Here is a 57671-nt window from a genome sequence, read left to right on the forward strand (position 1 = left end):
TGTTTTTGGTTTAATATTCTTATCAATGATAGAATTCGCTAATAAAAGCATTTGCACTTCGGGAGCTTAAAGATGCAAGACAGTTATAAAGTGCTGATTGTGGATGATGATTTACGTCTACGTTCACTATTAGAGCGCTATTTGACAGAGCAGGGTTTTCAAATCCGCACCGCGGCAAACTCCGATCAAATGGATCGTTTACTTACTCGCGAATCTATCCATCTTATTGTCCTCGACTTAATGCTTCCTGGCGAAGATGGCTTATCTATTTGTCGTCGCTTGAGAAGCCAAAACAATCCTATCCCTATTATTATGGTGACTGCCAAAGGGGAAGAAGTTGACAGAATTGTCGGACTTGAAATTGGTGCTGATGATTATATCTCAAAACCATTTAACCCAAGAGAGCTATTAGCCCGTATTCGTGCGGTGCTTCGTCGCCAAGCCAACGAACTACCGGGAGCACCTTCACAAGACAATGCGATTGTCTCATTTGGTAAATTTAAGCTTAACCTCGGTACGCGGGAAATGTTCCACGAAGATCAACATATGCCTTTGACCAGTGGTGAATTTGCCGTATTAAAAGTCCTTGTTTCACATCCCCGAGAGCCATTATCACGTGATAAATTAATGAGTCTGGCGCGAGGTCGTGAATATAGTGCGATGGAGCGTTCTATTGATGTGCAAATTTCTCGTTTACGTCGCATGATTGAAGAAGATCCCACCCATCCTCGCTATATTCAAACGGTTTGGGGACTGGGTTATGTCTTTGTACCTGATGGAACGAGCGTATCATAATGAGAAGGCTGAGGCTTTCACCCCACAATAAGCTCACTCGCTCTCTATTTCTGGTTATCTCATTACTTTTTTTTAGCTTGATAGCCAGTTATGTTGTTGTACAGCATCTTATTGTCGGGCCAAGCCTCCAGCAATTTAATAAAGTATTAGCGTATGAAATTCGTACGCTAGTACCGGAAGAACTGATCTTAGTCGATGGCACCCCACTTAAAATTTCTCCCGCTCTACGTAATAAAATTTACAACGAGTTAGGTATCTCATTTTTTGATAAAGACGCCGCTTTAAAAGCTGGTTTAGAGTGGGCAAGAGAAGATTTAGAACTTAGCCAGCAGATGACGGATTATCTCAATAGTGATACGACGATTTGGCTAGAAAACACCCTAGAGTATCCTATTTTATGGATTAATACCCAACTCTCACCCACGCTATGGATACGCGTACCACTTACCGAATTAGGGCAAAATTTCTTATTACCCGTTTATCGGCAAGCCATTATTTTTATCATCATCGTAGTGGCATTTTTCTGGTTATATAACCGTTTTCAAAATCGTCCATTGCATGAAGTTGAATATGCAGCACGACGCATTGGTAAAGGGGTGATCCCTCCGCCAATACCTGAATCTGGCACTGCTGAAATGCGTTCAATTATTCGAGCATTTAATCAAATGTCATCAGATATTCGCTCATTAGATAATGATAGAACACTGGTGATGGCAGGAGTAAGCCATGATTTACGCACTCCGTTAACGCGTATTCGTCTTGCTACAGAAATGATGAGTCCTGAAGATAGTTATCTTGCAGATTCTATCAATAAAGATATTGAAGATTGCGATGCCATTATCGGTCAATTTTTAGACTATATGCGCACAGGCAAAGAGATGTCTTTAGAATTATGTGATATGAATGGTCTATTGCGAGAAGTGATCTGCGCTGAATCTAACTCAGGTAAAGTCAGCGAAGAGCATTTATACCCTTATCCTATCAATATCACAGCAAACCCAATTGCCGTCAAACGGGCGCTTACCAATATGATTGTTAATGCCACACGCTACGGACATGGTTGGATAAGCATCACAAGTAATCAAAATGAAGAATATGCTTGGTTTCAAGTTGAAGACGATGGTCCAGGCATTGCCAAAGAAGATAGACAACGTTTATTCCAACCCTTTGTTCAAGGGGAACAAGCTCGAAGTTCAACCGGTGCGGGTTTAGGTCTATCCATTATTCGTCGGATCATGGATGCCCATGGTGGCTTTGTCGAACTCGGCGATAGCACGAAAGGCGGGTTACTTATCCGTGCCAACTTTCCGTTAAAAGTGCAAGAAGACGAAGATGATTAATATCCTCACTTTTCAACGTTAACGCCCTTCTTATTCTTTCTCACCTATTTTTATGCATTATTTTCACTCTTTTTCTGCTTTGTCATAAAACTGTCACAATTAAGACATTTAATTGTCATCTAACTGACCTATTGTCTGTGCGTACCGTAACCGAAGTTGATAGATGTCGAAAAGTTATTCTACCTATCCCACAGGAGGGATTATGAAACTGATGCGTACCACCCTGACCAGTGTCATTGCCGCTGCACTTTCAATGACGGCTCTTTCTGCACAGGCAACGACCTCACTGACTGGTGCTGGCGCAACGTTCCCTGCTCCAGTTTATGCAAAATGGGCAGATAGCTATCAAAAAGAAACTGGCAACAAAGTTAACTACCAAGGCATAGGCTCTTCTGGTGGTGTAAAACAGATCATTGCTAATACTGTCGATTTTGGTGCTTCTGATGCACCATTAGCTGATGAAAAACTCAAGGCTGACGGTTTATTCCAATTTCCAACTGTCATCGGTGGTGTGGTGATGGCAGTCAATATCTCAGGTATTAAATCCGGTGAGCTTGTCTTAGACGGTGAGACTATCGGGAATATCTACTTAGGCAAGATCCAAAAATGGAATGATCCTGCTATAGCTAAACTAAATCCAAAACTCAATCTACCTGACCAAAACATTGCTGTTGTTCGTCGTGCTGATGGTTCAGGCACATCATTCGTTTTTACTAGCTACTTATCTAAAGTAAATAGCGCATGGAAAGATGAAGTAGGCGCAGGCTCTACCGTTAAATGGCCTACAGGCTTAGGTGGTAAGGGAAATGATGGCATCGCAGCCTTTGTTCAACGTCTACCAGGCTCAATTGGTTATGTTGAATACGCTTACGCAAAACAAAACAATCTTGCATATACTCAATTAGTCACTGCAGATGGCGAAGTTATTCCTCCTACTGCCGATAGTTTTAGCGCAGCAGCGAGAAAAATTGATTGGAGTAAGAGCTTTGCACAAGACCTAACGAATCAAAAAGGCGAAAATGCCTGGCCAATTACTTCTACTACCTTCATTTTAGTGCATCAAACGCAAAAAGATGCGGCTAAAGGAAAAGAAGTACTGAATTTCTTTAACTGGGCATATGAAAAAGGCAATGATGAAGCGAAAAATCTTGATTACGCCGTATTGCCAAAAGAAGTGGTAGAACAAATTCGTGCCGCTTGGAAAACAAGCATCAAAGACAGTAATGGTAAACCAATTTACTAACCAAAGGGTTACCATTAAAAAATAGATTAACGTTCACCCCCTGCAACACAGGGGGTAATAAATTAAAGAGGCTTTATGGCCGAGCATACAACGGTAATAAAGGCCCCGAGTAAACGAGGGGACGTTATTTTTAGCGCACTAGTTCGACTAGCTGCGTTAATTACACTTTTGCTTTTAGCAGGTATCATTGTTTCACTGATTTTCGCCTCATGGCCAAGTATTCAACAATTTGGTCTGTCATTCTTGTGGACGAAAGAGTGGGATCCACCCGCACAGGAATTCGGTGCTTTAGTACCAATTTACGGTACTGTCGTTACCTCAATTATTGCCCTGATCATTGCGGTTCCGGTGAGTTTTGGTATTGCACTCTTTTTAACAGAACTGGCACCCAATTGGCTAAAACGCCCATTGGGTATCGCGATTGAGTTATTAGCTGCTATTCCAAGTATCGTTTATGGTATGTGGGGACTCTTTATCTTTGCGCCGCTCTTTGCCACATACTTCCAAGAGCCTGTTGGCAACGTGCTCTCATCAGTCCCTATTGTCGGTGAGTTATTCTCTGGCCCTGCGTTTGGTATCGGTATATTAGCAGCAGGGGTTATCCTCGCAATTATGATCATCCCTTATATCGCGTCTGTAATGCGTGATGTATTTGAACAGACCCCAGTGATGATGAAAGAATCCGCTTACGGTATCGGCTGTACCACATGGGAAGTGATTTGGAATATCGTTTTACCTTATACCCGAAACGGTGTGATAGGTGGTGTGATGCTTGGATTAGGTCGTGCGCTCGGGGAAACTATGGCTGTGACCTTTATTATTGGTAACACCTACCAGTTAGACTCTGCATCACTCTTTATGCCGGGCAATAGTATTACCTCTGCATTAGCCAACGAATTTGCCGAAGCAGAAACAGGTCTTCATACCGCTGCATTAATGGAATTAGGTCTGATTTTATTTGTCATTACCTTTATCGTCCTTGCGATTTCTAAGTTTATGACACTACGTTTATCTAAGAATGAAGGAGCACGTTAAGATGGCTAAAACATCCTCTTCTTCATTACAAGTTCAAACAGAAAAAGAACTGCATATACGCCATAAACGCCAACTTTGGCGTCGTCAAAAAAACCGTATCGCACTGTTTTTATCTGTCTCTACCATGGCATTTGGTCTGTTCTGGTTAATGTGGATCTTGTTTTCTACAGTAACCAAAGGCTTTGATGGCATGTCTTGGGCCTTATTCACAGAAATGACACCGCCCCCTAACACCGATGGTGGCGGATTAGCTAACGCCATTGTGGGTAGTGGTCTACTTATTTTATGGGCGACGGTCATTGGTACTCCTTTGGGGATCTTAGCGGGTATCTACCTTGCTGAGTATGGGCGTCGTTCATGGTTAGCGGAAGTCATACGCTTTATCAACGATATTTTATTATCAGCCCCATCGATTGTTGTTGGACTGTTTGTGTATACCATTGTGGTGGCACAAATGCAGCACTTCTCTGGTTGGGCGGGTATTGTGGCATTAGCGTTATTACAAATACCTATTGTTATTCGCACCACGGAAAATATGTTGAAGTTAGTCCCTGATAGCTTACGGGAAGCGGCTTATGCATTAGGGACGCCCAAGTGGAAGATGATCGCTAAAATCACGTTAAAAGCCTCCGTATCGGGTATTATCACGGGCGTATTATTAGCGATTGCGCGTATTGCGGGTGAAACAGCACCACTGCTATTTACTTCACTATCTAACCAATTCTGGAGCACAGATCTAAACGAACCGATAGCCAACTTACCTGTGACTATCTTTAAATTCGCCATGAGCCCTTTCTCACAATGGCAAGAGCTTGCTTGGGCTGGCGTATTACTGATCACCCTCTGTGTTCTATTTATCAATATTATCGCGCGCGTGCTGTTTGCTAAAAATAAGCATGGCTAACGCAGAAAGTTAAGCAAGAGAGAACGTTGAATGACTATGGCTAATGATAACGCTGGAAACAAAATCCAAGTTCGTGACTTGAACTTCTACTATGGTAAGTTCCATGCGCTGAAAAATATCTCATTAGATATTGCCAAAAATAAAGTAACGGCATTTATCGGCCCTTCTGGCTGTGGTAAATCCACTTTACTGCGTACTTTTAATAAAATGTATGAGCTTTATGGCGAACAGCGTGCTGAAGGTGAAATCTTGTTAGATGGCAACAATATTCTGACAGATAAGCAAGATATTGCGCTATTACGCGCAAAAGTAGGCATGGTATTCCAAAAACCTACACCATTTCCAATGTCGATTTATGACAATATCGCTTTTGGTGTACGCTTATTTGAAAAACTGTCTCGCGCTGAAATGGACGAACGCGTTCAGTGGGCGCTGACCAAAGCCGCATTATGGAATGAAACCAAAGATAAATTACATCAAAGTGGCTATAGTCTTTCTGGGGGACAGCAGCAACGTTTATGTATCGCACGCGGTATTGCTATCCGTCCTGAAGTATTATTACTGGATGAGCCATGCTCTGCACTCGATCCTATCTCTACAGGTCGTATTGAAGAGCTTATCAGTGAACTAAAATCCGAATATACCGTGGTGATCGTCACCCACAATATGCAGCAAGCTGCACGTTGTTCTGATTACACTGCATTTATGTATTTGGGTGAATTAATCGAGTTCAGTGATACGGATACATTATTTACTCGTCCAGCGAAGAAGCAAACTGAAGATTACATCACTGGGCGTTATGGCTGATAACGAGGCAAATCATGGATAATTTAAACCACAATAAACATATTTCTGGTCAATTTAACGCTGAGTTAGAGCATATCCGTACAGAACTGATGGTCATGGGTGGCTTAGTTGAAGAGCAATTAAAAAAAGCCATTACCGCAATGCATAACCAAGACCAAGCATTAGCCAATGAAGTGATTGAAGGTGATCAAAAAGTCAATATGATGGAGGTTGCCATTGATGATGCCTGTATGCGTATCATTGCCAAACGTCAGCCCACCGCCAGTGATTTACGCCTTATTATGGCGATTTCTAAAACTATCGCCGAATTAGAGCGTATTGGTGATGTGGCAGAAAAAATCTGTAAAACGGCCCTTGAGAAATTTTCACATCAACATCAACCACTGCTAGTAAGTTTAGAGTCCTTAGGCCAACATGCGATACAAATGCTCCATGATGTTCTTGATGCTTTCGCTCGTATGGACTTAGAAGAAGCTATTCGAGTCTATCGTGAAGATGCAAAAATTGATAACGAATATGAAGGTATTGTTCGTCAATTAATGACTTATATGATGGAAGATCCTCGCACTATCCCGAGCGTACTGACGGCATTATTCTGTGCTCGTTCTATCGAACGTATTGGCGATCGTTGCCAGAATATCTGTGAGTTTATCTTCTACTACGTCAAGGGTCATGACTTCCGTCATTTAGGGGGTGACCAAGTAGAAAGAATGCTGACAAAAAATGATGATAGTCATTCTGCTAATTAAATAATTTATTCACTCTCTTTACGCTCTGAAACAGAGGCATTATTTGCCTCTGTTTTTTTATTTATGTTTATAAAGTCACTATCTCTCCTTAACTTATTCTATAAAAGCATATCCATATCATTTTTTATTATTTTATGAACTTAGAACAACTTGATAGCGTGATAGGCAACATAACAATGAGAATACTTTTTTTGGGGTGAATAATGAAATTACGTGTTTTGGCAACGGCATTAATTGCTGGCTCAGTGCTTTTTTCTGGTCTGGCAAAAGCCGATAAATTAGACGATATAAAACAGGCAGGTGTGGTACGCATTGCTATTTTTGATAGTAACCCACCGTTTGGTTTTATCGATCCACAAACCAAAAAATTGGCAGGTTATGATGCAGATATTGCGAATGAAATTGCCAAAGATCTCGGGGTAAAATTGGAATTACGTCCAACTAACCCAGCTAACCGTATTCCACTACTTAGCGCCAAAAAAGTCGATTTAATTGCCGCCAACTTCACCATTACCGAAGAGCGAGCAAAACAAGTCGATTTCTCTGTACCTTATTTTGCTACTGGACAGAAATTTATCGCGCGCAAAGGCGTATTAACCAGCCCTGAGCAAATTGCGTCATTACGCATTGGGGCTGACAAAGGCACCGTACAGGAAATTACCTTACGTGAACGCTATCCTGAAACTAAAGTCATCTCCTATGACGATACCCCTCTTGCGTTTGCCGCATTACGCAATGGCAATGTACAAGCGATAACCCAAGATGATGCTAAATTAGTAGGGTTATTAGCTAATTTACCTGAGAAAATCAAAGCTGATTTTGAAATATCGCCCTTTAGTATTACACGAGAATATCAAGCCGTTGCCGCAGCTAAAGGTGAACAGCGTTTAATTAACGAGATTAATAACACGCTATTAAGATTAGAGAAAGAAGGCAAAGCAGACGAAATTTATAATCGTTGGTTTGGCCCTGATACTAAGTCCGCTCAACCTCGTGGTGACTTTAAGTTTGCCCCACTTTCTGAGCAAGCGCCTCAATCCTAATGGTAGAGCAAATAACGACTTAATTTATCGCGATGATTTATTGATAAAACACCAACCCCGCTACTGCGGGGTTTGGCGTCTGCAATAGGTAATAATTATGTTTGCGCAGTTTCTTTCTCACTATCTTCTTGAGCCTCACTACTTAAGTTGGCTGTGGCAAGGTTTTTTAATCACCTTGCTTATCTCTTTCTGGACTATCATTATTGCCACATTACTAGGTTTTCTTCTCAGTGCTGCCTATGATAGCCATATCGCGCCATTACGTTGGTGTGCGGCCATTTATACTTCACTCTTTCGTAATACCCCATTATTGGTTCAGCTCTTCTTTTGGTATTTTGCTTCTGGTGAACTATTGCCACAAACGGCCATGATATGGCTTAACACCCCACATGAACTTTCTTTATTTGGCTTAACGCTCTCTTGGCCCTCTTTTGAATTTTTAGCCGGTATTATTGGGCTTACCTTTTACTCTGTACCTTTTATTGCCCAAGAGCTAAGAGCAGGAATACAGGGAGTCAGACAAGGCCAAAAATATGCAGCTTTAGCGTTAGGATTAACCCACTGGCAATCCATGCGTTATGTCATTTTACCGCAAGCTTTTCGTATCGCCCTTCCGCCATTGTTGGGTCAATATATGAATATTATCAAAAACTCCTCTCTCACTATGGCCATAGGTGTCGCAGAGCTTTCTTATGCTTCAAGGCAAGTTGAAACTGAATCATTACGTACTTTTGAAGCGTTCGGCGTCGCCACCATACTGTATATCGCTGCCATTGCATTAATGGAAGCTTGGGGGCAATGGCATCAGCAACGAAAATTAGCGCAAGGATATTAATATGGACTTTACTGTTATTGCTGATAATTGGCAGTATCTACTTTTTGGCGCGTATCCTGATGGGCCATTAGAAGGTGCGGCTTTAACTATATTTATTAGTGTGATCGCCGGTATTGTATCTATTATATTAGGGACGCTTGGGGGGATCGCTCTCGCCATGCTTAAAGGGGTATGGGTTAACTTATTTGCCGCTTTTTTAGGTTTTTTCCGTGCTATTCCGGTCATTATGTTGATTTTTTGGCTCTATTTTCTATTACCCGTGGTATTAGGAATGGAAATTCCTGAGATAACCACCGTGATCTGTGCTCTAGCACTTATTACCTCCTCTTATATCGCTCATGGTGTTAAAGCCGGTATTCTCGCTATTGGCAAAGGGCAATGGCAAGCAGGTTTATCGTTAGGATTTAATCGCTGGCAGACGCTTTGGTATATCGTGTTACCACAAGCATTACGTATGATGGTGCCCTCTTTTATCAATCAATGGATAGCCTTAATTAAAGATACTTCCCTCGCTTATGTTGTAGGTGTCGGTGAACTCTCATTCTTAGCAACACAAGTTAATAATCGCAGCATGGTGTACCCGATGGAAGTTTTTTTATTTGTTGCCTTTATTTACTTTGTGCTCTGTTTTTCATTAGAGTTAATTGCCAACCGAGTGGGGAAATTATTTACCACCCAAAAAGAAAAACGCTCTTTTTGGCAATATGTTATCCCTAATAAAAAACCTTCACTGAGTGAAAAAATTATTTAACTTATTCATCCCCTAATAATATTGATTAGGGGATTAAATAATAACCATCACAATGTCTTACTCCTTAAAATTTTTTAGTGCTTTTAAACGTAAGATCATATCAAATGCTAATATAAATTCCTGATAGAGTTTATTTCTCCGCTCAATAAAATAGAGATAAATAACTAAAGATAAACTCACCGAATAAATTAAAAAGAAATTCTCTTTTATATTCAGCAAATAGAATAATAAACAGAGTAACAATGTACCTAAAGGGATCAAAATCAGAAACCATAATACACGGCAAAACAGGCCTCTTTTTTTTACCTCAGCAAAATCTTCTTCAAAGCTATAACAGATAATCATCCCCATTAGGTAATTAATTTTACTCGCCTTCGATAAAAAAAGCATAACAAACAGAACACTATATAAAAGAATGATTAATGCAACAATAAACTCAATATTAAGATAACCTTGCTCTAACGAGAAAGTAGCACTGTTCTGGAGCGGAAAAACAATAGGAAAATTAACAAGTAAACTTAAAAAAACCTCATTAACAATAATATAGGATATGTTAAATTTTTTCTTCTCACGGCTATATAAAGAAAAGTTATTCAAATAATGAATTGAACAACTGACATAAAACTTGATCAAAAAATACATAAAAAACCATATCATTAATGGTGACAAGAAAAAACCAAGAAAAATAATAATATATATTTGGCTATCAAAAACAATCTCGATTAAATAAGAGGTAACAAGAAATATTATTATAACCCCAATTATATAGCTTAACGAAAAAACAGTAAAATAACGTGATATTATCGTCCTTTTTATATCGCTTTTATTATTATTTTTTAAATAAAACTTTTCAGAAAAAATACAGTATCGCCAATATATTCGCTCATTCATCATTGCACTGAGTAAAATGACAATAAAAATAGCAAAGTTACCCATAAATAATAACCAAAAACTTAACTCATTATAATTATTAATAAAGCATAAACTTAATACTATCGAGGCGATATAAATAGGTGTTAGCATAGTATGATGATGCGCTTGCATATAATAATGATAATTAGGCAACATAATTGCTCCTATATAAGATAATTAAATATAATCATTAACATGCAATATATTTTTATCTTTTAGCGTATGTGAATTTTTCGCTAAATAATACAATGACTTGCTATCACCAAGTTCAATAAAATTGTGATAGCCTAAATGACACCATAGCGCCATAGTTGCTGTCCATCTTACGGTTTCTGTGAGTTGATTAACTAAATTCTGTTTAATTGTCTCAATATCGCTAACAATCTCAGCAGAAACATTCATCACTAGGGGTTTATCTGGGATTGAAAAAGGGATTGTCTGTAAAAAGTGAGCAAGTAAATTTTTCCCTTCGCTCATCAATTCAGTGTGCCAAGCACCATTAACGGCTAATTTATTCGTTTCTATTTTCATATTAGCTAATTGATTAACAACCTTACGTACACTTGCATACTCCCCCCCAATAACTTGGTGAAGTTCACTGTTATCACAGCAAATATTCACCTTTGTTGCGAGATCTTGCTGGTCAATCAATGTTGATAACGTCTGATAAGAGCAATTTTTAACAACATACATTACCCCTTTGTTATTCTTAGCGAGCTGTTGCATGATAGATGCGCGATAACTAATTAACTTAAAGACAGATTCAAGTTCCAGTACGTTCGCCGCAAATAACGCTGAATATTCTCCAGCGCTGTGCCCTGAATAACCCGCCTCATTCACACAACAATGCTCACGCAGTAAATAAAGAGAAGCAATATTGATAGTTGTTAACGCCACTTGCTGATAACAGGTTTGTACCAATTTATTCATGGGCCCTTTTAAACAAACAGTCCTTACATCGAACCCTGCTATTTCACTCGCACAATTCCATACTTCTTTTATTGATGGAACGTCACGATATACCCTATTTCCCATACCTAAATAAGGCCTACCCTGACCTGGAAAAAATAAAATGCTCTCTTGATTTTGGTGATACTTTTTCTCTCTCAATGGCATAGACCATACTCCTAAATAGTAATATTATTTTTTTGATATTTTTGTAAATAGTGGCTAACTTTAAAAATAGAGATACACGAAGCGATTGTTGCGGAAAAAAATAATAATAGAGGGATTTTAAACATAGCATCATATTGCCATAGCCAAGGGAGCATTAATGAATAGCTATTATTATCAGATAAAGAAATATTGATTTGTTTCAAATTAATCAACCAAGATAATAACTGATGAATTAATAATATCGTTATAGAAATTGTTATAGTCATAAAAATAGCCAATAAAATAAATAATCGAGAAAAACTACCTCGCCAAATACCTAATCGATTAAATTCGAACAGATCACCAATAGCTTTTTTGATAGTGATGATAATGATTTTATTCACTAAAAAATAATAATAAATAGCAATAATGCTATACAATAATAGCATTGACCACTTAAAGAATGTCACAATAGAAATAATATAACTTTGTCTCTCAATAACAGGGATCACTTGCAAATTTAAAGATTTTTCTTTATTAATCCTTGTTATTTTAGCTATTACGCTATTCATATCATGCACATTTTTTAATAGAATATTTATTTTTGAGACACTTTTACTTTTTTTTATATATTGTAGTGTTTCTAATGGAATTTTGATCATGGCATAAGGATAACTATTTATTTGTGTGTTAAAAATACCACGTACATAAGTTGGTAATACCATTTTTTCATTATTATGAATAAATACAACATTAACTAAATCCCCATAGTTTATATTTATAGCATCAGCAATAAACTTATCTATCGTGATCTCAGTTCTTCTGACATGAGACAATTCACTCCCTGAAACAGTTAGATCGTATGCTCCTATAGTTAATAATGACTTAGGCTCGATAGCTAGGCCAGAAAACAATACTGCTTTTTTATTGATAACATTTTCTATCATGCCTGAAAAAATAATTTGTGGTGAAATGACCTGAATTTTTTCTAATAACTGCTTATCATAAGTTAATAAATGGATGATTTCTTCAGCATTGGTTATTTCCAAATAATCTTTCTTATCAGTAATATCCTGTTTATTATCTTTTTTATAAATTTCGATATGCCCTAAATTGGAATATGCTACTTGCTCTTTGAGCAGTAGCGTGAGGTGATGATAAAAACCCTCCAAAATCGAGATGGCGACACAGAGTAAAACGATAAAACATAAATTTCGATAAAAATGGCTAAGGGTTATATAAAGTAACCCTAATGTGTATTTGATATAAAACCAAGATAATGAACTAGAAAGTAATACTATCAAAATAAATATTGAGATGAATATAATAATATTTTCCATTAATCACTCTCTAATGTTATTGGTTGAATAACCGCGGTCTTTTCAATAGATAACCAAGGAGGAACGCTAGTGAAACTATATCGAGCAATTTTTTTACTCGCCTCATTTTCTTGAAGTAATTGAGCCATGATCTTTTTTGCTTGTGTCACTTGCTCACAACTAAATAATGCACGCGCATACATATAGTTAATCATGGGTATAAGTTCACTATTGATATTAATATTCTCAAGTAATTGCTGACTGTCTTTTTTAGCCACCACACAGCGCCCTAAATAACGAGGTGTAAAAGCATCCATTCTTAATCTTAGATAGATCAACCGCCAATTAGTTGGATTTTGTTCAACAACTTCATCAAGATAAAAAAAGGCCTTTTTTATTGTCTGTGCAGCCTGAGAATAAGCTTTATTTTTATGATAATAAGCGGATAAAAATACACTGACATAACCATAAATGACTTTATCAAATGGATAATCACCTTGTTTTATACTGTATTCTAACTCTGAAATTAATGAGGTCAATTTATCACTGGCAGTAAATGTATTCAGTGATATAAATAATAAAAAACGTTTATCACTATTTTTAATGTCTATTTTACTCTCTACTTGCGAGAGCAATAGAGAAATTATTATTAAAATAATACCGATACAATTAAGTTTTCTCCCCATCATATAACTCTCCATGTTTAAGCGTTATAATTTTATCTACAGTCATGTTTAGATGATTACAATTAGTGATTAATAATATTGGTATAGATAAATCTTTATGTACTTGTGATAATAATTGGATAAAATAATCAAAGTTATTCTGACTGAAACAATCATTATTATAATTAGCAATGATACACTTAGGTTTTTTCACTAAAGCTCTGCTAAAGGCCACCTTTAGCAATTGATCTGTTGATAACGATTTTGGGGTTTTATTATAGAGTTTTTCTATGCCCATAGATTTAAGTGTATTTATAATATTATTCTTTAGCTTTTTTTTATCTTTATGATCGACTACTGAATAATAAATATTGTCAAATACATTACAATGATTAAAAAAGTAATTTTCTTTGAAAACAAAACCGATCATTCTATTCCTTAATAAAGCTCGCTGCTTTTCATCTAGAATATTTATATAATTACCTAAAAAATAAGTATAACCAGCATATTGAATATCAACTCCTGAAATAATATCAATCAATGCATTCTTTTCATTCTCTTGTTGATATTTTATTAATGTAAAATGCTCATTATTAATATCGAATGTGAGATTTTTAAAAATTATTTCAGCGTTACTTTTATCATGATTAAATTTATTAATATTTGTTAGTGAAAATAGTGCTAATTGGCGTGCTTTTGTTATTCCATACATAAAATACCTTATTATTGTTTCCAACAATCAACCAGCCAAACACCATTTTCTCCATCAAACGCACTCAAAAGGTAATGAGAGGCACTATCTGCTGCTTTTTGTAAATGATCGAACATAAGAGCCGGTGTGATAAACCCACTATCACCATAAAGACGATTTAAAAAATAGCAATTAAGATTAACAGGTAACGCTGTGAATGCGGTTTCAAGTATAGAAATATATTTATAAGTCAGTAACGCAGTTATATAAATTGAACCCGTCTGTTTATTAATACAACGGTGCCAATTTTTAACTAATTGCTTTATTGCCTTTTTTCTATTTTGACTCATAGAAAAATAATGATTGATAAAAATCGAAATATCTGAACACTGTTTTTTATTGATAATGATGCAGGCGACTCTTTCAATACTATTTATATTTTCCAATGTATTAGGCTTGAAAAAAAGGGTTATCGGTTGTCTTTCTATTTCACTAAAAGATAAAATTGGTACAGCCCGAAAACCACCACAAATAAATATATTATCAAGTAAATCACTATTAATGAGCTTTTGTGCTAATAATAGTGCCGACATCATACCATTACGTTCGCCTCTTATTTTGCAAGAGAAATTTTTTATACTGTATTTTTTTATGATATTTCTAGGAATAATATTAAGAGTAAACACATCCCTTAAACTATCTATCTGTTCGAAAGCCGTTAGCTCTCCCCATGCATCAATATAAATCAGTCCATTTCGCTCTTTTTTTAAGAGGAATTGTGATTTTGTATCTAATTGACCAACAGCATGATCGACCACATGCTCTATTGCAGATAGGTAAGGACGACAATTTGTTTTTCTTATTCCTTCACGTAGATACATATCATGATTGACCCCATAGCGTTGAAAACTCCAACTTTTTCCTGCGCTTTTTTTACCCGCTAAACGTAACATATGAGATTCCCATACGTTATACCATGAAGGAATAAAAGGGATCAGTGGCTCCTGTGGCTCAAAAAAAGCATAAGCGGCTAAATTAATAGCACCAGTGGGTAATAATCGCCTCATCCTTGCTCTCCATTTGCGATTAATAACATGGCAATAATAGAGCCATCCATACCTAAGCCGATTTTTAAAATAGGTTTAGCGCTATAGTTCACACACTCTTGATTAGTGAGGAAATTAACCTCCATTCCATCATCTATTGGATAATGTGTAGTTGAGGGGATCAATCGATTATTTTTTAATGAATCAGCTATAATCATTAAATCAATAATACCAGAGCAATTAGAAATATAACCTATCTGCCCTTTATAGCTAATAATAGGAATGGGTTGTTTAAAGATGTTAGTAATAGCTACCGTCTCAGCTTTATCACTAATAATCGAACCATTACCATGAATAAAAATAGCACCAATATCACTTGGTAAATAATGACTAAGATCGAGAAGCTGAGAAATCACTTTTGATATCGTATAAAAGTTAAATAATGTGCCTCCCATTGTCCGTTCAGCATTACTTTGCATAAAAACGGAATGATAGATATAAGCAGGTGCAAGATATTGTCTCGAGTTTATCTGTTGTTGGCTTTCTAAAATCATCACGGCATAACCATCTGATAAGGTGACCCCATCACTGTATTTACTCAAAGGTTGAGCGTGCGCTTCAACTAACATGCCTTGGCTATCCATAAAGGCTATATCTTGTAAAAGTAAGCTATTCCACGACAATACTATTACAATATCCGCCATATCTTGGCTTATTTCATTATGTCCTATATGCACAGCCATTAACGCAGAATTACTAGCACAATAGATAGGAATAGGTGGGAAATCTAACTGATATTCAGCCCACAATTTATTCGCTAATTCATCCTGTGCAAAAGAGGCTGCATGGAGTGATTTTATCTGCGGAGAATATTGAACATCTTCGGCATCGTTTTTATCATAAAACCCTTGGTAATCCATAAAATCGGCTCTAGGCCCGTGACCTGCAAGATACATTATGGTACGTGAAGCGCGAAGCTTTTCTAGGGTGATATTAGCCCGTTTTAAACTGTTATGAATTAATCGCGTTAATATTTCAAAATGATCATTGGGAATATTTTGATAGGGGATCACCGCCGGATTATGATTAAATTTAAAATATTCTACAAAATAATCATCAGAGAAGTATTTCTCTGTTTTAATTGTTCTTTTTAATAAAAGTTGTTCAGAAAGTTGTTCAAAATTTACTATTGAAGGTAAATTAAGTTCCCATCCACTTATCGCAACATTTTTCATAACGGTTTCCTGATGATAATTGCATAGTGGTTACATCCTTCTGATGAACCAAGAACTAAAGCAGTTTCTATCTGCTTATTAATCGGTTGGGTAACAAAATGAATATCATCAGCTATAAAACTTTTTGTATAAGGAATAGGTATTATCGTGTTGCTTTCCATCATATGAATCACTAAAGAGATCGCCAATATCCCAGCGCATGATTCAACTAAACCAAAAAAGGCATTGTAATTAACTACTGGTACATGATTTGCCGCTTGATAAAATAGTTGCCGAATCGCACGGATTTCAACTTCATCATTCTCTTTATTACCATCACTGGTACCACAGATAATATCAATATCTTGGCAACTGAGTTGCGCCTCAGATAATGCTTGTTGGATAGCCTTACATAAGGCGGCCACTCTATCAGTAATATTTTCGTCTTCTAAAAAAGTATTATCATTAGCTTTACCGTAGCCAATAATTTCAGCATAAATTTTAGCGCCTCGTTGCTTGGCATACTCTTTATCTTCAAGAAATAACATCCCTGCCCCTTCTCCGGGGATATAGCCGGCACTTGCATTAGAATAAACCTGATAATCTGTCGCATTCTTGGTCAGATTAACTTTCTTACTCATCGCTTGAAAATAGAGTGAAATAGAACTGAAGTGCTCATCTGCCCCTCCGACAATTACCTGAGGTTGTAGATCTTGCCTGATAATTTCATAACCATAAGTTAACGCTCCTAATGCAGCATTAACCCCTGTTGCCAATGTCGTGGTATAACCTTTTATTCCCTCTGTGATGGCACAAAATGTCGGTACTGCATTCATTAAAGTACCAGGAAATTCTGATGTTCTTACTTTTTGCGGATCAGGAATTAAACTTTTTAAATAACGATTAACGGTACTTTGTGGCCCTTTTGACATTCCAACAATAAAACCTAAGTTATCACCATCACGTTTAATTTTGCGTCCAGCATTAGCAAGTGCTTCATTTAAAGCGAATAAGGCATAAGTCCCGCTAGGAATAGCTTTTCTTGGATCATAATAACGTAATGTTTTTTTCGGATTAACGTCAGTGATAGCATGATAACAGGCGTTATTTTTTAAGCGATGATCAATGTCGAGATCAAAATAAGGATGTCCTAACGATTGCTCAAAATCATTATCTTTTATGACAACAGACATCAAGTTGTCGATATCTTTCTGCACATCACTCGCAAATACAATAGGTTTTAATGTACCTGTTTTATCTCCTGCCAAAATCGCTGTTATTATCTCCATTATATTATTGCCAATAGACGTAATCGCCCCCACCCCGGTAATAACCACTTTTTTAGCTTTATATTCCGTCGGTGTTTTATCTGTAATATAAGGGCTTGCGATAATAGAGCAGTTATTTCCTCCAAAAGCATAATTATTTTTCATAAAAAATTTTACTTTTTTATCTTGAAAGAAATTCGGTACATAATTTAAATCACAGCTATGCCTTGGCTGAGTGAAATTTAATGTAGGGGGAAGTTTGTCTTCTGCTAAACAAATAAAACACGCGATGATTTCAACAATACCCGCAGCACCAATATTATGACCAACATAAGATTTTGTTGAACTTAATGGGATATGATAAATATTAGGAAACACTTTTTTCATCGACATGGTTTCAATGCGATCATTTGCTTCAGTACCTGTACCATGCACATTTATGTAATCAATATCATTAGGGGTAATACCCGCATTATCCAGTGCTTTATACATAACTTGCACTGCACCATTTCCTCGAGGATCAGGGCTAGTTTCATGGTAAGCATCACAAGATGTCGCATAAGAGACAATTTCACCATATATTGTCGCACCACGTTCAACCGCATGTTGATAATCTTCTAATACTAACGCCCCAGCACCTTCACCAATAGACATACCAGGAGTACCTGAAAATGGGGAAGTTGGTGTTGTTTTCATCACATTAAGGGCATAAAAACCCGCAAAGGTAGGAAGATAAATGGGTTCTGTTCCGACCGCTAGCACAACAGGATTTTTGCCATTTTGGATATAATCATACCCCATACCTATCGCGTTAGGGCTTGCGGTACAGGCCGTCGCCACTAATTCAAGACCACCACGTAAGCCAAGTAGACTTGATACACTCGAACAACATGATGAAAATCCACCGGATAAAATGGCTTTTTTTATCGAAAAATCATCAATATGTTGTTCAAATAATGGCAGAAAGGCTTCCGTTCCTGCCGAAGAGACGCCCACGATCATCGCGGTATTATCTAAAATAGACTGATTATCTATTAAGTTTGCTTGTTGTAATGCCTCATTGCAGACTCGATATGCCCATAATGCCGCATTGTCTAGTGATCGAGCGATATGCTGCGGTATATCTGAATAATCTAATGCCATCTCAATCTCAGATGCATTGGCATTTTTAAACCATTTTAAATAGCGTTGGCTTGGCTTAATATTACATTGTCTATTAAAAAGAACCTGTTTAAATTGAGGCACATCTTTAGCTAAAGATGATAAAACCCCCATTCCGGTTATTACAACCCGACGGCGTCTACTATTCATGTTAATTCCTATATAATATTTATTATGTTTAATAAATATCTTTGCTATAAATTTAATCTTTCATTATTGATGTCTTTCAAGATAACTATCTTCGGTTGGATTAATTATTAAACTTAAATTATTAACAAAGGGAATACTCGTTGTGATAAAATCAATATCACCATAAGCCGTTTTTATTTTATAGTCATCAATATCAACATAAGCAAATTCTCGTTTTAATAATATTCTAGCAATATGTTCTTTTAATATAAAAGAGTATCCCACTTGAATAACTACGCCTATTTGTTCATTTTGGTAATAGATTGCATCGCCTTGTAAAATTGCAGCATTCTGAGGCATATTAATTATTCTTGCGCCAACTATTTTCTGATCTACCCCATTATCAGCACGTTGTTTTATTGCATCTTGACCAATAAATACATCTTTATCGTAACTAATCGCCCATTGCATCTGTAACTCAATAGGACAGCGACTAAAAGGATTAATCACTTGAGGCTCCCAACAAGGGTTTTCTAGTCGTATATTTTTTAAATCATCAACCCCGCCAATCTTTAAATCAAATTTCTCAGATAAAGTGCATAAATGTCGCCAAATAGACATTAACTTCTCTTCATCTCCCATAATGTGATAACAATATTCACCGTGTTTACCAACACGCATAGTAATGACATCTTCATCAACATACATAAACTCATGAAAAGGTAATCCAATAATATCCATACCGACGATTTCAGATAAAATTTCCCAAGCATAGGGGCCTTCTAGACAGATCATACGCCAATCTGGAGTAAGAGAAGCGATAGCATCAATTTGGTAGCATTCACCCCGTTCATCTTGCTTATCTAATACTTTTTTTATCTGCTGGCATATGGCATCACTATTCATCCACTCTGAAATTAAAAAATAGTGTTCATTATCACATAGTACATAGGCATCACTTATTATTTTCCCTGCTTTATCTAGTAACAATGTATAAAGTAGTTGTTCATCACGAATAGATGAAATGTCTGCAGAAATAAGATAATTGAGTAACCGCCAAGCATCTTCACCAGAAATTTTCACCATGCCATAATGAGAAAAGTCTGTCATTAATATGCTATTTCTTACCGAAAAATAAGCCTCATGTTCATTAGTATAACGTTTGGGAAGTGTCACTCCATTATATTCACCGAATAATACATTCGCTTTATTTTCCATTTCAAAGTATTTCATAACATCTCCAATAAATAAAAATGATATAAATTAATTATTATTGCTCTCATTTTTTTCTTGTTTTTCTCGCTGTTTATTTAAAATAAATGTTGTTAGGCTATTTATTGTTCTCATATAAGAAGGATCATCACCTTCTGTTACTTGAATATTAAATTCATCATTAAGAAAGACAATTATCTCAGTGGCATCAACAGAATCTAATTTTAAACCACTACCAAATAATGGAGTATCATCATCTATTTGATTAATACTCTTATTTAAATTGAGTCGTTCAATAAGCCCTTCTTTGACTCGCTTTAACATTTTTTTTCTTTGTTCAATTTTTTCATTTAACTTATCGTCATTTTCCATACTATTAATATCCTAATTTTTATTTTGTTCAGAGTGATTATATTCTCTGAAATTAACTATGGTGCCATTAGCAATGATTTTCTTTCCCACTCTTGCCTCAACAGAATAGTGTTTAAAATTGCTTTTATCAGAAAATAATAGAATGCTTGTTATCTCTATGGTATCCCCTGGGTAAGCAGCATTTTTATACCTTAAATTTTGTGAGGCCAATACACCGGAAACCTTTCTTCGATGCTGAATTAAAATTCGTTCTGATCTCGGCTCATTAAGGGCTTTGGCTATTTCTTTAAATGTAGTTAATTCAATATTGTGTTCTATTTTATAAATTGAACAAAAGTCATCAATAAAAGATAAATACTCACTTGTTTGACCAAAGATTTCCGCCACCATAACCCCTGGCATAACAGGATCGGTTGGAAAATGTCCTAATAAATAGGGATCATTAAAGGTGACATGTTTAATCGTTTTGATAATAGGTTTTTCACTAGGGACAAAATCGACAATCCTATCAACCATAATGGTCGGTTGTCGCCATGCACCTAATTTTAAAAATAGTGTAGGAGGCAATAACGATTGATTATAGAGACTCATAAGGGTTACCTCTCATCGCATCACCATCCCACCATCAACAATTAATGTTTGCCCAACAATATAGCTCGATGCCTCGGAGCTTAAAAATACAATGGTATTGGCAACTTCAGCACTTGCTCCCAATCGTTGTAATGGAATAACCGATTTAATATGACGTACGACTTGGCGTGACACTTTTTTGACCATGTCAGACTCAATCATACCCGGTGCCACCGCATTGACTCGAATTCCTTTACCTGCCAACTCTGCAGCCAACGTATGAGTAAAACCTATAATTCCAGCCTTAGCGGCGCTATAGTTACTTTGCCCAATACTTGGAACAATCCCTGCAATAGAAGCAACATTAATAATGGTCGCTTTTTCTGCCGATCTTAATAAAAGCAATAACTGTTTAGTAAATTGACAAGTTCCTAATAAATTGGTTTTAATAACATATTCAAATTCACTTATATTTATAGCAGAAAATAATTCATCTTTAATCACACCTGCATTGTTGATTAATATATGAATAGCATTAGCATATGCCTTTAGTTTATCTAAAAAATCATGAATTGATTTATCATTATTGATATCACATTGTAATATATGTAAGCGCTGACAATATTCACTCTCTTTTTTTAGCTTATCTAAGTTATTTCTATTTTGGTGATATAATGCATAAACATGACACTGCTGTTCAAGGTATTTCTGGCAAATTGCAATACCTATATCACCATTAGCTCCTGTAACAATCACATTCTTATTCTTTAGATCAGAATATATAAACATAATAAAACACCTATAAAAGCATCAATTAAAAATTGCAACAGCGACAGCATAATGATCACAATGAGAAATACTTAATAATGATTGGGTTATTTTTTTCTGCTTTAATAAATTAGAAAAATGGCCTGTAAAAAAATAACAAGGTGCGCCATATTCATCATGCCTTATTTCAATATCATGAAATAAAATCCCCAAACGAAATCCTGTACCTATTGCTTTTACAGCGGCTTCTTTAGCAGCCCAAAACCCTGCAACACGATGATAATTTTCATGAATTCTACCGATACTGTTTCTTTCATATTCAGTTAATAATCGCTGAGTTAACGGTTCACCACTTCTACATATTGCAATAGCCACCTTTTTTATTTCTATAATATCAGTTCCTATTCCCATATTATTTCATACTCAAGATGGTGTATCCTTTGATCTATGAGCGACAAAATATCGCTCATAGATAGGCTAAAATGTTATTTATTTAACGGCCCGACAACTTTACCTTTATTAGTAAAAGTGCCTTTATTATCGATAGTAATACTTTCTCTACCAACAATAATACCTGATTTTTCATTAGTAATATTCTCACCAGAAATAGTCGTGTCTTTTATTGAATTAAGAATACCGCGATTAATAATATTTCCTGTCACACCTAATTCGAAACTATTTTTACCTGACATAATACTATTGCTGGCATTGGTATATTTACCATTTATATTTACACGTAAATGTTCTACACCAGAAATGACGCCATTGTTTTCAAAATCACGATTAACCGTCACTTCAGTATCACCACTCGACGCAATAACACCTTTTAAGGTATTACTTTCAACCGAACCTGTACTGTTATTTTTCAGTGTATCGGTTTGTAGTGTTAATTTATCCTGGCCAAACAATGTGCCTTGTGAATTGGTAAAGGTGCTTGTCACTACAAAGGCATTTTTATGTGATGCAATAGTACCACTGGTATTATCAACAGAGGTGAATTTAAGCTCCATATCCCCATTTTCTGTTACAATACGTCCTTTATTACTCACTAATTTATTACCGCTTAATTTCATTTCTCCTTTACTAATTAATCCCCCTTTCTGATCAGGTTGCCCCAGATAAAAGCCCATTTCTGTTTTGAAATCTAAACTGCTGTTATTCGTCAGTTCTGGTGTATCAATCTCTAATTTCTGTTCAGTGATCACAAATCCTGATGTGTTATTAAATTTATCTGTTTTAAAATAAATAGCGTCTCCTTTAATAACACCTTTATTATTATTTATATAAGGCGCACTGATGGTAACGCTATCGCCTTCTAAGTAAAAAACACCAAAGTTATTATCTAATGTCTGGGAGAAAGTCACATTAGCACCAGTTTTAGATGCTAAGCCACCATAGAGGTTTTTGATCTTATCACTACTAAATGTCAAGTATCCCCCTGATTTTATATGTCCCCATTTATTGGTAATGTCGCCTTTGTTAGTGAAGTTCATATCGCCATCGGTGGCAATAATCCCTTGGTCATTATTCAGTCCAGCAATATTAACTGTCATACCATCCAGACCACTAAGAATACCTAATGAATCATCGCTAGCAGTATCTGCAGTCATGCCGGTATTTTTCAGCGCCTTACCATTAGTATCAATTTCAACACGAGTAACTGAGCGTAGGCGGCTATGGGTATTATTCATTGCGCCACTATTAATACTAATATCCCCTGATGCATCAATATAAGCATCAATATTATTGAAATCTTTTAGGTTAGTATTAATATCAATGACACTTTTAGAATTGATTTGACCCTCTTTATTATTAAATAAGCCACTATTAATCTTAATACCATTAGTAGCAGAAATACCGACGCCTTCACCGACCGTTGCAGTATTCGTTATTGGTTTACCGTTTGTCTGAATATCTAATTTATCTTTACTTGCAATATAGGAGGCATTGTTTTTAAATTCACCACTATTGATAGTTACATTTCCATCAGCAGAAATATTACCACCAGAGATATTATCAACTTTCGCTTCTTTGGTTTCTATTGAGATAGTTTTAGTACTTTGTATTTCACCAGTACTATTTGTAACACCTTTATCGAAAGCAAAATAGATATCCCCCTCAGATAAGAAGTTACCTTTATTATTATCAAGTGCACCGCTATGAATAAGCTCGATCCCTCCCCCAGCAGTTTCAACATTACCATTATTTTTCAGTGGTGAGTTAGCTTCAGTACCTATAAATTTTAACGATGAGCTTCTCACTCCTGCATTCTTGACTATCTGCAAACTATATTTACTAGCAACGCCTGTTGGCTTTTGTGCAACCACAGTATTATCTTGTGCTTTAACTTCATTAGCGCCAGTTATCACATTCACATTAATACCAGATGCATCAAGAGGCGTTTCAATGGAAACATTGCGGGCAATTAAATCAATCTGTTGCGCACTTTTATCAAAAGTGGCATTACCTTTAACAGTAATATTCCCTTTTTCCACTTTATAACTATCAACGGTATCATTTTGTGTATTCACTTTCCCAGTAGTCAACACAACACGGTCAGCACTAAGAAAGTTACAGCTACTACAAATAATTCCAGCAGGATTAGATAAAATAACCCGTGCTTTTGTTCCGGCCACCTCAACAGGACCATTTAACGTAATGGCTTTTTTAGCGTTAACCTCAAGAGTAATCTCTTTTGCCGCACCGCTAGATAAATTACTATTACCGTCAATATGCCCCGATAATTGAGTATCAGCACCATCAGGACTATTATTTAATATTAACCCTGCTTCAGAAACATCAAAACTGGTTAATGAATTACTGGAATAGCCATTAATCGCTGCGGCAATATTAAGAATATCAACACTACTATTTTTTTGCTGTTGTTGCACAACAATATGAGCAGACGGATCCGCCTGTACTACAGTCGCCATATTTAACGTTGATAATACAGAGAAAACTAATAAATTAATTTTAAAAGAAACAATTTTTTTCCTATTCATTATAATTACCTTATATTAAGCACAAAAGTTAATTAAATAATAAGATCTCTCTTTATTTAAAAGATCTATTAAGCACTAACAGGTGACAAATAAAATATAAAACAAAAAATCGATTGAAATTTACTGGTGAGTTAACTTTAGAGAAATATATTTATTTGGCAATAGGAAAGCATATTCATAATTAATTAGATCCCGAACTAAATAAAATGAAAACAATATAAATAATTACTCTGATAAAAATAATACCAATAGAGATATCATTTTATTTCTAATAACAAGCATTATTACTATAGGTATTAATGCTTAATTAAAACCTATACCTCCTTTATCTCTACAACACTTTTTCGTGATATGTTCGTCTTAAAACGCAATCGATTACTTTTTAGGTGCAGTTTCTAATTTATTTGTGTAGGATAAAGCGAAAAACATTTTTTTTTGGGATCTTTTGTCTATGAGCATGTCATCACCAAATTCTGCTCCGCAGAGTTTGCTCCAACGCCTGTTTAAACTTCAGGAACACGGCACCACGGTTCGCACAGAACTGATCGCCGGTGTCACCACCTTTTTAACCATGGTTTACATTATCTTTGTTAACCCACAAATTCTTGCTGCAGCCCATATGGATATTAAAGCAGTGTTTGTTACTACCTGCTTAATTGCCGCGTTCGGTAGTATTTTAATGGGACTGGTGGCTAATCTACCTATCGCCGTCGCACCCGCGATGGGTCTAAATGCCTTTTTTGCCTTTGTCGTAGTAGGAGCGATGGGGTATTCATGGCAAGTGGCCATGGGCGCTATTTTTTGGGGCGCAGTAGGTCTCTTTTTGCTTACTCTCTTTCGTATACGCTATTGGATAATAGCGCATATTCCGCTTAGTTTACGTGTTGGGATCACCAGCGGTATCGGTCTGTTTATTGCCATGATGGGCCTAAAAAACTCTGGGATCATTATTCCTAACAACGACACCATTGTGACTATCGGTAATTTTGCCTCCCACAATGTGTTATTAGGTGCTCTAGGCTTTTTTATTATCGCCATCCTTGCGGCTCGTAATATTCATGCGGCAATCTTAATATCGATTATTATCACTACGGTTATTGGCCTGTTATTAGGGGATGTTCAATATCAAGGTATCTTTGATATTCCCCCATCTATTGCTCCCGTTGTAGGGCAGGTTGATATTGTTGGCGCATTAGATATTGGCTTGTCTGGGGTTATCTTTGCTTTTATGTTGGTTAACTTATTTGACTCATCCGGTACATTAATTGGTGTCACCGATAAGGCGGGTTTAACAGACGATAAAGGTAAATTCCCACGGATGAAACAAGCGCTCTATGTAGATAGTTTAAGTTCTGTCGCAGGCTCCGCCATGGGGACATCATCTGTTACCGCATTTATTGAAAGTACCTCGGGTGTTTCTGTTGGTGGTCGTACCGGATTAACTGCAGTTGTGGTCGGTATTCTTTTCTTACTCGCCATTTTCTTATCACCACTGGCTGGAATGGTGCCAAGCTACGCTACCGCAGGGGCATTAATTTACGTCGGGGTGCTGATGACCTCCAGCTTAACGCGCGTAAAATGGGATGATTTAACTGAATCCGTACCAGCGTTTATTACCGCCGTGATGATGCCATTTAGCTTTTCTATCACCGAAGGTATCGCCCTTGGCTTTATCGCCTATTGTGTGATGAAAGTGGGTACTCTACGCTGGAAAGAAATTAATCTCTGTGTGGTGATCGTTTCACTGTTATTTATTCTAAAAATATTATTAATTGATACTCATGTTATTGATTTAAATAATTTATTTTAATATTTAATAAATTAATTTATTAATAATAAAAAAAGCACCAATAATATTCATCACTGGTGCTTTTTATTATCTTAAATTACTTGATATAAGTTGGTAGCAACAAACCAAAAATAGCGGAATCAGACACTTCATCACCAACAATCCAGCGTTGCTTTAAATAGCCTTCTTGCTCAAAACCAAGCTTGGTTAATAATGCCCTAGAGGCTTGGTTATCGGGATGTATATCCGCTTCTAAACGGCGTATTGATAGATGTGTTCTTAAATAATCAATAAAAGCAATCATTGCCTCATACATCAACCCTTTTCCTTGAAAGGCGTTATCAAGACAATAACCAATTTCACCACGGCAAGAATGGAGATGATGATTGAAGAATACACACATGCCAATAAGTTTATCTGTTGCTTTATCAATAATGGCTAAACGCAGATATTCCTTACGCTCCATATGCGTAATATCCTGAATAATATCTTCCTTCGCTTGTTGTATATTTTGCCAAGGAAGATGGCTCCAATAACGAGTAACCTCAGGAGAGCTCATAATCTGGAACCACTCTTGAGCATCCTTCATAGCAAAAGAGCGTAATAATAATCGCTCTGTTTCAATACGAATATCAGCATAACGCATTTTACAACTTCTCTGATTGCTGTTTAGGCGAGACAAAAGCGATACATACCGGCTCTGCCAGTGCATCGGGCTCAGAGCGAAACATGACTTCTTGAGTATCTGCTATTTTTAAACTCGGCCAATATTGTAATCCCGCATCGAAATGGGCTTTATCACAGTAATACCCCACCGGGCCAATCAATAAGACACCTTTGTCCTCTAATTGCGCCAACGTAATATGACGGTTATAAATATTAGGGGGCTGAACATCTTTCTCGACAATCCAGGGTTGGGCTGATAGCGGTCTATCTTTGCCATAAAAAGTGATCCACTCATGCATATACTCACCCCCTACATAAGATAAAGGCTGATGATAATGCTGATGCCAAGCATTCTCGACATCTTGTACAAAGGTTTTAACACCAATAAACTTTTGACCCGCATTACGCACATTAGCAGCTTGTACCACCGTATAACCAGATACCACTAACATACCAAAAACCGCTAAACCATATAACACACCACGTAATGAACGCTTAGGTATGACGCTAATTGAGCCGACAAAAAGAGCAGTAGCCACTGACATAAAAGGTTGTAACCACTCAGTGATACGTCCCCCTTCATGGAAACTAAACCAAATAAAAATAATCGCTAATGGGAATAGCAAAATAAAATTCAATAATTGACTATCTTGAGAAGTACGCCAACTAACTCGCCCACCATAAAGACGTACAATTCCCCACATTAGCAGCACTGGATAGAAAACCGTTAAAGCGGCACGTAACGTACGTAAATTAAAACGTGCTTCTATTTGTGAGTCGACCCATTTAAAGGCGGCAAAGTCGTTTTGCCACAACCAAATAAAATTAGGTATGACAAACGCCAACCAGATAGCTATCGCAAAGTAAAAATAAGGGGAGCGATAACTTTGACGAACTTTAGGTACTAATACGCTTAATAAGAATACCGCACCAATCAGGGCTAATGAGGAGTATTTCCCCATAGTAGCCACCCCCATCACTGCAGCGAATCCACACCAATATTTGGGGTTGTCATTGATAGCGCATAAAAAGAAATAGAGCGCCCAAGGCCAGCAACCCACTAAAATATAATTATCGTTATAAGGAATGATATCGAAATTAATAATTCCTGATAAATTTAAACCTAACATGGCAAACCAAGCTAGGTGATAATTTTTGGTTAACTTATAGGCTAAATTCCAAACACCTAATAAGCCGATGGCTATCATCACAAAGTGGATAAAATACCAATAAAAGCTAAAATCAATACCACCATAAATGGCTGGCCACATAATAAAACCAACAAACCAAGGGTTTTTAGGTGAGCCCCAACCGCCATTAGTACCCCAGTTAACCGCTTCTACGGCATCATAAGGTACGGTGGGATCAAATAAATAGCTGACGATAATCCATAAAACCGCATAACCAATTATCCACCAATAAACTGGTTTGCGTAATCGAGCAAATGATAATGTCATAATAAACAGAATGTTAAGTTAATTAGTTTAAATTTATAGTTAATTGCTATCACAATACAGTAAAGTATAGTAAACCGAGCGCTACATTGTACGTGAGTAAATATTAAATTGTCTTAAATTCGTGCTTTTATCGCAAAATAGTTTCTGATAGATTGCGCAACCAATAAGATCACAAATCGAGTTACCATTATGAATATGATTAAAAGAAAACCCGCAGCTAAAACGCGTAAAAAAACACGTGAAGAGCTAAATGCAGAAGGACGTGAACGTAAGCGCCAGAAAAAGCATCGTGGCAATCCTGCTGGTAACCGTCAGCAGGAAGCGATGAAAAAAGAGCAAGCGCAAACCAATGAACAGAAAGATCCACGTATTGGTAGTAAAAAACCAATTCCACTCATCGTGGATAATCAGGCGCCTAAAGTAGATAAGAAAAAATCCGCGCCAACAAAAATGGAGCCTATGCGCTTATCGTTAGAAGAAGAGTTAGCACTCTTAGAGAATGATACTCGTTTAGATGAATTACTCTCTCGTCTGGAAGAAGGGGGTAAACTCAATCCTGAAGAGCAAGCTTATACTGAAAAAACCCTTGATCGCATCGATGCGTTAATGGCGGAATTAGGCATTGAGTTTGAAGAAGATGACGATGAAGAAAAAACAGAAGATATTATGCAGTTATTAAAAGGTAAGTAATTTATCGTTACCCTATCTTAATCTGACAGATACCAAATATATATTGGTATCTGTTCATTTCCTTTCTCTCTATTTTAGAGAGTCATAATTAGAAATTATGATTTTTTATTTAAATTTATTTTTTAAATAAAAGCTCAGACAACTCTATCTATTTCTTATTAATTAACCCTGATATTCTATTTTTCTTCTTTTAATATACGAGTAATAATAAGTATGGATAATAAACAACACTATTTAGATATCGCCGCAGGGCAAGGAAAAAAAGAGCCCTCTCGTATAGTGGCATTCCCTGCACAGCCACTAAACTATGCATTGATAGAACAACGCCTAGAGGAACAGACCGAATACACAGATGGTGAGATAAGCTATCTTAGTGATGATCTTGATGAAGGTTTTTTCTATCATTGCCAACATGGCGATGATGAGCTCCATTTTTTTATCTGCCTGCTACCACGATCAGAAGATTATCAAATACGTCCTATGTATGCGACAGATGAGATGACTCCTGAGCTATTAGCCCATGCCAATGCCACCACTCAAGACATCTTATTAGAAACGATGTTCTCTGACACCCTACATCCTTTAGCGAGTTATCGCCATCAGCTCAATCTACTGAACATAATTGCGCCAGAAATGATCCTCGCACTGGATGAATCTGCCGCAGGTAAAGGATTAACTCCCGAATGGATACGCTTTCAATTGGAGACACCCGATCTCTATCCTGAAGTAGAAAGTTTGTATGTTATTCATGCAGTTTACGATACAGAAAATGATCCACCAACCATGTTCTGGTTTCATACCCATGGCTTGCAACGTTGTGGCTTAACTGAAGTTGATTTAGTGATCCCAAGCATGTTGGAATCTTACTACGGTATTCCTGATCTTTTCCGTTGCTTCGTCAATAACAGTATTAACAACCGCCAAATTGAATTTGGCGAGCCGATGCTTTGTGGACAAACTTCGTCAGGATTAGAATATTTAGTCGCGCTACCCTTTGAAGAAGGTATACGTCACGTTAATCAGTCCACACCTTTAGATAGTCTTAGACCATTAGAAGAGATGCGTTATAACACTCAAGGGGCACCACATGGCGTATTTCTGGGCGATATGGCTGATAGAGACGAATATCATCAGCACCCATCATCGATGTTATTTAGAACTAATGAAGAAAACCCTATTTTAGAAACTTTCTTTAAAGGTTATGAAGAACAACAAGCCATGATGCTACTACGCAGTAACGAAGAAACCTACGAAATGGCAGAAAAGGCCAAAAGGCGTTGGCAATATTTTCTCTCCATGTTTGATAACTACCATCAGCCCCCCGTAGAGAAAAAAACCGGTTTCTTGGCAAAATTATTAGGTAGTAAAGAGAGCAATGAAGAAACTGAGAGCCCATGGCAATTTATGATTAAGTTTGGTATTCCTTATGGTGATAAGGAAGAAAAAGAGCTTGAGCACATGTGGTTTATCCCTCAGTCTCGAGAAGGTGACCGAATTTATGCTAAGTTACTTAACGTACCATTCTATGTACAAGAAATGGAAGAAGGTGGCATTTATCCCATTGATATTGCGTTCATCACTGATTGGGTTATCTCTTATGAAGGTTATAGTTATACCCCTAATACGATTTATCAACTTTTTAGCCACCAGCAGACTCACTAATCCCACTAATTAACTAGCACTATTCTCTGCAACGGGATCTGTCAGTATGACCTTGATGATAGATCCCGTTAATAGCATTCACTGATTGTTACACTAATGATGCGCAATTATCTCTAACTGTTACAGTTTGTTTTTTGATGAATAACAGTACAGCCTTCACGGCATTTATCTGATAGCTTTTCGACCATTATTATAAATTAAATTGATGTACATCAAGAGAACACATAGCCATTGTGGGCTAAATTATACTCAATAAAGATGGTTATAATTCTCATTTGCATTAAATATTTACCTAATCACCCTATTTTTCTTGTGCGTTTTCTTTTTAAATGCGTTAATAATTATCAGTATCATTATTTTTTGTATCAATATAATTAGTGGAAGGACGTTTTATGTCTCTCATTCCAAATCATAGCTACAAGATCCTCAGCTATTCCCCGCAAATTAGCCCTGCCTATCGGCAGAAGCTATTATCATTAGGGATGCTGCCAGGCGCTATTTTCAATGTGATCCGTATCGCACCTTTAGGTGATCCTATCCAAATTGAAACTCATCGGGTCTCTTTAATTTTGCGTAAAAAAGATCTCGCTTTGATAAATCTTAGCGAAATCGCTCATAACGAAAAATAACAGCTTATTTATCAACTACTCAGGCAATACAACTACTGGCATCACTATTATGACTCCTCTTACTATTGGTCTTATCGGTAATCCTAATGCGGGTAAAACAACGCTTTTTAATCAGTTAACAGGCTCTCGTCAACGTGTCGGTAACTGGGCGGGTGTTACTGTTGAACGTAAGGTAGGTCGCTTTACAACCAAAAATCATAAAATTGAATTAGTTGACTTACCGGGCACTTATTCTTTAACAACAATTTCAGAACAGACCTCTCTGGATGAGCAAATTGCTTGTCACTTCATCTTAAGTAATGAAGCGGATATGTTGATTAACGTTGTAGATGCTTCCAATCTTGAACGTAATCTTTATCTCACATTACAACTGCTTGAACTCGGTATTCCCTGTATCGTGGCACTGAATATGCTTGATATTGCTGAACACCAAAATATGCAAATTGATATTCAAGCACTTTCTGAACAACTCGGTTGTCCGGTGATCCCTATGGTATCAACCAAGGCATCAGGGATTGATAAACTGAAAGACACTATTGATAGCTTTCCAGCCACCAAAAGAAAACCCGAAGAGTTACTAACTTCTTATCCAACATGGTTATTAAACGAAGTTGAATCTTTAGCTGAAAAAATTAATCACGATGAATTCAATTTACAGCAACGCCGTTGGATGGCATTACAATGTTTAGAAGGGGATATCTATACTCATCAACGTGCTGAAATTACCTCACAAGAGATAAAAGCCATTCGTCAGCGCATTCAAACTGAGCATAGTAATGAGCCAGAATTAGTGATTGCCGATGCACGTTATCAAAACATTGAGCGTATTTGCCATGCAGTCATTAATATGGAGTCCATTAAGCCCAATCAGCTCACACAAAATATCGATAAAGTGATATTAAATCGCTGGTTAGGTGTTCCTATCTTCTTGTTTGTCATGTATTTAATGTTTGTGCTTGCCATCAATATTGGTGGAGCATTGCAGCCCGCTTTTGAAGGTGGCTCTGAAGCTATCTTTATACATGGGATCCAATGGCTAGGTGCAACATTCAATTTCCCTGAATGGTTAACTATTTTCCTTGCTCAAGGTGTTGGTGGTGGTATTAATACTGTACTCCCTCTGGTACCACAAATCGGCATGATGTATCTCTTTTTATCTATCCTTGAAGACTCTGGCTATATGGCACGTGCTGCTTTCGTGATGGATAGATTAATGCAAGCGCTAGGATTGCCCGGTAAATCCTTTGTACCGCTGATTGTTGGATTTGGTTGTAACGTCCCATCTATTATGGGGGCACGTACTCTAGACGCCCCAAGAGAGCGATTAATTACTATCTTAATGGCTCCCTTTATGTCTTGTGGTGCACGTTTAGCCATATTTGCTGTTTTTGCTGCCGCATTCTTTGGTAAAAATGGCGCCAGCGTGGTTTTTTCACTTTATTTATTAGGGATCCTTGTTGCTATTTTGACGGGTTTACTACTCAAACATACCATTATGCGAGGTGAAGCTTCTCCTTTTGTCATGGAGTTGCCGGTTTATCACGTTCCCCATATCAAAACCTTATTAATACAAACTTGGCAACGTTTAAAAGGCTTTGTTATCCGCGCGGGTAAAGTGATTATCATCGCCAGTATGTTTATTGGTGCATTAAATAGCTTCACTTTTTCCGGTAAAGCGGCTGATAGTATTAATGATTCTGCCCTCGCTTCCGTCAGTAAAGTAATCACTCCGTTATTGCAACCTATTGGTGTGCATAACGATAACTGGCAAGCTACCGTTGGTTTAGTCACTGGGGCAATGGCAAAAGAAGTGGTTGTGGGAACATTAAATACACTGTACACCGCAGAAAGTATTGTTAATGAACCTTTCGTTCCTGAAGAGTTTGATCTATGGGGCGAAATTGGTGACGCCTTTGCTGAAACTTGGGATAGCTTAAAAGAAACCTTTACATTCGCCGCACTTTCCAATCCTATTGAGGCAAGTAAAGGTGATGGTGAAATGGATACGGGGACTATGGGTACCATGGGCAGCAAATTTGGTAGTGCAATAGCGGCCTATAGCTACTTAATTTTCGTTCTACTATATGTGCCTTGTGTCTCCGTAATGGGGGCTATTGCTCGTGAAACCAGTCGTGGTTGGATGACATTCTCTATTCTTTGGGGATTAAATATTGCTTACTCACTTGCCGCGTTATTCTACCAAACAGCGACATTTAGCGAACATCCACAAAGTAGTACCATCACCATTGCTGCTGTATTGATATTTAACTTAATTGTCTTTGTACTATTACGTAAATCTCGTCATCGTCTCAGTTTTAATTTAAGTAACAAACGCTCATTAGCGAAACAGTGCTGTGGTAAACAAGGTAGCTGTCACTAAGTCACAAAAGGAAAAATAAGATGGCAAGTTTGATGCAAGTTCGTGATTGTGTCGCGCTTAACGGTCGGGCTGATGCTCGTCTTGTCAGCCATCAGCTTAATATGCCTGAACCTATGGTAAAAGCGATGTTAGAGCGGCTTACATTAATGGGTAAATTAGAAGAGGTCGATGTAGAAGAGTGCTTGGTGGGTAGCTGTAAAAGCTGCCCTGAAGCCACCGCATGTCAGACTAAAGTTTATCAATTACGCTCCTAACTCACTGTCTCTTTTAAACACATACCTTCCATATCCCCCTGCTATCTCACAGGGGGTTTTTCTGATAATCAAAATGAATTTTTTTCAACTTTTGCTGGTTATTCTTCATTTTACTTTTCCCACCACCTGCGCATAATCCAATCCTTAAATAGCCATAAAGACATCTAAATGTCCAAAATGAAATTATATACATTTACCTTAATTAGGATAATAAATTATGCCGATTACTGAATTCTCATCCATTATCTCTACGGGTACACAAGGTGGGTTGCAGATGCAATGTGCTTCTCGCCAATTTCAATTATTACTTGATGAGCCTATTTCATTGGGTGGAAACGATACCGCGATGACCCCCGTTGAAGCGCTACTTGGCACACTCGGTGCTTGTAAATGCATTGTTGCTAAGAGCTTCGCCCGCCTACACCATATTAATCTCCATAATATTCGTATTGAGGTAAAAGGCGAGCTAGATATCGATGGCTTTATGGGAAAGAATAAACAGGCTAAAATCGGCTTTAGTAAGATAACGACGCATTTCTATATCCAAGCAGATAATAGTAAAACAGAAATAGAAGCTTTTATCGCCTTTATTGAACGAACCTGCCCTATATTAGATACCATAACCAACCCACCAGAATGCGAAACGCTATATCATCTTGAATAGTCTATTAGCGTTATAACCTCTTCATTCATGCCAGAATTGATAAGGCCTCACACTGCTTTAACAAGGTTTCACTAAATTCATCCGGATGAGAAATAAAGGGAGCATGTGCGGCATGGCGAAAAATAACCGAAGGAGAGTCAGGATAACGAGCATCTAATAAAGCTGCGACTTTTCTTGGCACTAAACCATCTAAATAACCATAAAGCCGAATAAAAGGACAACATAAGGTAGTAAGCTGTTCTCGCAAATCTTCTGTACGTAAAATTTCCAGCCCGCCGTTTAATGTTTCAACGGAAGGCAAAGGTTGTGCCAACACGACCGCTTTCAAGGCCTTAGTATCTTCACGAGCACTTTGAGTACCGAGTGTTTGCAAGGCTAAAAAGCGCTCAACCGTTCGATGAAAGTTATCACTCAATTGTTGCTCGAAACCTTTTAACACGTCTGGCTTAATTCCTGGCCATGCTTCATGAGCAGCAAAACAAGGGGAAGAGGCAACGGTAATTAACGCCCGTACATTATTAGGATTATCAAGTGCAATACGGCTTGCCACTAATCCCCCTAATGACCATCCTAGCCAAATGGCTTTTTTTTCAGGTGCCTGTGAAAAAACAATATCAGCCATCTCTTTAAGCGTTAGCACAGGAAAACCTTGGCTTCTGCCATATCCCGGTAAATCAACCAGATGCAGGGTAAAATGCGAGCTTAATCGCGTAATGATTGATTGCCAAACCTGAGCATTCAAGCCCCATCCGTGCAACAGCACAAGATGCGTTTTTCCTTCACCTAAAGTCTGCCAATACAATTTATTCATTGTTATGCTCTCTTCTCTTATTTTACAGGGATGTGCACTATGCTGATAACAATAGCAGGATATTGCTGGTTATGTCGTCAACCATTGCGGTATGGTAACCACAGCATTTGTTCAAGTTGTATTCGTCATCTGCCACAACAAAATAATCGTTGTCCGGGATGTTTGTATCCCTCTACCCACTCAATGATATTGTGTGGACGGTGTTTGCGATCACCACCTCGCTGGAAACAGATGTTGACAGTCACTGACTATCGCCCACCGCTTAATAAATTATTACACCTTTATAAATATCATCCTCGCCCTCAGATAGCATTATGTCTTGCGAAACTTTTTTTATTACGGTGGCTTGCTCATCGTCGCGAGAATTTAGTTCGCAAGCCAGAGCAAATTATTAGCGTACCGCTACATCGACATCGTCGTTGGCGTAGAGGCTTCGACCAAGTTGAGGCTATCGCTAAACCTTTGGCAAGATGGTTAAATTGTCCTTATCACCCTAATACCTTGATAAGAACTCGTGCTACACTGGCACAAACACATCTTAATGCCAAACAAAGGCAACAAAATTTAAATAATGCCTTTATCGTAAATCGCACAGTGTCAGTGGCAGGTAAGGATCTGGCACTGATTGATGATGTTATCACCACAAGCGCGACGCTCAATGCTATTGTACCTTTGCTATTTCGTGCTGGAGCACGCTCTGTTGAGGTATGGGCTATTTGCCGAACCTTGTAGTTAACCGTCAATTGGGCGTATGATAACCAACCAGAACAGTCAACTATTGAGCAAGACGATATGATTACTATTACTGATGCCGCACAGGCACACTTCGCCAAACTATTGGCTAATCAAGAACCCAATACTCAAATCCGTGTTTTTGTCATTAACCCAGGAACACCTAACGCTGAGTGTGGCGTTTCTTACTGTCCACCCGATGCAGTAGAGCCGAACGACACAGAAATTAAATTTGAAAAACTTTCTGCTTATGTTGATGACATCAGTGCACCTTTCTTAGAAGATGCAGAAATTGACTTTGTCACAGACCAATTAGGCTCACAATTAACATTAAAAGCACCTAATGCAAAAATGCGTAAAGTGGCTGACGATGCGCCTTTAATTGAACGTGTTGAATATGTACTGCAATCACAAATCAACCCACAGTTAGCGAGTCACGGTGGCCGCGTAAGCTTGATGGAAATCACTGAAGATGGCTATGCTATCTTACAATTCGGTGGTGGTTGTAATGGCTGCTCCATGATTGATGTCACTTTAAAAGATGGGATCGAAAAAGAGCTACTTAACCTGTTCCCAGAAGAGTTAAAAGGCGTGAAAGATTTAACCGAACACCAACGTGGTGATCACTCCTACTACTGATCCTCTATTACAAATCCCCTTTGATATTCACCTGCACAGATATCCTAGGGGATTTGTGTATATGCCATTATCATTTACAAAAGGTAACGCCATCTTTACTGATTTGACGTTATTATAGTGATATCGTTCTCTCGCTCAGAACATAACAATGTAATTAACAATATAATAAATAAGACAATTATGGATAGTTTTCAATTTCTTAGTGTTGAACAAGCCTATCAATTTTGGGTATCTCAATCGGCTATTTTAGTTGATGTAAGAGATCCGCAAAGTTATCGTCTTGGTCATGCCACTGGCGCTTTTCATTTAACAAATGATACGCTTAACCAATTTCTACAAGATGCGGATTTTGATGTTCCTGTGATGGTGATGTGTTATCACGGTCATAGTAGCCAAGGCGCAGCACAATATCTGGTCAATATGGGCTTTGAAACCGTATATAGTATTAATGGCGGTTTTGAAGCATGGCTAAGAGAGTTTCCTCAAGCGATAACTTCTCTGCAATAATTACAGATGAGTTTCTCAATGATCCACATTATCACACTATCTAACCCACAACTTGCTGATATGTTCGTCAATTATATGGCGACAAAAGGTGTTCGGATCCACGCAAAAACAGAAAATCAACAAGTCAGCCTTTGGTTGGAAAACGAACAACAACTCAATCAGGTTGAAAGTGAGCTAAAAACCTTTCTTCGTGAACCTTTTCACCCTCGTTACCAAGCGGCAAGTTGGCAAACAGGTACGCCTCAACGTACGGGTCTACAATATCGCCCGGCTTTTTCAATCAAAAGCATGGTGCAACAATCAGGCCCTTTAACGGTTTTGACCATTATTTTATGTGTGCTCGTCTTTATCTGGCAGCAAATAGTGGGCGATTACAATGTCATGTTACACCTTGCATGGCCATACGATGCTAGTCTCGATTTTGAACTATGGCGTTATATCACCCCAGCATTTGTTCACTTTTCGCTCATGCATATCGCCTTTAATTTAGCGATGTGGTGGTATTTAGCCAGCCAAACAGAAAAACAACTGGGTACAGGCAAATTATTTGTCATTATGCTCATTTCTGCGCTATTTAGTAATTGGGCACAATCACTGTTTGCAGAATCCAACTTTGGTGGACTTTCTGGTGTTGTTTACGCGCTAATTAGCTATGTTGGCTTAACAGGTTTGCGGGCCCCAGAAAAAGGGATCGGCGTTCCTACCGGCTTAATTGTTTTTTCCATATTGTGGATAATCGCGGGTTATATGGGCGTTTTAGGTGATTCTATCGGAAATGCTGCACATTTTGCCGGCTTCCTTATCGGCTTATTGATGGCTTTGTGGGATAATCGACATCAATTATCTCGTCAATCATAATAAAATTAACATGATATTTTTAACTTTAGGGGACACCTGTGAAGCAAACACAACGGCATGATGCCATCATCGAACTGGTACGCTTACAAGGCTATGTCAGCACCGAAGAATTGGTGGAACATTTTGAGGTCAGCCCACAGACTATCCGACGTGATTTAAATGAATTAGCGGAAAAGAACAAAATCCAACGTCATCATGGAGGCGCTGCATTACCCTCTAGCTCTGTGAATGCCGCTTACCACGACCGTAAGATCATGTGGTCTGATGAAAAATCACGTATTGCCCAACGTGTTGCTAGCTTAATTCCTGATGGTGCAACACTATTTATTGATATTGGTACTACCCCTGAAGCCGTAGCCCATGCACTGATTAACCATAAAAATCTGCGTATCGTCACTAATAATCTAAATGTCGCCACTTTATTGATGGATAAAGAAGACTTTCGCTTGATCTTAGCGGGTGGCGAAGTGCGTACCCGTGATGGTGGTATTGTCGGTGAAGCCACCCTGGATTTTATCTCTCAATTCCGCCTTGATTACGGCATCTTAGGGATAAGTGGTATTGATATGGACGGATCTTTGTTGGAATTTGACTACCATGAAGTCCGCACTAAACGTGCCATTATCGAAAATTCTCGTTGTGTTATGTTAGTGACCGACCACTCTAAATTTGGCCGTAACGCGATGGTCAATCTTGGTAATATGAATCTGATTGATTACCTTTTCACCGACCAAGAGCCACCATCTGGCATTCAAAAAATTATTGAACAACATAACGTTCAGCTTGAGCTTTGCTAGGATAACCCTCTATTAAAAAGTACCTTTCGGGGTACTTTTTCCTAAAATTTTCCGCTTTTTTTACCTATTTATTCTTTTGTCAAACCCCATTCCCTTTCCTATTCTTATCAATAACATCATTTGTTCTTTTCAGTTAATAAGCACACTAAATGTAGGGATATGATAATAAATTGTTATTTATATCACGCAGTAATGTTTTTTATCGGTTATATAGTTGGCATTTCCAACAAAATTCATTACAATTATGAGCGAAAACGAACATTAAAGAATTGTTTCGCGCATTCTTAGGAGGATGTTATGGAAACTAAAGACTTGATTGTCATCGGCGGCGGAATAAACGGCGCTGGAATTGCGGCGGATGCAGCAGGCCGAGGCCTTTCAGTATTAATGCTGGAAGCTCAAGACTTAGCCAGTGCAACATCTTCCGCTAGCTCAAAATTAATTCATGGTGGCTTACGCTATTTAGAGCATTACGAATTCCGTTTAGTCAGTGAAGCATTGGCTGAACGTGAAGTTTTATTGCGTTTGGCGCCTCATATCGCATTTCCGATGCGTTTCCGTTTACCGCATCAACCCCATCTACGCCCAGCATGGATGATCCGCATTGGTTTATTCCTCTATGATCACCTAGGCAAACGTGTCAGTTTACCGGGCAGTAAAAGTATTAAATTCGGGGCTAACTCTGTCTTAAAACCTGAATTAACTCGTGGTTTTGAATATTCCGACTGTTGGGTAGATGATGCTCGTTTAGTAGTATTAAATGCGCAAGAGATCGTTCGTCGTGGCGGTGAAGTTCGTACTCGTACCAAAGTGACGCGCGCTTGGCGTGAAAACGATTTATGGATGGTGGAAGCACAAGATTTACGCACCGGAGAAACTTCTCGCTACCAAGCAAAAGCATTAGTGAATGCAGCCGGTCCTTGGGTTAAAACATTATTCGATGAAGGGTTAAAATTAAAATCACCTTATGGTATTCGCTTAATCAAAGGTAGCCATATTGTGATCCCACGTGCTCACGATGAACCCCAAGCCTATATCTTACAAAATGAAGATAATCGCATTGTATTCGTGATCCCTTGGATGGATGAGTTCTCTATTATTGGTACCACTGATGTTGAATACAAAGGTGATCCAAAAGATGTGGCTATTGATAACAATGAAGTTGAGTACTTATTAAAAGTCTATAACGACCACTTTAAGAAACAACTGACCAAAGACGATATCGTCTGGAATTATTCAGGGGTGCGTCCATTGTGTGATGACGAATCCGATTCGCCACAAGCTATCACTCGTGACTATACCTTAGATGTACATGATGATAATGGTAAAACACCACTACTCTCTGTGTTTGGTGGTAAATTAACGACTTATCGTAAACTCGGTGAACACGCGGTTGATAAGCTAAATGCTTATTTCCCTAATATGGGTCAAGCGTGGACAAAAGAGGGTCAATTACCGGGGGGGAACTTAGAAGGTTACGATCGTGATGGCTATTCACGTCTTATTCGCCAACGTCATCCTTGGTTACCAGAAGCATTAGCACTACGTTTTGCTCGCACTTATGGTAGCAATACTGAAGTGTTGCTAGAAGGAATTACTGATTTAGCCGGAATGGGCGAAAATTTCGGTCATAATCTTTACGAAGCTGAATTACGTTATTTAGTTAAACATGAGTGGGTGATTGAGCTTGATGATGCTATTTGGCGTCGTACCAAACTTGGTATGTGGCTTAATGATGAACAAAAACAACGTATTACGCAATGGTTAGAGGCAAATACGCACACAGCATAATGCAGTAAAATATTCTCTGACTCTGTTCAATGTTCTTATTAGCAATTTTTGTGGCGCGATAATAGCGCCACTTTTTTTATTGCCGCATATGATGCTATTGACATTACACCTGACAAACTCATCGATAATTGCTTCAGCTGGTTTTGCACTGTTTTTGCAAAAATTCCATTAAAACCACAGCATTATTCTGTTTCTCATCTTTAGCGGAATACAGTAACACTAACGGTTTTTCTTTGGCTACCTTCAATAGTGGTTGCCAACTTTCCGGTATTGCTTCTAATTCTTTTATATAGCGAGCCGTAAATTGTGTGAAATCGCCATTTTCATGAAACCATTTTCTTAATTCAGTAGAAGGCGCGAGCGCTTTATTCCATTCATCATAATGAAAATCGCTCTTTTTCACCCCTCTAGGCCATAATCTATCCACTAATACACGATAACCTTCATGCTTACCGTCTTTATCATCATAGACACGTTTACAAGTGATCATTTCTACTCCCATTCAATCAATGAGTTAATTTTATTATAGAAGAAAATCTTCAAACGTATCCCTTCTGCGACTTTACGTTATTTAAGGTTGTCATCGTGCAACATGAAATTTTCTCTTCTTCCGATTGAATTATCCTCATTGAAACTAAGGTGAATAACTGTTGACTAAATAACCGAATTAAGAGAATCTACATCTAGACGTCTAAATGGTTAGATGGGTAAATAAGTAGCGATACTTAACGGAATAACAATAACAACATGTGACACAACGATTGATGAGGTATAGGTATGAGCTTTTATCACGCAAGCCAGCATGAAGCGCTTAATCAAAATCTTGCTGAATTAGATGGCCAGATCCAAGTTTCTTTTGAGTTTTTTCCTCCTCGCACACAAGAGATGGAAAATACACTCTGGCAATCACTGGCTCGTTTAAATACCTTAAAACCTAGCTTTGTTTCGGTCACTTATGGTGCAAATTCAGGTGAACGAGATAGAACACATGCCATTATTAAAGATATAAAAGAGCGTACAGGCCTTGAGGCAGCACCACATTTAACCTGCATTGATGCCTGTCGTGAAGAATTACAGCACATTGCCCAAGACTATTGGCAAAGTGGCATTCGTCATATTGTGGCGCTACGGGGAGATTTACCTGATAACAGCCAGAAGCCAGATATGTATGCCGTTGATCTGGTTCGTTTACTGAAAGATGTAGGAGATTTTGATATTTCGGTTGCTGCTTATCCAGAAGTGCATCCCGAAGCTAAAAGCGCACAGGCTGATCTTATTAATTTAAAAAAGAAAGTGGATGCCGGCGCTAATCGAGCCATTACACAATTTTTCTTTGATGTAGAAAGTTACTTACGCTTTCGTGATCGCTGTGTTTCAACGGGTATTGATGTAGAAATTGTTCCGGGTATTTTACCTGTCACCAATTTTAAACAGTTAAAACGTTTTGCCGGATTAACCAATGTGAAGATCCCCGGTTGGATGCATAAAATGTTTGATGGCTTAGATAACGATCCAGAAACTCGCGCACTGGTTGGGGCTTCTATCGCTATTGATATGGTGAAAATTTTAAGCCGTGAGGGCGTGAAAGATTTCCATTTTTACACTCTTAACCGCTCTGAATTGACCTACGCCATTTGCCATACATTAGGTGTTCGCCCACAACTTGCGAAGGTTTAGTCTTATCACCCCGCCCATAGTCTATTGGCGGGGTTTTTCTAGGCGAGATTATTTTGCAAAATGATAAGGTTGCTCGATAGGAAGTAAGCTATATGCAGTATCTAGATCGCCATTAGTAATACAAGTATCTATTTTACGCACTTTATCAGTAATATCGGTAATATTAACAATCCACTCATTGCAATATTTTTCTACTGCTTGATTACGTAACCCTATTTGAATAGTGCGATAACTTAAGCGATTAAGATAAATATCTCGTTCAGGATCCCACTGAATACGAATATCACTGGTTTCTGTTGCTTCTTGCCATTCTTTGGCACTCACATAGTGGTCTGGATCGAAATGACTGACCACACCTTGTGTTAGCATCTGTTGAAAGCCTTCATGGGTAATATCAACAGCCAAAATAGACGCTTGATTGGGATCTTTGCGCCCCCACCCTGAGCGATACATCATCCAAAGAAAGGAGGGTTTTACCCAAGTCATACGGGTCATACTAAAAGGGGGAGAAACAAAAGTACCATTTGCGACTGCGCTCTGAGCGATAGTAGTAGAATAGGCTTGGTAAACACGGACAAAATCATCCGTATAATATGCCCTTACTTGACACTCAGGACATCGGTCAACATCATCGTTCATCTTTCTTTAATATCCTTTTATATTAATAAAATGGAGCTATCTGCTTAAATTATGAGCCTCTAACCAGAGATAATCAAGAGTCCCTATTTTCATTAGGGATTTAATAGAATATGACATCGTGACAAGCCATACAAAAGAATGATCATAAAGCGCATAAATTAAAATGGCCATTATCGCTGCAATAATAAAAAATTTAATCTTGCAAAATATATCTTACACTACGTCCACCAGCGCCCAAGGCGCTCAATACATTGTACTGATTATCAAAACGACTCGATCACGAAATTTACATTAAGTTCTCTTTTATTTTCTGATCACTAGCGCTGACTAAATAATTATTTTCTCTTTTCTTCTTTCTTTATAGGAAGAAAGGAAAATATTAAGCAAATAATCACAAATGATACTAATAGTATTCGACCATAGAAATAGGGAAAAAACCGAACAATCAAAACACTATAAAGGACAAAAAAAATAGCAATAATGCTTAATATTAAAGATTGTTTAAGGTCTTTTTAAAAAAAAAGAAAATATTTTTTTCATACATAGCCTACATTAAAGTCGCATATCTGATGATATAACATTCATCATATCAGAAGAGAATGGGTAGCCATTAACCACATATATCCCCCCAATGAGGCGAATAGAAAGCTTATTCTACTCACAAAGTGAGGCGAATAATCACGATATTTGACTCATGCTCCTGCAATTAGGCGTTTGATAAGTTGTGTTTTAATTAATGGAGGCGCTTTCACTACGTTACCTGCTATCTTAGCAGTCATGATTTCAAAGGCTTTTTCTACCAATAAGGTTTCATCTTGCTTCATTGACCAGACATTATTAGGTAAAAAACTTAACATAACGTGATCATCAAAAGTACCTATATTGATATGTGCGGGAATAACACCTTCTGTTTGGCGAATAGCACTTAATACGCCTTCTAAAATGGGCAGTGATGAGGCAATAAAATGACTGGGGATCTGCCGATGTTGTTCAAGATATTGCTTCATCATCTGTTCACCATCTTTGGTGGTGTTATGTTCTGCATAGGAAACGGTTACATGGCTTTCATCACCATAATGGGCTTTGATCGCCTGAACATAACCGCGCAAACGAGCTGCAATAGTAGGAAGAAGAGCATCACCGGCAAAAAAGTGGATTGGCGCATCTTGCTGTATCATCGCTTTCGTTAATTGTGCACCACTATCACAGTTATCAGACGCCACGCAAATTGCATTACTAACAGAAAAATCTCTATCTAAGAACACTAAAGGCTTTTGACGATGTTTAACGTGATGTTGCTGATTTTTTCGACTCGCTGAAACAATAAAAATCCCATCAACATTACGCTCATCCATAGACTTTACGAGCTTATTTTCATTTTTAATATCACCATAGGTACAACTTATCATCAGCTGGCAACCAATTTGGTGACAATGCATCTCTAACTTTTCCGCTAAAGCAGCAAAGAAGGGGTTGGACAGCCGAGGAATAACCAGACCATAAGTATCTGTTTTATTGAGTTTTAAGCTTCTTGCCGCATGGTTAACGGTATAACCAAAAACTTCGACATAATCAGCAATTTTTTTCTGGGTTTTTGCACTGATCCGATATTGATCACCTTTACCATTGAGTACTAATCGTACTGTGGTGATAGATAAATTCAGATCATTTGCAATTTGTTCAACTGTTTTTGCCATTAATGTTCCGTCATTGATATTGCCCTCATTTTGCTAACAATGAGGGCGGATTAACCTTTATTAAGCAGATTGACTACGCCATTTTTTCCACATTGATTTTAACCCAGGTCCGACAATAGGTAACAGCAGTGTTAATAGTGCAATAGCGAGGAATGTCGCAGTAATAGGTCGTGTATAGAGAATCGATAAATCCCCTTGAGACATCATTAAAGCACGGCGTAAGTTAGATTCTGCCATTGGCCCAAGGATAATACCTATCACCACCGGAGACATCGAAAAATCGAGCTTAATCATAATATAAGCCAGTAATCCTGCCCCCATCATCACAAAAACATCAATGATGCTATGGTTAACTGAATAAGCCCCCACACTACACAACACAAAGATAATGGGTACTAATACTCTTCGTGGTACATCCATCACACGTACAAACAGTTTCATACACAAGAAGCCTAAGATACCGAGAAAAATATTCGCCATCATTAAGCCGATAAAAATACTGTTCACTTCAACGGGATTATCCGTAAATAACTGTGGCCCTAGCGCTAATCCTTGCACCATAAAAGCCCCCATAATAATCGCCGTTGCGCCATCACCGGGAATACCTAAAGTCATTAGAGGTACCATGGTGCCACCCGTCACCGAGTTAGCCCCCGCTTCCGGTGCTGAAACCCCTTCGGGTGATCCTTTTCCAAATTCTTCAGGGTGTTTTGACCAACGTTTTGCTTCGTTATACGAGATAAAAGATGAAATATCTCCCCCAGTCCCAGGAATAGCACCAATAGCCGTTCCTATCGCTGATGAACGAAAATAGGTAGGTAAAACACGTTTAAAATCGAGCCACGTAGGTAATACACGATGAATACGGGCATTAATTTTCTCGCTTTTCTTCTGCTTGCGCTCACGATACTCTTCTTCAAAGCTAATCAAGCCTTGAGAAAATGCAAAGAGTCCCACGAGGATTGGAATAAACGAGACGCCCCCCATAAGATACACGGTATCAAACGTAAAACGTGGCCCTGCTGTCATAGGATCAAGCCCGATAGTGGCAATTGCAAGACCAATCGCGCCCCCCATTAATCCTTTCACAATCGATTGCGATGATACACTGGTAATAATACTTATGCCAAATACCGCAAGAGCAAAATATTCAGCAGCAGAGAATCCCGTCGCCACTTTTGCCAATTGAGGAGCAATAACAATTAAAGCGATAGTACTAAATACACCACCAAACATCGACCCCATGGTTGATAAGCCTAATGCTCGCCCTGCTTCACCTTTTTTAGCCATCGGATAGCCATCTAAGACGGTGGCTGCAGATGCAGGTGTGCCCGGTGTACTAATTAATATCGCGGTAATGGAGCCACCATAAACAGCCCCACAATACATTCCCAATAATAATAAGATCCCCGTCATTCCTTGAAAGGAGTAAGTCAGTGGGAGTAACAGTGCAATGCCCATATTCACTGTTAAACCCGGTAATGCGCCGATAATAATCCCCGCGAAAACCCCTAACAGGATCATTGTTATCGTTTCTAAACTAAAAACGACCATTAAAGCATCTAAAATTTCCATACCAAGGCTCCTTTACCGCTTACTCAAAAAAGACAGAGGTTGGCAGAGGTGAATTAAAAATAATGTCAAAGAAAACATAAACCGCGGCTACAATCACAATCGGGATCACCACCATGGCAATAGGTTTCCTCTCATTCATCAACCACATAATGATTGGGATAAGAAGCAATGATGGAACAATAAAGCCAAATAGATATAAACCTGTTGCATATAGCAGCATAAAAATGCCTAAGCCATAAGCACGCTTAACTGCGGTCGAACTTAAATCTACGGACTGGTGTACATGTTTAATTTTATCAACCACGACACCTATCCATTGAAAAATCCCCAGTAAAATAAATAAGATGGCTAAACCGTAAGGCCAAAAACGCTCCCCAGGTACACCATATTCATCAAACATACTCATATCACGGGAGAGATAGATAATAAGTAGCCCAAAAGCTACTGAAATCGCACCGATGATTGTATTGATTTTAGTCATGTCGGGATCTCCCCGACCCTATCCGACTTGCGGATAGGGTGGTTTATTATAGAAAGGTTATTTTTTCAGGGTGGCTGAGATTAATTCAGCATACATCTCATGATCTTCTTTCATCATTTGATACGCATCGTCACCGACGATAAATACTGGCATAATACCTTGTTTTTTCAATGCTTCTTGATATTCTGGTTTTTGAACCACTTCTGAAAATGCCCCCACTAACTCATTTTTAACGTTATCAGGCACACCTGCTGTTGTGGCTAATACAGCCCATGCGCGCATTTTCACGTTGGTATCGAGATTTAAGGCTTCTTTAAAGGTTGGAACATCCGGAATAAGTGGGAAACGACGTTCATCCATCACACCGAGAACACGCAAGATACCCGCATCAACTTGTGATTTAACCGCACCGGGTGTGGTTAATACGCCATCGATATGATCGCCCACTAATGCAGCAATAGAGGGGCCTGTACCTTCGTTATAAGGAATATGATTAAACTTAGTTCCCGTAGTACGTTCGATATTCACCCCCGCGAGGTGATAAATAGCTCCCATACCTGAGTTACCAATTTTTAATTTACCAGGGTTCGCTTTTGCTCCGGCAATAAATTCTTCCAATGTTTTATAAGGTGAATTAGCATTCACCACGAGCACAACCGGATCAGCAATCGTTGTCGCAATCGGGGTAAAGTCTTTATAGGTCACGGGTGACTTACCTTGATGTGGGAACATCGCTAATTCAACCGTCGTCATGACTAATTTAGTGCCATCAGGACGCGCATTTGCCACTTCAATTAACCCAGTTAAACCATTACCTGCGGGTTTATTAACCGGTACAAAGATACGCCCTGCTGGCATCACATCTTTAGCAAATTCAATGATAGTCCGTGCAGAAGTATCAGTACCTCCCCCCGGGTTTTTTGGGATAACCACATCAATATTTTTAGTAGGATACGTTAACTGTTGGGCTACAGCATTCCCCATGCCCAATGTCATCGTAAGCGCCAACGCTGCGAGTAGACTCTTTTTCATAAAACCCTTTCTCCACATTTTTATTGAGTAGCTATTAACTGCTGATAAACAATGTTTTTTCTGTTCCAAGTAAAAGTCACATGTAGGGTATTGTTTTCAGCAATAATAGCCGGATATGAAAATTCGCCTTCCCCATCGAGTAAATCGAATGGTTCAGACCAAGTACTGCCATTATCGGATGAAAGACTGACAGAGATAGGATAACGACGACTCCAGTTGCCTGAATTCGGGTTATATACCAATGCCAACAGACCATCTGCGAAGGAGACGACATCAATGCCGCTATTATTATTTGGTAAGGTTGTTGCATAAGCCGGACACCAACTGCGCCCATAATCCGTTGAATCGCTACGATAAATTTTACCGCGCGTACTGCGCATCATGGCATGCACATGTCCAGGCTGAGATCCCCATAGTGTTGGTTGTATCACGCCATCCCATTGAAAAACACGTTGTAGATCAGTCTCCCACAAGGCATCGTCCTTTAGCCCTTGCCAGATTTCATGCTCCGCTTGCCCTCCTTGATGATGGGCAATCGGAATATCCACTCGCTGCCAGTGTTGACCATTGTCGCTAGAAATATCGACAAACGCATCCCAGTATCGATCATCCTCCACCGACCCCGGTGCTAACCACTCGCCGTTTGACATCACTAATACTTTGTTTTTCACAGGACCTCTAGGTGTTACATCACCCGAAACCAATTCACTTGGTAAACTCCAGCTATTTCCGCCATCCTTCGAGATAACGTATTGGGTCGTCCAACTATGTACATCAGGACCCGTTTTATAAAACAGCCAGATATTACCTGTTGATGGGTCAACATGTAAAACTGGATTCCAGTGCGCAACACCTGGATTTTTAACCACAGGTTGAGCGGGTTGCCAATCATTTCCCTCTTTTATCGCCAACCAGATAGCGGTATTACCGCTACCCTCTTTATCGCCAGCAAAAAAAGCGGTTAATAAACGCTCAGAGTTAGGCACACGCACAATCGTTGAAGCATGGCAGTGATTAAAAAGTGAATGTGCATTATCCAGCACAAACTGGGTTTCCTTCATCACGAAAGGCATATTCCTACTCCTGTGTCCTAAATTAATTTAACGAAAGCCACTTCTTCATATTTTCACCCAATGCCGTCATGCTATTAACAGCAGAAGGGAAAAATGAGTTTTCAAACTGACTACTATTACGAGAGCGGCAAACCAGTGTCGCGAAATTGCCGATCAGGCGCTGATGATATTTAGCGCAGGCAGGATAATCCAGCGTTTCAGTCATCGCAGCTGTTGATAAATAATCAGCTAATAGCGCAGCTTGCTCTGGTTTATCCTGCCAATTTTCATACAGCCAGACATAAAGTTCGGGGTGGAAGTTAGCCATAACACCACTATATGCTTGGCATCCTGCTTGGAATGACGCTAATAAGGTTTGACTATTAGCATTGGCTAGATGCAAACGACTTCCTTTTGATAATGCTAAGCGACGTTCTATGAGAGGAAGAGAACAGCAAGTATCTTTAATAAAGGTAAAGCGATTACTTTGTGCGCACCACTCTACTATCTCTTCAGATAACAAGCGTTTGTAAGGATAAGGGCATTCATAAATACCCAAATCAATCTCTTTAGGTACAGCATGGGTTAAGGATTGTAGCGTTTCCAGCGCCTTATCATCAGACTCGCCCACTTGCGCTAAGCGATTACTGATCATAATAACACCATCAACGCCGGTACTCGCCATTGCCTGCAGTTGTTCTTTTTGCTGGCTTAAGGCCGTTGCCGTATGGCCAGAAGCAACAACAGGTACTCTTCCATCTGCTTTTTCAACGATAAAACAGGTGAGTGCTTGTGTTTCTTCATCACTCAAATAAAACATTTCGCTTGATTGGCAGGCGGCAAATAACCCATGTACGCCCGCATCGATATACCAATCGACAAGGCGCTCTAATGACGCCCAATCAATCTCTCCTTTAGTATCAAAAGGAGTGAGCATCACAGGCCAAACACCAACGTATTTTTGCTGACTCATTATAAATTCCTTACAGTAAGTTAATGGCATCACCTGCCACTTTCACTTGAATACCTTGAGTCAGTGCTTGAGCAACAAAGGCTTGTAGCACAAACGCCAATTTATCGTCATCAACATAAGCCACTGTAATATGGTTACTTTGATGTCCCGCCATAAGATCATCACGAGTTACACCATCTAAAGTACAGTTGAGTAATGGCCATTCGTAGTTAGTGGCTCGACGGCGACGTTCAAACTCTGCCTCCGGTAATTCCACCGCCATACCTGTACCAATATGCATAATCACATCTGTACCTTGATAGTGTGCACGTGCCCATAACAAACGCCCTGCTTTACCTTGACCCGCTATAGTTGATCCCCCTTTAGGGAAAAACATAGCTGGCTGACGGTAACCTGTTGCGCCTTTGATCCCACCTTTAAGGTGTTCAAAAGGCACAGAGCCGGAAATTTCCATATCCCAGTAGAAGGTTCCCTGATACTCACTCCCCCAACGAATATCGTGTAATGTTGTTTCTGCAGGCAAGCCTAACGAGGTTAATAAACGCCATAACATCGTTTGTGGAATAGCTGTACCCATATCGACTTCGTTGATACAAGGGATCGGTGTGTTAGGGCTGATAATGTCGCCATTTTCATCCGGTAACGGGAAGCGTGCCGTTGACCCAATTGCACCTTCGGCAAAATCAGAGGCAGGACAACAATCTTTTAATCCTTGCTGATATTGCACGCCTACAGCGGTTAAGCCAAAGCGTTTAACGAAACGCGCCATTGCAATCATCATGGCACACTGCTCTTTCACCTGTTCACGAGTCAGTTCAGTTTTATCATCTGTACCAAACTTAAACGTCATGCCATTATTTTCGTACCATTGCACACACTCTTCTCTTAATGCATCAGGTACTTTTGCCATTTCGACCAATAATGCAGATTGAGAGAGTGATTCAATGGGCATACCAATATCGATCATTGCCTGTTGTGGGAAGACCCCATTAATCATTCCCATACAGAATGTATCGAACAAACCTATTATTTCTTTATTTTTAATTATATATTCGCCGACTTTTCGACCCACTTCGCCAGCTTCTGTCGCCATTACCCTGTGTGTTGGCGCAACTTCTTTAAGATAGCTAAGCTGATGATTTACATAACCATATTTCAACCATGTTGCTAAGCCATCAATAAAAAATGTATCGTCAAAATTTTCTGACCATAAGCGTGAATAATTTTTACCTAAACTGGTTAACGTCCCCGCTAAACACAACATGCCAACTAGCCCCGGCCATGTACCATCAAAATTAGCCAGCAACAGAATTGGCCCGCGATGATGCGCTAATGAAGAGGCAATATGGTGTGAGTATTGCCATGCGGTTAATAGCACAATAACGGGTGCATCAGGATCGATAGCCGCAAACATATCGCAACCTTCACGCTGACTACTGATAAAACCATGGCCTCGTGCTTCATCAATTTTATGTGCACGTTTCATGGTGTAACCTTGTGCTTTTAATGCAGCGGCTAGCTTATCTTCAAATTTTTTCTGCACAGGCCAGCATGTTACGTTTGCAGGCTCACGTAAGTCTGCGTTAGTGACCATCAGGATCTCATTAGCTTCTGCACTGATAACGTCCGGTAATTTTGGTAGATTTAAGTTCAACATAAGATATCCCTGGTAAGGTAAACTCGATTCATAATCGGAAAAATTTATGGTCAGCAATCTGCCATCATGTCGTTATAGCGCTGCTGATCTTGATACATCTGTAAATAAACTTGGTATTTCGCTTGATGGAAAGCAAAGGTGTCACTATCGGGTGTAATAACACCACCTTCTCGTACCATGGTATTTGCTGCTTGAGAAAAATTATCAAAGGCTTTACATGCCACGGCGCCTAATAAAGCAGCCCCTAGATTCACCGCATCTTCTTCTTGCGCTAAATGGATCTCACGACCTGTTGCATTGGCATATTCACGTAACCACAGTGGATTTTTGGTCGCTCCCCCACACATAACAAGGCGATTAATTTGGTGCCCTGCATCTTCAAGGGTGTCAATAATATGGCGAGTGCCATAGGCAATAGACTGCAATGTCGCAAGATAATAACGAGCCAAGGCAACCCGACCACTTTCAAGGGTTAATCCACTGACCATTCCTTTGGCGGCAGGATTAGCACGTGGAGAGCGATTGCCATGATGGTCAGCTAAAACATGAAATTGTGCTGTTGGATAAGGTTCATTTTCTTCCAATTCAGCGACGGCTTGGTTTAATAAGGTATAGTAACTAACACTTTTTTCTTTCGCTTCTTGTTCTAACTCAGCCCATGACTCATGGCGGCGGATAGACCATTCAACGAGCGCACCGGCAGCACTTTGCCCCCCTTCGTTTAGCCATAACTCTGGTAACATTGCGCCAAAGTAAGGCCCCCACACCCCGGGCACCATAATCGGGTATTGGCTGACAATCATATGGCAGTTAGATGTACCACTGATAATGGCCAAACTTCCCTCAGGTTGTGATGCGGTTAACGCCAACCCACCCGCATGAGCATCAATAATGCCACTAGCAACTATGACGCCAGTATGTAATCCAAAAGCCTCAGCCACAGAGGTCGTTAAACATCCGGCCGATTCACCTAAAGCCAAAATGGTTTGTGGTACTTTTTCTAATAATTCATCCAAACCTACATCAGCTAACAAGCTTTCACTAAAATGCCCTTGGTGTGCCAAATAGTTCCATTTACACGTTAATGTACAGATACTGGCAACATCAGCAGTGGTTGCTTTCCACACTAAAAAATCAGCTAAGTCAAAGAATCGCCAGACATGTTTATAACGCTCCGGATAGTGATTTTTTAACCATAGAATTTTAGGCAATTCCATTTCAATGCTCACTTCGCCCCCGACATACCGCAAAACGGGATCGTTAGTCAGATTAATGGTCACTGTTTCTTGTACTGCCCGGTGATCCATCCACATAATAATATCCTGCTCAGGTTTATTACTGGGTGAAACCGAAAGTGCTTGCCCTTCTTTACCAACGGCCACTAAAGAGCAGGTGGCATCAAAACCAATAGACTTCACATGGAGAGGATCGATGGCTGATAATTTCACCGACTCTTTTACAGTGGTGCATACTTGTTGCCAAATATCAGCGGAAGATTGCTCGACAAAATCCGTTTTCGGGCGAAATTGTGCAATTGGACGCACTGAAAAGCCCAGACGCTTTCCAAAGCTATCAAATACTGCTGCACGGACACTGGCTGAGCCAACATCAACGCCAATAAAATATTGTTGTTCCATGCGAACCCTCATCATTTGCTAACGCTATGCTAATTTTTGCTACTTCGAGTTAGCAAGTTAATTCGAGCATGGAGAAAAAACAATCACAATAGGATTGGTTTGTGATGCAGATCTACATCAATAATTTAATACATTGATTTAGAAAGAAATTTATTTATTTCACTTTGTTCACCATTTTAATAGCGAACTGAAACGATTATGTTCGTTATAAAACAAACGAACATTTAGCTATCAATGAGAATAAAAACCGTAGTTAACATATTAATATCACTATCAATATAGGATGTTATTAAAATATACCTAACTAATAGTAAAATTTATTTTTAAAAAGAGTAATATATTAAAAATAACCATTTTTCTATTTTTATCATATTCAATCATTTATTTTTAATAGACTAATCTTTAGTTATATATTCATTTTTGGAGTATTAAATTATGTTGAAAAATATTGCTATCAGTCTTTCTTTACTTCTTATCACTTCTTCGGCTTTTTCAGCCACACTGGTAGAAAGAGAATTACAACAGAAATTTGAAGAAAATATTCAATCCCGTGTTGTAGACTTAAATAAAAGCTGTGATGCTAATATAAAAGTTGCGTTTGATTGGTCGGCATTTACTGTTGAGGATCTAAAAACAACAGGTATTGATGGTTATTGCAGTGAAGGGTTAAAAGGTGTCATTAATACCTGTGAAAGCTCGAAAATAGCACAAGAAACCGTAAAAGAGAAAATACAGAATATTACCTGCTCTAAAGCGTCACCTCGTAGTATTGAACTTAAAGATGGGACACTGAATTTTGGTATTGATTTTAATGCTGCAAATGATGCCAACGCTATTCAAACGCATTTAATGAATAATCTCTAAATAGAGTAAATACAGCAAGCAATGATGCGATAATACATTATTGCTTGTTGATTAAATAACAGATTGAATTAATTTTTTAGCATAAGGATGAGTAACAGTACTTAATTTATTTATCTCGCATAATTCAATTTGTTGACCTTGTAAAATAAACATGACTTTATCGCAAAAATAAGTCACTGTTTGAATATCATGACTAATAAAAAGATAGGATAATTGGAGTTCCTCTTTTAATAATTTTAATAAATCCAATATTTCAACTTGTGTAGGTATATCGAGAGAGCTTATTGCCTCATCTAAAATAATTAGTTGTGGGTAAGATGCTAACGCACGACATAAGCAAACTCGTTGAGCTTGCCCACCAGACAATTCAAAAATATAACGCTGATAACAACTTTTAGGTAATTGCACCTTCTCTAAAAAAGAAAAAATAATTGTTTCTAACTCGTTATGACGGAGAGTCGGATTAATCAGTTTAATAGGTTCAGCAATCATTTCACCCACTGTAAAAGTCGGATTGACTGAAGCGATATGATCCTGAAACACAATACTTATTACACCTTGTCGATAACATCGTTTCGTCACTGGCTTATCATTTAAATAAATAGCCCCTTGATCAGGTAATTCTAAGCCACTGATTAACCGTGCAAGGGTACTTTTTCCACTGCCACTTTCTCCAACTAACCCGAAAGCTTCACCCTTTTGTATATTAAAAGAGAGCGCATCGAGAATAGTCACTTTTTCTTTAAAAAAGCGCGCCCCTTTTTGATAATAATATTTACTGACGTTGTCTACTCGTAATAGCATTCGATCCTCTTGTTGTTTATCGCCGTTTCATGCTGATCACCGAGCATAAAGCACCTGTGCAAAACGTTGGGAAAGCTTAGCTCTAGCCTCAATTAAATAACGGGTATAGGCTTGCTTAGGTGTATCTAATACGCTGTTTTTGTCACCAAACTCGATTAATTTTCCCTCTTTCATCACTAAAATATCATCAGCAATCTGACTGACTAATCCTAGATCATGGGAGATAAAAATTAAGGTGGTGTTTTTAGATATCGTGATACGTTGCAATAGCTGTAATATTTCTCTGCGCAAGGGAGCGTCTAATGCGGTAGTAGGTTCATCAGCAATTAATAACCTTGGTGATAACGCCAAAGCCATGGCAATCATCACACGTTGTAATTGCCCCCCACTTAATTGGTGAGGAAATGCCTGCATAATCATTAAAGATTGATGCTCAAACACCTCATCCAATGCTTGTTTAGTGGCATTGAATGCTTGTAATTTAGTATAAGAAAAATGGTAAATTAAAGTTTGGCTAACTTGCTTGCCTATTTTTATCAACGGATCAAAAGCACTCATGCCGTTTTGCACAATCATACCTAGCGATGTCCCTAATAGGGCACGCCGTTGTTGCTCTGAATATAAATGAAGGGGCTTTTCATCAAAAAAAATTTCTCCCGATAGTGCAAGTGTACTTGGAAGTAAGCCAATAATGGCTTTACTGATTAAGCTTTTACCACTACCACTCTCACCGACAATAGCTAACGTTCGCCCCTGTTTAAGGCTAAAGGAGAGATTATCTACCCGCTTTTTTTCGCTGTGAGGATCATAGATTGAGACTTGATTAAGCGTCAGTAAATTGTTCATATTTATCCCCGACTGATTGACGATTATCGGGGTCGAACACATCGCGTAAAAAATCGCCCCAAAAGTTAAATGCAGTAACAACAACCGTAATCGCTATCCCCGCAGGTAGCATTTGTTCGGGATGTAATACCATGACATTTTTTGCTTCACTCAGCATATTACCCCATTCTGGGGTGGGTGGCTGTACCCCTAACCCCAGAAATGAAAGAGCAGAGATCATTAAAATAACACTACCAATATCACTTGAGGCTAAAACGATAGTTTCAGCTAATGTCACGGGTAATAAATGGCGTCGTAAAATATGTGTTGGTGGTGCGCCAATCACTTGAGCATAAGCAATATAGTGACGATGTGAATATTGTCGAACAATGCCTCGTATCATTCTGGCGTACCAAGCCCATTTAACCAAGATCACCGCAATCAAGATGTTACCTATTCCAGGCCCCATTATGCCCACTAAGGCTAAGATCATAATTTCCGCAGGAAATGACAATACCACATCACATAAACGCATAATCACTGTATCCGTTTTACCGTGAAAATAGCCCGCCAACATCCCCATTAGCCAACCGATCAGCAGTGTTATACCCATCGCATATATGGCATAAAAAACGGTGGTTCGAATACCAAAGAGTAAACGTGAAAACACACAACGCCCTAAATTATCTGTACCCAGTGGATAGTGAAAGCTGATTGGCTGAAATTTTAAGCGTATCGATGTTAAAGTGGGATCATGAGGTGCAAACCAAGGTGCGCCTATTCCGGCGATGGTAATAATAACCATCACCAATAAACAGAGTTGTGCACTTTTATCTTGCGCAAGTCGTTGCCAGAATAACCGCCACATTGTTACCGCCTTAGACGAGGATCGACTTTCATCTGAATGATATCTATCAGAAAGTTAAAAAAGAGAAATAACAATGACATCATTAAAATATAAGCTTGTATCATCGGATAATCGCGTCCAAATATGGCACTAATACACAGTCGCCCCACCCCAGGCCATGCAAAAATATTCTCGATCACGACCGTGCCCGCGATAAGTTTCGGAATACTCATTCCTAGCGCCGTCAGCGCAGAAGCGAGTGAATTACGTAATATATGGCGACGCAAAATCAGCTTATCAGGTAATCCTCTTGTTCGGGCATAAAATACATAAGGCTGATGCCATTGATTAAGCATTGCGCCCCGTAACAAACGTAAATAAGTGCCGATATAACCTAAAGAGAGTGCAAATGCCGGTAAAATGACCGATTGTGGTGTCAACATACCACTGACAGGTAACCAATCTAAATGAACCGCCACCGCCCAAATTAACAACAACCCTAACCAATAATTAGGAATTGCGGTTAACACAAAAACAATCAGCCGAATACTTTTGTCTATCAAGCTATGTGGTTTTGCCACACACCATAAGGCTAAAGGTAACGCGATAATAAGCGTAAATAATAATGCGGTAGCCGCTAACCAAAGCGTGGGGGGGAG

General features: G+C 38.5%; 56 protein-coding genes (1 of these 56 only partly in view). 25 read left to right on the plus strand and 31 right to left on the minus strand.

Translation table 11 applies throughout. The annotated features are described in order from the left end of the window. Nucleotides 1-72 precede the first annotated feature (72 nt). The 10 genes from ompR (at nt 73) to PMI_RS14335 (ending at nt 9502) form a co-directional block, all read left to right on the plus strand. The gene (ompR, locus tag PMI_RS14290) at nt 73-795 is read left to right on the plus strand and encodes an osmolarity response regulator transcription factor OmpR (protein ID WP_004246792.1); all 723 of its coding nucleotides are present in this window, start codon (nt 73-75) and stop codon (nt 793-795) included. Then, the gene (envZ, locus tag PMI_RS14295) at nt 795-2135 is read left to right on the plus strand and encodes a two-component system sensor histidine kinase EnvZ (protein ID WP_012368538.1); all 1341 of its coding nucleotides are present in this window, start codon (nt 795-797) and stop codon (nt 2133-2135) included. The genes ompR and envZ overlap by 1 nt, the downstream gene beginning before the upstream one ends. A 202-nt stretch (nt 2136-2337) precedes the next feature. Beyond that, entirely contained in the window at nt 2338-3378 is a 1041-nt protein-coding gene (gene pstS, locus PMI_RS14300) for a phosphate ABC transporter substrate-binding protein PstS (RefSeq protein WP_004246790.1), read from the plus strand. A gap of 75 nt (nt 3379-3453) precedes the next feature. Continuing rightward, entirely contained in the window at nt 3454-4413 is a 960-nt protein-coding gene (pstC, locus tag PMI_RS14305) for a phosphate ABC transporter permease PstC (protein ID WP_004246789.1), read from the plus strand. Nucleotide 4414: 1 nt separating this feature from the next. Beyond that, the gene (pstA, locus tag PMI_RS14310) at nt 4415-5317 is read left to right on the plus strand and encodes a phosphate ABC transporter permease PstA (RefSeq protein ID WP_004249075.1); all 903 of its coding nucleotides are present in this window, start codon (nt 4415-4417) and stop codon (nt 5315-5317) included. Nucleotides 5318-5347: 30 nt separating this feature from the next. Then, nucleotides 5348-6124, plus strand: a complete 777-nt coding sequence (gene pstB, locus PMI_RS14315) for a phosphate ABC transporter ATP-binding protein PstB (RefSeq protein WP_004246787.1) — start codon at nt 5348-5350, stop codon at nt 6122-6124. A 14-nt stretch (nt 6125-6138) separates the two neighbouring features. Continuing rightward, nucleotides 6139-6873, plus strand: a complete 735-nt coding sequence (gene phoU / locus PMI_RS14320) for a phosphate signaling complex protein PhoU (RefSeq protein WP_004246786.1) — start codon at nt 6139-6141, stop codon at nt 6871-6873. 203 nt (nt 6874-7076) lie between these two features. Beyond that, nucleotides 7077-7916, plus strand: a complete 840-nt coding sequence (locus tag PMI_RS14325; protein WP_004249074.1) for an ABC transporter substrate-binding protein — start codon at nt 7077-7079, stop codon at nt 7914-7916. 97 nt (nt 7917-8013) lie between these two features. Continuing rightward, nucleotides 8014-8751 (plus strand): amino acid ABC transporter permease, encoded by a 738-nt coding sequence (locus PMI_RS14330; protein WP_004246784.1) that lies wholly within the window; start codon nt 8014-8016, stop codon nt 8749-8751. Nucleotide 8752: 1 nt separating this feature from the next. Continuing rightward, nucleotides 8753-9502 carry an amino acid ABC transporter permease gene (locus PMI_RS14335; RefSeq protein ID WP_004249073.1) on the plus strand — a complete coding sequence of 250 codons (750 nt, stop codon included), beginning with the start codon at nt 8753-8755 and terminating at the stop codon, nt 9500-9502. A gap of 57 nt (nt 9503-9559) precedes the next feature. On the opposite strand, the gene PMI_RS14340 is transcribed toward PMI_RS14335, so the two are convergent. The 14 genes from PMI_RS14340 to PMI_RS14405 all read right to left on the minus strand — a co-directional run bounded on the left by PMI_RS14340 (nt 9560) and on the right by PMI_RS14405 (nt 24926). Further along, the gene (locus PMI_RS14340; protein WP_227201555.1) at nt 9560-10438 is read right to left on the minus strand and encodes a YcdU family protein; all 879 of its coding nucleotides are present in this window, start codon (nt 10436-10438) and stop codon (nt 9560-9562) included. A gap of 153 nt (nt 10439-10591) precedes the next feature. Next, nucleotides 10592-11530: an ACP S-malonyltransferase gene (locus tag PMI_RS14345; protein ID WP_012368540.1), complete on the minus strand. Its 939-nt coding sequence runs from the start codon at nt 11528-11530 to the stop codon at nt 10592-10594. A gap of 11 nt (nt 11531-11541) precedes the next feature. Continuing rightward, nucleotides 11542-12849 (minus strand): ABC transporter permease family protein, encoded by a 1308-nt coding sequence (locus PMI_RS14350; protein ID WP_012368541.1) that lies wholly within the window; start codon nt 12847-12849, stop codon nt 11542-11544. Further along, a complete protein-coding gene (locus PMI_RS14355) occupies nt 12849-13517 on the minus strand; it encodes a hypothetical protein (RefSeq protein ID WP_012368542.1) in 669 nt (222 codons plus the stop codon). The genes PMI_RS14350 and PMI_RS14355 overlap by 1 nt, the downstream gene beginning before the upstream one ends. Continuing rightward, complete coding sequence (locus tag PMI_RS14360; protein ID WP_012368543.1) at nt 13498-14205, minus strand: ATP-binding cassette domain-containing protein; 708 nt, start codon at nt 14203-14205, stop codon at nt 13498-13500. Before PMI_RS14360 ends, PMI_RS14355 begins: the two co-directional genes overlap by 20 nt. 11 nt (nt 14206-14216) lie before the next feature. Then, nucleotides 14217-15251: a hypothetical protein gene (locus PMI_RS14365; protein ID WP_012368544.1), complete on the minus strand. Its 1035-nt coding sequence runs from the start codon at nt 15249-15251 to the stop codon at nt 14217-14219. Continuing rightward, on the minus strand, nt 15248-16465 hold the full coding sequence (locus PMI_RS14370) for a beta-ketoacyl synthase N-terminal-like domain-containing protein (protein ID WP_004246776.1): 1218 nt from the start codon (nt 16463-16465) through the stop codon (nt 15248-15250). Before PMI_RS14370 ends, PMI_RS14365 begins: the two co-directional genes overlap by 4 nt. Next, a complete protein-coding gene (locus PMI_RS14375; RefSeq protein WP_012368545.1) occupies nt 16462-19023 on the minus strand; it encodes a beta-ketoacyl-[acyl-carrier-protein] synthase family protein in 2562 nt (853 codons plus the stop codon). Before PMI_RS14375 ends, PMI_RS14370 begins: the two co-directional genes overlap by 4 nt. Before the next feature lie 63 nt (nt 19024-19086). Beyond that, nucleotides 19087-20235 (minus strand): aminomethyltransferase family protein, encoded by a 1149-nt coding sequence (locus PMI_RS14380; RefSeq protein ID WP_012368546.1) that lies wholly within the window; start codon nt 20233-20235, stop codon nt 19087-19089. Nucleotides 20236-20265: 30 nt separating this feature from the next. Then, the gene (locus tag PMI_RS14385) at nt 20266-20586 is read right to left on the minus strand and encodes an acyl carrier protein (RefSeq protein ID WP_004246773.1); all 321 of its coding nucleotides are present in this window, start codon (nt 20584-20586) and stop codon (nt 20266-20268) included. Nucleotides 20587-20598: 12 nt separating this feature from the next. Then, on the minus strand, nt 20599-21177 hold the full coding sequence (locus PMI_RS14390; protein WP_012368547.1) for a hotdog family protein: 579 nt from the start codon (nt 21175-21177) through the stop codon (nt 20599-20601). A 12-nt stretch (nt 21178-21189) separates the two neighbouring features. Continuing rightward, on the minus strand, nt 21190-21945 hold the full coding sequence (locus PMI_RS14395; RefSeq protein WP_004250039.1) for an SDR family oxidoreductase: 756 nt from the start codon (nt 21943-21945) through the stop codon (nt 21190-21192). Between the two features lie 21 nt (nt 21946-21966). Beyond that, the gene (gene acpS, locus PMI_RS14400) at nt 21967-22335 is read right to left on the minus strand and encodes a holo-ACP synthase (RefSeq protein ID WP_004246770.1); all 369 of its coding nucleotides are present in this window, start codon (nt 22333-22335) and stop codon (nt 21967-21969) included. A 74-nt stretch (nt 22336-22409) separates the two neighbouring features. After that, nucleotides 22410-24926 (minus strand): two-partner secretion domain-containing protein, encoded by a 2517-nt coding sequence (locus PMI_RS14405; protein WP_012368548.1) that lies wholly within the window; start codon nt 24924-24926, stop codon nt 22410-22412. Between the two features lie 451 nt (nt 24927-25377). Here PMI_RS14405 and PMI_RS14410 point away from each other — a divergent pair, with 451 nt between their 5' ends. Further along, nucleotides 25378-26736, plus strand: coding sequence for an NCS2 family permease (locus tag PMI_RS14410; protein WP_004249062.1), 1359 nt, complete (start codon nt 25378-25380; stop codon nt 26734-26736). Nucleotides 26737-26812: 76 nt separating this feature from the next. Here PMI_RS14410 and PMI_RS14415 read toward each other — a convergent pair whose 3' ends face one another. Together PMI_RS14415 and PMI_RS14420 are read right to left on the minus strand one after the other, a co-directional pair. Next, nucleotides 26813-27361 carry a GNAT family N-acetyltransferase gene (locus PMI_RS14415; RefSeq protein ID WP_004246767.1) on the minus strand — a complete coding sequence of 183 codons (549 nt, stop codon included), beginning with the start codon at nt 27359-27361 and terminating at the stop codon, nt 26813-26815. A gap of 1 nt (nt 27362) precedes the next feature. Beyond that, nucleotides 27363-28838 carry a glycosyltransferase family 39 protein gene (locus PMI_RS14420; RefSeq protein WP_012368550.1) on the minus strand — a complete coding sequence of 492 codons (1476 nt, stop codon included), beginning with the start codon at nt 28836-28838 and terminating at the stop codon, nt 27363-27365. Between the two features lie 189 nt (nt 28839-29027). Between PMI_RS14420 and yihI the strand changes: the two genes are divergently transcribed. The 6 genes from yihI (at nt 29028) to PMI_RS14450 (ending at nt 35117) form a co-directional block, all read left to right on the plus strand. Continuing rightward, nucleotides 29028-29528, plus strand: a complete 501-nt coding sequence (gene yihI / locus PMI_RS14425; protein WP_004249060.1) for a Der GTPase-activating protein YihI — start codon at nt 29028-29030, stop codon at nt 29526-29528. Nucleotides 29529-29741: 213 nt separating this feature from the next. Beyond that, nucleotides 29742-31190: a DUF4026 domain-containing protein gene (locus PMI_RS14430; protein WP_004249059.1), complete on the plus strand. Its 1449-nt coding sequence runs from the start codon at nt 29742-29744 to the stop codon at nt 31188-31190. A gap of 392 nt (nt 31191-31582) precedes the next feature. Continuing rightward, a complete protein-coding gene (gene feoA / locus PMI_RS14435) occupies nt 31583-31819 on the plus strand; it encodes a ferrous iron transporter A (RefSeq protein WP_004246763.1) in 237 nt (78 codons plus the stop codon). Nucleotides 31820-31868: 49 nt separating this feature from the next. Continuing rightward, the gene (feoB, locus tag PMI_RS14440) at nt 31869-34199 is read left to right on the plus strand and encodes a Fe(2+) transporter permease subunit FeoB (protein WP_012368551.1); all 2331 of its coding nucleotides are present in this window, start codon (nt 31869-31871) and stop codon (nt 34197-34199) included. 20 nt (nt 34200-34219) lie between these two features. After that, nucleotides 34220-34453 carry a FeoC-like transcriptional regulator gene (locus PMI_RS14445; RefSeq protein WP_012368552.1) on the plus strand — a complete coding sequence of 78 codons (234 nt, stop codon included), beginning with the start codon at nt 34220-34222 and terminating at the stop codon, nt 34451-34453. A 217-nt stretch (nt 34454-34670) separates the two neighbouring features. Continuing rightward, nucleotides 34671-35117 (plus strand): OsmC family protein, encoded by a 447-nt coding sequence (locus PMI_RS14450; protein ID WP_004246759.1) that lies wholly within the window; start codon nt 34671-34673, stop codon nt 35115-35117. A 25-nt stretch (nt 35118-35142) separates the two neighbouring features. Here the strand turns inward: PMI_RS14450 and bioH are convergent, their stop codons facing one another. Then, nucleotides 35143-35928: a pimeloyl-ACP methyl ester esterase BioH gene (gene bioH, locus PMI_RS14455; protein WP_012368553.1), complete on the minus strand. Its 786-nt coding sequence runs from the start codon at nt 35926-35928 to the stop codon at nt 35143-35145. A 39-nt stretch (nt 35929-35967) separates the two neighbouring features. Between bioH and PMI_RS14460 the strand changes: the two genes are divergently transcribed. The 6 genes from PMI_RS14460 (at nt 35968) to glpD (ending at nt 41252) form a co-directional block, all read left to right on the plus strand. Next, nucleotides 35968-36660 (plus strand): DNA utilization protein GntX, encoded by a 693-nt coding sequence (locus PMI_RS14460; protein ID WP_012368554.1) that lies wholly within the window; start codon nt 35968-35970, stop codon nt 36658-36660. Between the two features lie 60 nt (nt 36661-36720). Beyond that, nucleotides 36721-37299 carry a Fe-S biogenesis protein NfuA gene (gene nfuA, locus PMI_RS14465; RefSeq protein WP_004246756.1) on the plus strand — a complete coding sequence of 193 codons (579 nt, stop codon included), beginning with the start codon at nt 36721-36723 and terminating at the stop codon, nt 37297-37299. Nucleotides 37300-37479: 180 nt separating this feature from the next. Beyond that, nucleotides 37480-37806, plus strand: a complete 327-nt coding sequence (gene glpE, locus PMI_RS14470; protein ID WP_004249057.1) for a thiosulfate sulfurtransferase GlpE — start codon at nt 37480-37482, stop codon at nt 37804-37806. Between the two features lie 18 nt (nt 37807-37824). After that, nucleotides 37825-38664 (plus strand): rhomboid family intramembrane serine protease GlpG, encoded by an 840-nt coding sequence (glpG, locus tag PMI_RS14475; protein ID WP_004246754.1) that lies wholly within the window; start codon nt 37825-37827, stop codon nt 38662-38664. A gap of 38 nt (nt 38665-38702) precedes the next feature. Beyond that, a complete protein-coding gene (locus PMI_RS14480) occupies nt 38703-39461 on the plus strand; it encodes a DeoR/GlpR family transcriptional regulator (RefSeq protein ID WP_004246753.1) in 759 nt (252 codons plus the stop codon). A 297-nt stretch (nt 39462-39758) separates the two neighbouring features. Next, on the plus strand, nt 39759-41252 hold the full coding sequence (gene glpD, locus PMI_RS14485; RefSeq protein WP_004246748.1) for a glycerol-3-phosphate dehydrogenase: 1494 nt from the start codon (nt 39759-39761) through the stop codon (nt 41250-41252). 133 nt (nt 41253-41385) lie between these two features. Here glpD and PMI_RS14490 read toward each other — a convergent pair whose 3' ends face one another. Continuing rightward, complete coding sequence (locus PMI_RS14490; protein WP_004249056.1) at nt 41386-41742, minus strand: DUF488 domain-containing protein; 357 nt, start codon at nt 41740-41742, stop codon at nt 41386-41388. Nucleotides 41743-42029: 287 nt separating this feature from the next. Here PMI_RS14490 and metF point away from each other — a divergent pair, with 287 nt between their 5' ends. Next, the gene (metF, locus tag PMI_RS14495) at nt 42030-42929 is read left to right on the plus strand and encodes a methylenetetrahydrofolate reductase (protein WP_004250030.1); all 900 of its coding nucleotides are present in this window, start codon (nt 42030-42032) and stop codon (nt 42927-42929) included. 48 nt (nt 42930-42977) lie between these two features. Here metF and PMI_RS14500 read toward each other — a convergent pair whose 3' ends face one another. The 9 genes from PMI_RS14500 to PMI_RS14540 form a co-directional block, all read right to left on the minus strand. After that, a complete protein-coding gene (locus tag PMI_RS14500) occupies nt 42978-43568 on the minus strand; it encodes a DUF4291 domain-containing protein (protein ID WP_004246743.1) in 591 nt (196 codons plus the stop codon). Nucleotides 43569-44260: 692 nt separating this feature from the next. Continuing rightward, on the minus strand, nt 44261-45265 hold the full coding sequence (locus tag PMI_RS14505) for a LacI family DNA-binding transcriptional regulator (RefSeq protein WP_004249055.1): 1005 nt from the start codon (nt 45263-45265) through the stop codon (nt 44261-44263). A 60-nt stretch (nt 45266-45325) separates the two neighbouring features. Continuing rightward, nucleotides 45326-46840 carry a tripartite tricarboxylate transporter permease gene (locus PMI_RS14510; RefSeq protein WP_004246740.1) on the minus strand — a complete coding sequence of 505 codons (1515 nt, stop codon included), beginning with the start codon at nt 46838-46840 and terminating at the stop codon, nt 45326-45328. A 19-nt stretch (nt 46841-46859) separates the two neighbouring features. Beyond that, entirely contained in the window at nt 46860-47321 is a 462-nt protein-coding gene (locus tag PMI_RS14515) for a tripartite tricarboxylate transporter TctB family protein (protein WP_004246739.1), read from the minus strand. Between the two features lie 57 nt (nt 47322-47378). Then, nucleotides 47379-48353, minus strand: a complete 975-nt coding sequence (locus PMI_RS14520; RefSeq protein WP_004249054.1) for a tripartite tricarboxylate transporter substrate binding protein — start codon at nt 48351-48353, stop codon at nt 47379-47381. A 20-nt stretch (nt 48354-48373) separates the two neighbouring features. Next, nucleotides 48374-49426: a sialidase family protein gene (locus tag PMI_RS14525; protein ID WP_004246737.1), complete on the minus strand. Its 1053-nt coding sequence runs from the start codon at nt 49424-49426 to the stop codon at nt 48374-48376. A gap of 22 nt (nt 49427-49448) precedes the next feature. After that, nucleotides 49449-50378, minus strand: a complete 930-nt coding sequence (locus tag PMI_RS14530) for a dihydrodipicolinate synthase family protein (protein ID WP_012368556.1) — start codon at nt 50376-50378, stop codon at nt 49449-49451. Between the two features lie 10 nt (nt 50379-50388). Then, entirely contained in the window at nt 50389-52035 is a 1647-nt protein-coding gene (locus tag PMI_RS14535; RefSeq protein WP_004246735.1) for a hypothetical protein, read from the minus strand. A gap of 50 nt (nt 52036-52085) precedes the next feature. Further along, nucleotides 52086-53672 (minus strand): FGGY-family carbohydrate kinase, encoded by a 1587-nt coding sequence (locus tag PMI_RS14540; protein WP_012368558.1) that lies wholly within the window; start codon nt 53670-53672, stop codon nt 52086-52088. A 435-nt stretch (nt 53673-54107) separates the two neighbouring features. Between PMI_RS14540 and PMI_RS14545 the strand changes: the two genes are divergently transcribed. Then, complete coding sequence (locus PMI_RS14545) at nt 54108-54536, plus strand: hypothetical protein (protein WP_012368559.1); 429 nt, start codon at nt 54108-54110, stop codon at nt 54534-54536. A 51-nt stretch (nt 54537-54587) separates the two neighbouring features. Here the strand turns inward: PMI_RS14545 and PMI_RS14550 are convergent, their stop codons facing one another. The 4 genes in view from PMI_RS14550 to opp1B are tightly spaced (at most 36 nt apart) and all read right to left on the minus strand, a layout consistent with a single transcriptional unit that may run on beyond the window. Next, nucleotides 54588-55340: an ABC transporter ATP-binding protein gene (locus PMI_RS14550; protein ID WP_004246732.1), complete on the minus strand. Its 753-nt coding sequence runs from the start codon at nt 55338-55340 to the stop codon at nt 54588-54590. Between the two features lie 36 nt (nt 55341-55376). After that, on the minus strand, nt 55377-56186 hold the full coding sequence (locus tag PMI_RS14555; RefSeq protein WP_004246731.1) for an ABC transporter ATP-binding protein: 810 nt from the start codon (nt 56184-56186) through the stop codon (nt 55377-55379). After that, nucleotides 56164-57033 carry a nickel/cobalt ABC transporter permease gene (gene opp1C / locus PMI_RS14560; RefSeq protein ID WP_012368560.1) on the minus strand — a complete coding sequence of 290 codons (870 nt, stop codon included), beginning with the start codon at nt 57031-57033 and terminating at the stop codon, nt 56164-56166. Before opp1C ends, PMI_RS14555 begins: the two co-directional genes overlap by 23 nt. A 2-nt stretch (nt 57034-57035) precedes the next feature. Further along, a protein-coding gene (gene opp1B / locus PMI_RS14565; protein WP_004249045.1) for a nickel/cobalt ABC transporter permease crosses the window boundary here: on the minus strand, nt 57036-57671 show its 3' portion. It continues 291 nt past the right edge of the window; only the last 636 of its 927 coding nucleotides appear in the window; its start codon lies beyond the right edge, outside the window — the gene reads right to left on this strand; the stop codon is at nt 57036-57038.

The sequence above is a fragment of the Proteus mirabilis HI4320 genome (genome assembly GCF_000069965.1).
Classification (GTDB): domain Bacteria; phylum Pseudomonadota; class Gammaproteobacteria; order Enterobacterales; family Enterobacteriaceae; genus Proteus; species Proteus mirabilis.

Coding starts and splice junctions, on each gene's coding strand:
- feoA (WP_004246763.1), top strand. CDS start 31,583: ATGTCTCTCATTCCAAATCATAGCTACAAGATCCTCAGCTATTCCCCG.
- envZ (WP_012368538.1), top strand. CDS start 795: ATGAGAAGGCTGAGGCTTTCACCCCACAATAAGCTCACTCGCTCTCTA.
- PMI_RS14555 (WP_004246731.1), bottom strand. CDS start 56,186: ATGAACAATTTACTGACGCTTAATCAAGTCTCAATCTATGATCCTCAC.
- phoU (WP_004246786.1), top strand. CDS start 6,139: ATGGATAATTTAAACCACAATAAACATATTTCTGGTCAATTTAACGCT.
- PMI_RS14535 (WP_004246735.1), bottom strand. CDS start 52,035: ATGTTGAACTTAAATCTACCAAAATTACCGGACGTTATCAGTGCAGAA.
- PMI_RS14525 (WP_004246737.1), bottom strand. CDS start 49,426: ATGCCTTTCGTGATGAAGGAAACCCAGTTTGTGCTGGATAATGCACAT.
- PMI_RS14420 (WP_012368550.1), bottom strand. CDS start 28,838: ATGACATTATCATTTGCTCGATTACGCAAACCAGTTTATTGGTGGATA.
- pstS (WP_004246790.1), top strand. CDS start 2,338: ATGAAACTGATGCGTACCACCCTGACCAGTGTCATTGCCGCTGCACTT.
- PMI_RS14390 (WP_012368547.1), bottom strand. CDS start 21,177: ATGAGTCTCTATAATCAATCGTTATTGCCTCCTACACTATTTTTAAAA.
- PMI_RS14510 (WP_004246740.1), bottom strand. CDS start 46,840: ATGGAAATTTTAGATGCTTTAATGGTCGTTTTTAGTTTAGAAACGATA.
- pstA (WP_004249075.1), top strand. CDS start 4,415: ATGGCTAAAACATCCTCTTCTTCATTACAAGTTCAAACAGAAAAAGAA.
- PMI_RS14500 (WP_004246743.1), bottom strand. CDS start 43,568: ATGAACGATGATGTTGACCGATGTCCTGAGTGTCAAGTAAGGGCATAT.
- yihI (WP_004249060.1), top strand. CDS start 29,028: ATGAATATGATTAAAAGAAAACCCGCAGCTAAAACGCGTAAAAAAACA.
- opp1C (WP_012368560.1), bottom strand. CDS start 57,033: ATGTGGCGGTTATTCTGGCAACGACTTGCGCAAGATAAAAGTGCACAA.
- pstB (WP_004246787.1), top strand. CDS start 5,348: ATGACTATGGCTAATGATAACGCTGGAAACAAAATCCAAGTTCGTGAC.
- PMI_RS14330 (WP_004246784.1), top strand. CDS start 8,014: ATGTTTGCGCAGTTTCTTTCTCACTATCTTCTTGAGCCTCACTACTTA.
- PMI_RS14530 (WP_012368556.1), bottom strand. CDS start 50,378: ATGAGTCAGCAAAAATACGTTGGTGTTTGGCCTGTGATGCTCACTCCT.
- pstC (WP_004246789.1), top strand. CDS start 3,454: ATGGCCGAGCATACAACGGTAATAAAGGCCCCGAGTAAACGAGGGGAC.
- PMI_RS14520 (WP_004249054.1), bottom strand. CDS start 48,353: ATGAAAAAGAGTCTACTCGCAGCGTTGGCGCTTACGATGACATTGGGC.
- PMI_RS14450 (WP_004246759.1), top strand. CDS start 34,671: ATGCCGATTACTGAATTCTCATCCATTATCTCTACGGGTACACAAGGT.
- PMI_RS14325 (WP_004249074.1), top strand. CDS start 7,077: ATGAAATTACGTGTTTTGGCAACGGCATTAATTGCTGGCTCAGTGCTT.
- PMI_RS14370 (WP_004246776.1), bottom strand. CDS start 16,465: ATGAAAAATGTTGCGATAAGTGGATGGGAACTTAATTTACCTTCAATA.
- PMI_RS14375 (WP_012368545.1), bottom strand. CDS start 19,023: ATGAATAGTAGACGCCGTCGGGTTGTAATAACCGGAATGGGGGTTTTA.
- PMI_RS14355 (WP_012368542.1), bottom strand. CDS start 13,517: ATGATGGGGAGAAAACTTAATTGTATCGGTATTATTTTAATAATAATT.
- PMI_RS14340 (WP_227201555.1), bottom strand. CDS start 10,438: ATGGGTAACTTTGCTATTTTTATTGTCATTTTACTCAGTGCAATGATG.
- nfuA (WP_004246756.1), top strand. CDS start 36,721: ATGATTACTATTACTGATGCCGCACAGGCACACTTCGCCAAACTATTG.
- PMI_RS14380 (WP_012368546.1), bottom strand. CDS start 20,235: ATGAAATACTTTGAAATGGAAAATAAAGCGAATGTATTATTCGGTGAA.
- PMI_RS14550 (WP_004246732.1), bottom strand. CDS start 55,340: ATGCTATTACGAGTAGACAACGTCAGTAAATATTATTATCAAAAAGGG.
- PMI_RS14385 (WP_004246773.1), bottom strand. CDS start 20,586: ATGGAAAATGACGATAAGTTAAATGAAAAAATTGAACAAAGAAAAAAA.
- PMI_RS14515 (WP_004246739.1), bottom strand. CDS start 47,321: ATGACTAAAATCAATACAATCATCGGTGCGATTTCAGTAGCTTTTGGG.
- PMI_RS14540 (WP_012368558.1), bottom strand. CDS start 53,672: ATGGAACAACAATATTTTATTGGCGTTGATGTTGGCTCAGCCAGTGTC.
- glpG (WP_004246754.1), top strand. CDS start 37,825: ATGATCCACATTATCACACTATCTAACCCACAACTTGCTGATATGTTC.
- PMI_RS14335 (WP_004249073.1), top strand. CDS start 8,753: ATGGACTTTACTGTTATTGCTGATAATTGGCAGTATCTACTTTTTGGC.
- PMI_RS14395 (WP_004250039.1), bottom strand. CDS start 21,945: ATGTTTATATATTCTGATCTAAAGAATAAGAATGTGATTGTTACAGGA.
- ompR (WP_004246792.1), top strand. CDS start 73: ATGCAAGACAGTTATAAAGTGCTGATTGTGGATGATGATTTACGTCTA.
- PMI_RS14405 (WP_012368548.1), bottom strand. CDS start 24,926: ATGAATAGGAAAAAAATTGTTTCTTTTAAAATTAATTTATTAGTTTTC.
- PMI_RS14345 (WP_012368540.1), bottom strand. CDS start 11,530: ATGCCATTGAGAGAGAAAAAGTATCACCAAAATCAAGAGAGCATTTTA.
- PMI_RS14460 (WP_012368554.1), top strand. CDS start 35,968: ATGCTGATAACAATAGCAGGATATTGCTGGTTATGTCGTCAACCATTG.
- glpD (WP_004246748.1), top strand. CDS start 39,759: ATGGAAACTAAAGACTTGATTGTCATCGGCGGCGGAATAAACGGCGCT.
- acpS (WP_004246770.1), bottom strand. CDS start 22,335: ATGGGAATAGGAACTGATATTATAGAAATAAAAAAGGTGGCTATTGCA.
- PMI_RS14360 (WP_012368543.1), bottom strand. CDS start 14,205: ATGTATGGAATAACAAAAGCACGCCAATTAGCACTATTTTCACTAACA.
- PMI_RS14445 (WP_012368552.1), top strand. CDS start 34,220: ATGGCAAGTTTGATGCAAGTTCGTGATTGTGTCGCGCTTAACGGTCGG.
- PMI_RS14505 (WP_004249055.1), bottom strand. CDS start 45,265: ATGGCAAAAACAGTTGAACAAATTGCAAATGATCTGAATTTATCTATC.
- PMI_RS14415 (WP_004246767.1), bottom strand. CDS start 27,361: ATGCGTTATGCTGATATTCGTATTGAAACAGAGCGATTATTATTACGC.
- PMI_RS14430 (WP_004249059.1), top strand. CDS start 29,742: ATGGATAATAAACAACACTATTTAGATATCGCCGCAGGGCAAGGAAAA.
- bioH (WP_012368553.1), bottom strand. CDS start 35,928: ATGAATAAATTGTATTGGCAGACTTTAGGTGAAGGAAAAACGCATCTT.
- PMI_RS14490 (WP_004249056.1), bottom strand. CDS start 41,742: ATGATCACTTGTAAACGTGTCTATGATGATAAAGACGGTAAGCATGAA.
- glpE (WP_004249057.1), top strand. CDS start 37,480: ATGGATAGTTTTCAATTTCTTAGTGTTGAACAAGCCTATCAATTTTGG.
- PMI_RS14545 (WP_012368559.1), top strand. CDS start 54,108: ATGTTGAAAAATATTGCTATCAGTCTTTCTTTACTTCTTATCACTTCT.
- metF (WP_004250030.1), top strand. CDS start 42,030: ATGAGCTTTTATCACGCAAGCCAGCATGAAGCGCTTAATCAAAATCTT.
- PMI_RS14410 (WP_004249062.1), top strand. CDS start 25,378: ATGAGCATGTCATCACCAAATTCTGCTCCGCAGAGTTTGCTCCAACGC.
- PMI_RS14350 (WP_012368541.1), bottom strand. CDS start 12,849: ATGGAAAATATTATTATATTCATCTCAATATTTATTTTGATAGTATTA.
- PMI_RS14365 (WP_012368544.1), bottom strand. CDS start 15,251: ATGAGGCGATTATTACCCACTGGTGCTATTAATTTAGCCGCTTATGCT.
- feoB (WP_012368551.1), top strand. CDS start 31,869: ATGACTCCTCTTACTATTGGTCTTATCGGTAATCCTAATGCGGGTAAA.